Origin of the sequence: Morganella morganii, assembly GCF_041099235.1 — a bacterium.
Classification (GTDB): Bacteria; Pseudomonadota; Gammaproteobacteria; order Enterobacterales; family Enterobacteriaceae; genus Morganella; species Morganella morganii_E.
The window spans coordinates 287,833-344,898 of record NZ_JBFZSO010000003.1 but is presented as its reverse complement, the minus strand read 5'-3'; the positions used below and the strand labels follow the sequence as shown (position 1 = coordinate 344,898).

General features: G+C 50.1%; 58 protein-coding genes and 1 riboswitch (2 of these 59 cut by a window edge). Of the genes, 26 read left to right on the top strand and 32 right to left on the bottom strand.

Annotated elements, in window-relative coordinates; translation table 11 throughout:
• The 3 genes in view from AB7038_RS07730 to AB7038_RS07720 are tightly spaced (at most 11 nt apart) and all read left to right on the top strand, a layout consistent with a single transcriptional unit that may run on beyond the window.
• Positions 1-169 carry the 3' end of an ABC transporter permease gene (locus AB7038_RS07730; RefSeq protein WP_108657177.1) on the top strand. Its footprint begins 827 nt before the window's first position, so 169 of the gene's 996 nt are visible here — the last part of the coding sequence; its start codon lies off the left edge, out of view; its stop codon occupies positions 167-169.
• Positions 169-1,116, top strand: a complete 948-nt coding sequence (locus AB7038_RS07725; protein WP_369453111.1) for an ABC transporter permease — start codon at positions 169-171, stop codon at positions 1,114-1,116. The genes AB7038_RS07730 and AB7038_RS07725 overlap by 1 nt, the downstream gene beginning before the upstream one ends.
• A gap of 11 nt (positions 1,117-1,127) precedes the next feature.
• A complete protein-coding gene (locus AB7038_RS07720; RefSeq protein WP_119312809.1) occupies positions 1,128-2,762 on the top strand; it encodes an FGGY-family carbohydrate kinase in 1,635 nt (544 codons plus the stop codon).
• 151 nt (positions 2,763-2,913) lie between these two features.
• On the opposite strand, the gene AB7038_RS07715 is transcribed toward AB7038_RS07720, so the two are convergent.
• The gene (locus tag AB7038_RS07715) at positions 2,914-3,378 is read right to left on the bottom strand and encodes an Lrp/AsnC family transcriptional regulator (RefSeq protein WP_045137788.1); all 465 of its coding nucleotides are present in this window, start codon (positions 3,376-3,378) and stop codon (positions 2,914-2,916) included.
• A gap of 194 nt (positions 3,379-3,572) precedes the next feature.
• Here AB7038_RS07715 and AB7038_RS07710 point away from each other — a divergent pair, with 194 nt between their 5' ends.
• Positions 3,573-4,181 carry a LysE family translocator gene (locus tag AB7038_RS07710; RefSeq protein ID WP_072867757.1) on the top strand — a complete coding sequence of 203 codons (609 nt, stop codon included), beginning with the start codon at positions 3,573-3,575 and terminating at the stop codon, positions 4,179-4,181.
• A gap of 73 nt (positions 4,182-4,254) precedes the next feature.
• Here the strand turns inward: AB7038_RS07710 and AB7038_RS07705 are convergent, their stop codons facing one another.
• Entirely contained in the window at positions 4,255-5,676 is a 1,422-nt protein-coding gene (locus AB7038_RS07705; protein WP_369453057.1) for an aminotransferase-like domain-containing protein, read from the bottom strand.
• 122 nt (positions 5,677-5,798) lie between these two features.
• Between AB7038_RS07705 and AB7038_RS07700 the strand changes: the two genes are divergently transcribed.
• The 4 genes from AB7038_RS07700 (at position 5,799) to AB7038_RS07685 (ending at position 9,296) form a co-directional block, all read left to right on the top strand.
• Complete coding sequence (locus AB7038_RS07700) at positions 5,799-7,139, top strand: cytochrome ubiquinol oxidase subunit I (protein WP_368888455.1); 1,341 nt, start codon at positions 5,799-5,801, stop codon at positions 7,137-7,139.
• On the top strand, positions 7,129-8,136 hold the full coding sequence (gene cydB / locus AB7038_RS07695; RefSeq protein ID WP_072867750.1) for a cytochrome d ubiquinol oxidase subunit II: 1,008 nt from the start codon (positions 7,129-7,131) through the stop codon (positions 8,134-8,136). The genes AB7038_RS07700 and cydB overlap by 11 nt, the downstream gene beginning before the upstream one ends.
• Positions 8,117-8,272 (top strand): DUF2474 domain-containing protein, encoded by a 156-nt coding sequence (locus AB7038_RS07690; RefSeq protein ID WP_072867748.1) that lies wholly within the window; start codon positions 8,117-8,119, stop codon positions 8,270-8,272. The genes cydB and AB7038_RS07690 overlap by 20 nt, the downstream gene beginning before the upstream one ends.
• A gap of 199 nt (positions 8,273-8,471) precedes the next feature.
• Positions 8,472-9,296 (top strand): siderophore-interacting protein, encoded by an 825-nt coding sequence (locus AB7038_RS07685; RefSeq protein WP_369453056.1) that lies wholly within the window; start codon positions 8,472-8,474, stop codon positions 9,294-9,296.
• 44 nt (positions 9,297-9,340) lie between these two features.
• Here AB7038_RS07685 and phoH read toward each other — a convergent pair whose 3' ends face one another.
• On the bottom strand, positions 9,341-10,126 hold the full coding sequence (gene phoH / locus AB7038_RS07680) for a phosphate starvation-inducible protein PhoH (RefSeq protein WP_369453055.1): 786 nt from the start codon (positions 10,124-10,126) through the stop codon (positions 9,341-9,343).
• A gap of 310 nt (positions 10,127-10,436) precedes the next feature.
• The gene (locus AB7038_RS07675; protein ID WP_369453054.1) at positions 10,437-11,435 is read right to left on the bottom strand and encodes an endonuclease; all 999 of its coding nucleotides are present in this window, start codon (positions 11,433-11,435) and stop codon (positions 10,437-10,439) included.
• A gap of 180 nt (positions 11,436-11,615) precedes the next feature.
• On the opposite strand from AB7038_RS07675, the gene AB7038_RS07670 reads away from it, so the two are divergent.
• The gene (locus tag AB7038_RS07670) at positions 11,616-11,789 is read left to right on the top strand and encodes a hypothetical protein (RefSeq protein WP_349417920.1); all 174 of its coding nucleotides are present in this window, start codon (positions 11,616-11,618) and stop codon (positions 11,787-11,789) included.
• Here the strand turns inward: AB7038_RS07670 and AB7038_RS07665 are convergent.
• A complete protein-coding gene (locus AB7038_RS07665) occupies positions 11,786-12,259 on the bottom strand; it encodes a threonine/serine exporter (protein ID WP_072868770.1) in 474 nt (157 codons plus the stop codon). The two genes, AB7038_RS07670 and AB7038_RS07665, sit on opposite strands and share 4 nt — an antisense overlap.
• Entirely contained in the window at positions 12,259-13,047 is a 789-nt protein-coding gene (locus tag AB7038_RS07660) for a threonine/serine ThrE exporter family protein (protein ID WP_004239502.1), read from the bottom strand. The genes AB7038_RS07665 and AB7038_RS07660 overlap by 1 nt, the downstream gene beginning before the upstream one ends.
• A gap of 205 nt (positions 13,048-13,252) precedes the next feature.
• Here AB7038_RS07660 and AB7038_RS07655 point away from each other — a divergent pair, with 205 nt between their 5' ends.
• Complete coding sequence (locus AB7038_RS07655) at positions 13,253-13,891, top strand: TetR/AcrR family transcriptional regulator (protein WP_349417919.1); 639 nt, start codon at positions 13,253-13,255, stop codon at positions 13,889-13,891.
• A gap of 26 nt (positions 13,892-13,917) precedes the next feature.
• Here the strand turns inward: AB7038_RS07655 and AB7038_RS07650 are convergent, their stop codons facing one another.
• Entirely contained in the window at positions 13,918-14,328 is a 411-nt protein-coding gene (locus AB7038_RS07650; protein WP_072867740.1) for a hypothetical protein, read from the bottom strand.
• A gap of 257 nt (positions 14,329-14,585) precedes the next feature.
• Here AB7038_RS07650 and AB7038_RS07645 point away from each other — a divergent pair, with 257 nt between their 5' ends.
• Positions 14,586-14,879 (top strand): DUF5339 domain-containing protein, encoded by a 294-nt coding sequence (locus tag AB7038_RS07645; RefSeq protein ID WP_004237358.1) that lies wholly within the window; start codon positions 14,586-14,588, stop codon positions 14,877-14,879.
• A 217-nt stretch (positions 14,880-15,096) separates the two neighbouring features.
• Here the strand turns inward: AB7038_RS07645 and AB7038_RS07640 are convergent, their stop codons facing one another.
• From AB7038_RS07640 to AB7038_RS07625, 4 genes are all read right to left on the bottom strand, one after another.
• Complete coding sequence (locus tag AB7038_RS07640) at positions 15,097-15,534, bottom strand: universal stress protein (protein WP_004237359.1); 438 nt, start codon at positions 15,532-15,534, stop codon at positions 15,097-15,099.
• A 216-nt stretch (positions 15,535-15,750) separates the two neighbouring features.
• Positions 15,751-16,596 carry a YadA-like family protein gene (locus AB7038_RS07635; RefSeq protein WP_368888459.1) on the bottom strand — a complete coding sequence of 282 codons (846 nt, stop codon included), beginning with the start codon at positions 16,594-16,596 and terminating at the stop codon, positions 15,751-15,753.
• A gap of 464 nt (positions 16,597-17,060) precedes the next feature.
• Positions 17,061-17,489, bottom strand: coding sequence for a universal stress protein (locus AB7038_RS07630; RefSeq protein WP_045139394.1), 429 nt, complete (start codon positions 17,487-17,489; stop codon positions 17,061-17,063).
• 78 nt (positions 17,490-17,567) lie between these two features.
• Entirely contained in the window at positions 17,568-18,431 is an 864-nt protein-coding gene (locus tag AB7038_RS07625; RefSeq protein WP_369453053.1) for an NAD(P)H-hydrate dehydratase, read from the bottom strand.
• 154 nt (positions 18,432-18,585) lie between these two features.
• Here AB7038_RS07625 and AB7038_RS07620 point away from each other — a divergent pair, with 154 nt between their 5' ends.
• Positions 18,586-18,807, top strand: coding sequence for a DUF2594 family protein (locus AB7038_RS07620; RefSeq protein ID WP_004237362.1), 222 nt, complete (start codon positions 18,586-18,588; stop codon positions 18,805-18,807).
• A gap of 170 nt (positions 18,808-18,977) precedes the next feature.
• Here AB7038_RS07620 and AB7038_RS07615 read toward each other — a convergent pair whose 3' ends face one another.
• Both AB7038_RS07615 and AB7038_RS07610 read right to left on the bottom strand, forming a co-directional pair.
• On the bottom strand, positions 18,978-20,429 hold the full coding sequence (locus AB7038_RS07615; protein WP_368888461.1) for a DUF3999 domain-containing protein: 1,452 nt from the start codon (positions 20,427-20,429) through the stop codon (positions 18,978-18,980).
• Positions 20,426-23,113, bottom strand: coding sequence for a DUF2339 domain-containing protein (locus AB7038_RS07610; RefSeq protein WP_369453052.1), 2,688 nt, complete (start codon positions 23,111-23,113; stop codon positions 20,426-20,428). Before AB7038_RS07610 ends, AB7038_RS07615 begins: the two co-directional genes overlap by 4 nt.
• Before the next feature lie 734 nt (positions 23,114-23,847).
• On the opposite strand from AB7038_RS07610, the gene hemB reads away from it, so the two are divergent.
• Positions 23,848-24,822, top strand: coding sequence for a porphobilinogen synthase (gene hemB / locus AB7038_RS07605; RefSeq protein WP_046892269.1), 975 nt, complete (start codon positions 23,848-23,850; stop codon positions 24,820-24,822).
• Between the two features lie 156 nt (positions 24,823-24,978).
• Here hemB and AB7038_RS07600 read toward each other — a convergent pair whose 3' ends face one another.
• From AB7038_RS07600 to ftnA, 9 genes are all read right to left on the bottom strand, one after another.
• Positions 24,979-25,332, bottom strand: coding sequence for a DUF488 domain-containing protein (locus AB7038_RS07600; RefSeq protein WP_368888464.1), 354 nt, complete (start codon positions 25,330-25,332; stop codon positions 24,979-24,981).
• Positions 25,329-25,844, bottom strand: coding sequence for a methylated-DNA--[protein]-cysteine S-methyltransferase (locus AB7038_RS07595; RefSeq protein ID WP_369453051.1), 516 nt, complete (start codon positions 25,842-25,844; stop codon positions 25,329-25,331). The genes AB7038_RS07600 and AB7038_RS07595 overlap by 4 nt, the downstream gene beginning before the upstream one ends.
• Positions 25,845-26,287: 443 nt before the next feature.
• The gene (gene prc / locus AB7038_RS07590; protein ID WP_349417914.1) at positions 26,288-28,333 is read right to left on the bottom strand and encodes a carboxy terminal-processing peptidase; all 2,046 of its coding nucleotides are present in this window, start codon (positions 28,331-28,333) and stop codon (positions 26,288-26,290) included.
• 18 nt (positions 28,334-28,351) lie between these two features.
• Entirely contained in the window at positions 28,352-29,047 is a 696-nt protein-coding gene (gene proQ / locus AB7038_RS07585; protein ID WP_072867724.1) for an RNA chaperone ProQ, read from the bottom strand.
• A gap of 95 nt (positions 29,048-29,142) precedes the next feature.
• Positions 29,143-29,640, bottom strand: a complete 498-nt coding sequence (locus AB7038_RS07580) for a GAF domain-containing protein (RefSeq protein WP_004237372.1) — start codon at positions 29,638-29,640, stop codon at positions 29,143-29,145.
• Positions 29,641-30,019: 379 nt separating this feature from the next.
• Positions 30,020-30,358 carry a YebY family protein gene (locus tag AB7038_RS07575; RefSeq protein ID WP_004237373.1) on the bottom strand — a complete coding sequence of 113 codons (339 nt, stop codon included), beginning with the start codon at positions 30,356-30,358 and terminating at the stop codon, positions 30,020-30,022.
• Between the two features lie 30 nt (positions 30,359-30,388).
• Entirely contained in the window at positions 30,389-31,288 is a 900-nt protein-coding gene (copD, locus tag AB7038_RS07570; RefSeq protein ID WP_368888466.1) for a copper homeostasis membrane protein CopD, read from the bottom strand.
• A gap of 7 nt (positions 31,289-31,295) precedes the next feature.
• The gene (copC, locus tag AB7038_RS07565; RefSeq protein WP_072867722.1) at positions 31,296-31,679 is read right to left on the bottom strand and encodes a copper homeostasis periplasmic binding protein CopC; all 384 of its coding nucleotides are present in this window, start codon (positions 31,677-31,679) and stop codon (positions 31,296-31,298) included.
• Between the two features lie 191 nt (positions 31,680-31,870).
• Entirely contained in the window at positions 31,871-32,377 is a 507-nt protein-coding gene (ftnA, locus tag AB7038_RS07560; RefSeq protein ID WP_024472918.1) for a non-heme ferritin, read from the bottom strand.
• 236 nt (positions 32,378-32,613) lie between these two features.
• Here ftnA and AB7038_RS07555 point away from each other — a divergent pair, with 236 nt between their 5' ends.
• Complete coding sequence (locus AB7038_RS07555; RefSeq protein WP_025154120.1) at positions 32,614-32,847, top strand: DNA polymerase III subunit theta; 234 nt, start codon at positions 32,614-32,616, stop codon at positions 32,845-32,847.
• A 54-nt stretch (positions 32,848-32,901) separates the two neighbouring features.
• Here AB7038_RS07555 and yebF read toward each other — a convergent pair whose 3' ends face one another.
• Together yebF and AB7038_RS07545 are read right to left on the bottom strand one after the other, a co-directional pair.
• Complete coding sequence (gene yebF / locus AB7038_RS07550; protein WP_368888467.1) at positions 32,902-33,285, bottom strand: protein YebF; 384 nt, start codon at positions 33,283-33,285, stop codon at positions 32,902-32,904.
• Positions 33,286-33,425: 140 nt separating this feature from the next.
• A complete protein-coding gene (locus tag AB7038_RS07545) occupies positions 33,426-33,620 on the bottom strand; it encodes a YoaH family protein (protein ID WP_369453050.1) in 195 nt (64 codons plus the stop codon).
• Positions 33,621-33,744: 124 nt separating this feature from the next.
• On the opposite strand from AB7038_RS07545, the gene pabB reads away from it, so the two are divergent.
• The 8 genes from pabB to mntP all read left to right on the top strand — a co-directional run bounded on the left by pabB (position 33,745) and on the right by mntP (position 41,940).
• On the top strand, positions 33,745-35,124 hold the full coding sequence (gene pabB / locus AB7038_RS07540) for an aminodeoxychorismate synthase component 1 (protein WP_369453049.1): 1,380 nt from the start codon (positions 33,745-33,747) through the stop codon (positions 35,122-35,124).
• Positions 35,121-35,687, top strand: coding sequence for a CoA pyrophosphatase (locus tag AB7038_RS07535; protein ID WP_369453048.1), 567 nt, complete (start codon positions 35,121-35,123; stop codon positions 35,685-35,687). The genes pabB and AB7038_RS07535 overlap by 4 nt, the downstream gene beginning before the upstream one ends.
• Positions 35,688-35,877: 190 nt before the next feature.
• Positions 35,878-37,242 carry an L-serine ammonia-lyase gene (locus tag AB7038_RS07530; RefSeq protein ID WP_368888470.1) on the top strand — a complete coding sequence of 455 codons (1,365 nt, stop codon included), beginning with the start codon at positions 35,878-35,880 and terminating at the stop codon, positions 37,240-37,242.
• A gap of 482 nt (positions 37,243-37,724) precedes the next feature.
• Entirely contained in the window at positions 37,725-38,708 is a 984-nt protein-coding gene (manX, locus tag AB7038_RS07525) for a PTS mannose transporter subunit IIAB (protein WP_170927072.1), read from the top strand.
• Between the two features lie 63 nt (positions 38,709-38,771).
• Positions 38,772-39,569 (top strand): PTS mannose/fructose/sorbose transporter subunit IIC, encoded by a 798-nt coding sequence (locus AB7038_RS07520; protein WP_004237385.1) that lies wholly within the window; start codon positions 38,772-38,774, stop codon positions 39,567-39,569.
• A gap of 14 nt (positions 39,570-39,583) precedes the next feature.
• Positions 39,584-40,441, top strand: coding sequence for a PTS mannose transporter subunit IID (locus tag AB7038_RS07515; RefSeq protein WP_004237386.1), 858 nt, complete (start codon positions 39,584-39,586; stop codon positions 40,439-40,441).
• A gap of 109 nt (positions 40,442-40,550) precedes the next feature.
• Complete coding sequence (locus AB7038_RS07510) at positions 40,551-41,009, top strand: DUF986 family protein (protein ID WP_046024367.1); 459 nt, start codon at positions 40,551-40,553, stop codon at positions 41,007-41,009.
• A gap of 157 nt (positions 41,010-41,166) precedes the next feature.
• A riboswitch (yybP-ykoY riboswitch) is annotated at positions 41,167-41,364 on the top strand.
• A gap of 6 nt (positions 41,365-41,370) precedes the next feature.
• Positions 41,371-41,940: a manganese efflux pump MntP gene (gene mntP / locus AB7038_RS07505; RefSeq protein WP_368888821.1), complete on the top strand. Its 570-nt coding sequence runs from the start codon at positions 41,371-41,373 to the stop codon at positions 41,938-41,940.
• Positions 41,941-41,991: 51 nt separating this feature from the next.
• On the opposite strand, the gene rlmA is transcribed toward mntP, so the two are convergent.
• Complete coding sequence (gene rlmA / locus AB7038_RS07500) at positions 41,992-42,807, bottom strand: 23S rRNA (guanine(745)-N(1))-methyltransferase (RefSeq protein WP_369453047.1); 816 nt, start codon at positions 42,805-42,807, stop codon at positions 41,992-41,994.
• A 67-nt stretch (positions 42,808-42,874) separates the two neighbouring features.
• Here rlmA and AB7038_RS07495 point away from each other — a divergent pair, with 67 nt between their 5' ends.
• The 4 genes from AB7038_RS07495 (at position 42,875) to AB7038_RS07480 (ending at position 49,505) form a co-directional block, all read left to right on the top strand.
• On the top strand, positions 42,875-43,936 hold the full coding sequence (locus AB7038_RS07495) for a hypothetical protein (protein WP_369453046.1): 1,062 nt from the start codon (positions 42,875-42,877) through the stop codon (positions 43,934-43,936).
• Positions 43,937-44,035: 99 nt separating this feature from the next.
• Positions 44,036-44,758, top strand: a complete 723-nt coding sequence (locus AB7038_RS07490; RefSeq protein ID WP_369453045.1) for a vWA domain-containing protein — start codon at positions 44,036-44,038, stop codon at positions 44,756-44,758.
• A 277-nt stretch (positions 44,759-45,035) separates the two neighbouring features.
• Positions 45,036-46,244, top strand: a complete 1,209-nt coding sequence (locus AB7038_RS07485) for a YadA-like family protein (protein ID WP_369453044.1) — start codon at positions 45,036-45,038, stop codon at positions 46,242-46,244.
• Between the two features lie 1,089 nt (positions 46,245-47,333).
• The gene (locus AB7038_RS07480) at positions 47,334-49,505 is read left to right on the top strand and encodes an autotransporter domain-containing protein (RefSeq protein ID WP_369453043.1); all 2,172 of its coding nucleotides are present in this window, start codon (positions 47,334-47,336) and stop codon (positions 49,503-49,505) included.
• Positions 49,506-49,580: 75 nt separating this feature from the next.
• Here AB7038_RS07480 and AB7038_RS07475 read toward each other — a convergent pair whose 3' ends face one another.
• From AB7038_RS07475 to guaB, 7 genes are all read right to left on the bottom strand, one after another.
• Positions 49,581-51,176, bottom strand: coding sequence for an MFS transporter (locus AB7038_RS07475; RefSeq protein ID WP_369453042.1), 1,596 nt, complete (start codon positions 51,174-51,176; stop codon positions 49,581-49,583).
• Between the two features lie 72 nt (positions 51,177-51,248).
• Positions 51,249-53,117 carry an amidohydrolase gene (locus tag AB7038_RS07470; protein WP_369453041.1) on the bottom strand — a complete coding sequence of 623 codons (1,869 nt, stop codon included), beginning with the start codon at positions 53,115-53,117 and terminating at the stop codon, positions 51,249-51,251.
• Between the two features lie 107 nt (positions 53,118-53,224).
• Entirely contained in the window at positions 53,225-53,869 is a 645-nt protein-coding gene (locus AB7038_RS07465) for a hydrolase (RefSeq protein ID WP_368888478.1), read from the bottom strand.
• Between the two features lie 289 nt (positions 53,870-54,158).
• A complete protein-coding gene (locus tag AB7038_RS07460) occupies positions 54,159-54,581 on the bottom strand; it encodes a putative T6SS immunity periplasmic lipoprotein (RefSeq protein ID WP_369453040.1) in 423 nt (140 codons plus the stop codon).
• Between the two features lie 8 nt (positions 54,582-54,589).
• Positions 54,590-55,066, bottom strand: coding sequence for a type IV secretion protein Rhs (locus AB7038_RS07455; protein ID WP_368888480.1), 477 nt, complete (start codon positions 55,064-55,066; stop codon positions 54,590-54,592).
• 259 nt (positions 55,067-55,325) lie between these two features.
• On the bottom strand, positions 55,326-56,903 hold the full coding sequence (guaA, locus tag AB7038_RS07450) for a glutamine-hydrolyzing GMP synthase (protein ID WP_369453039.1): 1,578 nt from the start codon (positions 56,901-56,903) through the stop codon (positions 55,326-55,328).
• Positions 56,904-56,962: 59 nt separating this feature from the next.
• Positions 56,963-57,066: the 3' portion of an IMP dehydrogenase gene (gene guaB, locus AB7038_RS07445; RefSeq protein ID WP_369453038.1), read on the bottom strand. The gene runs 1,363 nt beyond the window's last position; only the last 104 of its 1,467 coding nucleotides appear in the window; its start codon lies beyond the right edge, outside the window — the gene reads right to left on this strand; its stop codon occupies positions 56,963-56,965.

The window sequence follows — 57,066 nt, the reverse complement described above, 5'->3', positions numbered from 1 at the left end:
GGTTATCCTCGGGGTTGCCCTGCTGGCAATTGTCAAAAACGGCCTGACCCTGGCCGGTGTACCGTCTTACTGGCACACCGTGCTGACCGGGCTTATCATTGTTATCAGTATCAGTTTCACTGCGTATAACGAAAAACGCCGTGCTGCTGCCGGAGGTCATCTGTCATGATGTCAATGCTGAATCTGCGGAGTGACCGCAACATTATTTACCTGCTGGTGATCATGGCCGCTATCCTGCTGTTGCAGGGAATGTTTAATGCAGGCGCGTTTTTCTCTGTTTCCAACTTCCAGTCAATGACTTCCCAGATGCCGCTGCTCGGTATGCTGGCACTGGCGATGTCTGTCTGTATGCTGACCGGCGGGATCAACCTGTCCATTATCGCGACCACCAATGCCTGCGGGCTGGTGATGGCAAGTGTGATGGCCATGAGCCCGGGTGATGGCGCAATGTTAGTGCCTGCCCTGCTGGCCGGGCTGGTCACTGCCGTGATTATCGGGCTGATCAACGGTTTTCTGATTGCCTTTGTCGGGGTGTCTCCTATCCTCGCCACCCTCGGGATGATGACGTTAATCAACGGCCTGAATGTGCTGATTTCCGGCGGTACTGTGATCTCCGGCTTCCCGCCGTCACTGCTGTGGCTGGGTAACGGCTCGCTGCTCGGTATTCCGATGCCGCTGATCCTGTTCCTGCTGTTTGCGTTCCTGCTGTGGGGATTACTGGAATATACACCGCTTGGCCGTACCGTTTATCTGATGGGTTCTAATGAGAAAGCAACACGCTTTTCCGGCCTGAACACACAGAAAACCATTATGGCAGTGTATGTGATTTCATCTGTTCTGTGCTGGGTGGCCGCGATTATTATGATGGCTAAGTTTAACTCCGCAAAAGCAGGATACGGGGAATCTTATCTGCTGATCGCTATTCTGGCTTCTGTGCTCGGCGGTGTGAACCCGGACGGTGGTTTCGGACGCATTATCGGTATTGTGCTGGCCCTGTTTGTCTTACAGATGCTGGAAAGCGGCCTGAACCTGCTGGGTGTCAGCAGTTACCTCATCATGGCGCTGTGGGGCGGTATTCTTATCTTATTTATTGCATTGCAGAAAGCCCGGTCATAAGGGAGCGGATTATGAGTGTCTATTTTATTGGTGTGGATGTCGGGAGCGGCAGCGCCCGGGCCGGGGTTTTTGATGCTGCCGGACGCAAAAAAGGCGAAGCGAAGCGGGATATCCGTCAGTTCAAGCCACAGGCGGATTATGTGGAACAATCCTCTGATGATATCTGGCGCAGTGTGTGTCTTGCGGTAAAAGATGCGGTGGCACAGGCGCGTATCGACCCGATTCAGGTCAAAGGCCTGGGTTTTGACGCTACCTGCTCCCTGGTGGTGCTGGATAAACAGGGTCAGCCGCTGACGGTCAGCCCGACCGGCCGCAGCGAGCAGAACATTATTATGTGGATGGATCACCGGGCTATCAGCCAGGCGCAGCGGATCAATGACACCAAACATCCGGTGCTGGCGTATGTCGGCAACCGCATCTCGCCGGAGATGGAAACGCCAAAGCTGTTATGGCTGAAGCAGAACATGCCGACCACCTGGGCGAAAGCGGGCTATTTCTTTGATCTGCCGGATTTTCTGACCTGGAAAGCAACCTATACCAACAGCCGGTCGCTCTGCTCCACTGTGTGTAAATGGACTTACCTGGGCCATGAAGATCGCTGGGATACCCACTTCTTCCGCCAGATTGGCCTGGAAGATCTGCTGGAAAACGATGCGCAGATTATCGGCCGCGAGATCCGCCCGATGGGTGAACCGGTCGGTAACGGCCTGACACCAAACGCAGCGGCAGATTTGGGGCTGATCCCGGGCACGCCGGTTGCCACCTCAATTATTGATGCCCATGCCGGGGGGATCGGCGTGCTGGGTGCCGCCGATGCCACCGGCGCACAACCGGATTTCAACACCCGGCTGGCGCTGATCGGAGGTACCTCATCCTGTCATATGGCGGTATCCAAAAATGCCCGCTTTATCGACGGGATCTGGGGTGCCTATTACAGCGCCATGATTCCGGGTTACTGGCTCAATGAAGGCGGACAATCCGCAACCGGCGCGCTGATCGACCATATGATCACGTCACACCCGCAGTACAGTGACGCGAAGAAACTGGCTGAACAGAATCAGCAGACGGTGTACCAGCTCCTCAATGACCGTCTTCTGTCGCTGGCGGGTTCAAAAGAGGATATCGCCCTGCTGACACGGCATATCCATGTGCTGCCGTATTTCCACGGCAACCGCTCACCGCGGGCGAACCCGAACCTGCGCGGTGTGGTGACCGGTCTGCGTATGACCCAGACCCTCGATGATCTCGCGCTGATTTATCTGGCGACCATCCAGGCGATTGCACTGGGCACCCGTCATATCATTGAAGAGATGAATAAAGCCGGATATGCCATTGATACCATCATGGGTTGCGGCGGCGGCACCAAGAACCCGATCTTTATTCAGGAACACGCCAACGCCACCGGTTGCGCCATGCTGCTGCCGGAAGAGAGTGAAGCGGTTCTGCTGGGTTCTGCCATGCTCGGCTCGGTGGCTGCGGGCTTTTATGCTTCGATTCCGGAAGCGATGCAGGCGATGAGCCGGATCAGCAAAACGGTGACACCGCAAACGGAGAGTATCAAACAGTTTTATGATGCCAAATACCGCGTATTCCATCAGTTGTATCATGATGATCAGCGTTACCGGCAACTGATGTCGGAAGTATAATATTCTGGTTTTATCCGCAGAGGCGCGTTTTTTAACGCGCCTTTTTCTTTGCCTCAGATTTGACTCTCATCACAAAATCGCTGCGCAATCCTGTTGCTTATAACCTGCCTGACCGCACAATTCTGTTGCTTTTCGTGATAACCCTCACAGTTTACAGGGGTAACGCGTGTGTCACCTTCAGGGTTTCCATCGGAACTTCCGTCTTAACACTTTGAATACTTGGTATTTGTGTCAGGTGATCGGCATGGAAGCGCCGGTAAGAGGTCAGGTCTTTGGTCACAATACGGATCATCGCATCACATTCACCAGCCATCAGATGACACTCCACTATCTCCGGCATTTCATTAATGGCGGCGACAAAATCATTGATAGTCTGTGCGTCCTGCCCCTTAAACCAGATACGGGCATAGAGCATCAGCCCCGCGCCTATCTTGCTGCCGTCCAGAATCGCCGCATAGCGCTTGATAACGCCGGTTTCCTCCAGACGACGTACCCGCCTCAGGCAGGGTGACGGCGAGAGTCCTACCTCGCGTGCCAGCTCCACATTCTGCATTCTGCCGTTACGTTGCAGCTGGTCCAGGATCCGCCGATCCATCTTATCCAGTTCAATTGACATTTAAATCACCACCTGACAGTTTCCGCGCAATAATATTGCTAAGAATAGTTTTTTCGGGTCAATTTAACAACCTAATTTCCCGCGAAGCCCCGTATAATTTGCATAACAAATCAGGACGTCACAATATTGAATTAAATTCTTAATATTCAACAAATTGTGAATTATTCATCTATTTTTTGAACTTGGGGTGTCGTATGGTCATAAATACATTGATGGTGTTTGGCGCAACCGTGTTACCCATTGTATTTGCTCCCGGACCCGATATTTTATTCGTTTCATCACAAGGTCTCGCCAGCGGTTCCCGCGCGGCACTGAAAGCCAATATGGGCGTGCTGCTGGGTTACGGTATGCATTCCATTCTGGCGGCATTCGGGCTGGCAGCTGTGGTGGTGGCATCCCCGGTTCTGTTTAACGGCATGCGCTGGTTCGGCGTGGCTTATATTGCTTACCTGGCTTTCCGTATGGTGATGTCCGCCATGCACAAAAGCGAAATGCCGCCGATGCAGCCGGCAGCAAAATCGGTTATTACCAAAGGCTTTTTTACCAGTTTCCTGAATCCGAAAGGCTTGCTGGTCTACTTTGCTATCCTGCCGAACTTTATTTCCGGCAGTGAAAGTGTCGCAATGCAGTCCCTGCTGTTATCTGGCGTATACATCGCCAGTTGTGCAATAGTTTACAGCGGTGTGGCGCTGATTTTCGGCCAGATGAGCAAAGGGGAATACAACGACAAGCGCCGCCGTATCGGTGAAGGTGTTGCCGGGGGATTACTGGCCACCGCCGCAGTTAGTCTGGCATTTAGTTAATCCGCTTCCTTTTTCGGCAAAACGGGCACTGAGAAGTGCCCTTTTTTAATATCTGCGCCATGACAAATTTCTATCACCCCTGCGTTTTCTTCAGTACATGACACAACTGCCCCAGCATTTTCATGGCGTTATCCAGCCGGTCATTCCATTCAAATGAGCAGTTCAGGCGGAAGGCATGATTAAACTGGTCGCTGGTGGAAAACATGGAGCCGGGCGCTATGCTGATCTGTTCATTGAGTGCCATACGATACAGTTTGACCGCATCAAACGGCGGTTCAAATTCCAGCCAGAGGAAATAGCCGCCCTGCGGGCAGTTTACCTTCACATCTGACGGGAAATATTCGCTGATGGCATACAGCATCCGGTGCTGGCGCTGTTCCAGCTGCTGGCGCAGTTTTTTCAGATGCACATCATAACCGCCCTGGCCGAGATATTCCGCTATCGCCTGTTGTGTCGGCATACTGGCGGATACGGTACTCATCATCTGTAACTGCTGCACTTTGCGGGCATGTTTTCCTGCCGCCACCCAGCCGACCCGGAAGCCCGGTGCCAGACATTTGGAAAATGAGGAGCAGTGGAAAAAATTGTTGTCTTTATCCAGGCTTTTCGCCGGTTGCGGTGCATTGCCGCCAAACCAGAGCTCACTGTAGACATCATCCTCAATCAGTGCGATTTCATGCCGTGTCAGGATCTCCACCAGCCGCCGTTTATTTTCCGGTGGCATGGTGCCGCCGAGCGGGTTCTGAAAGTGCGTCATCAGCCAGCAGGCTTTGATATCATAGCGCCCGGCCACCTCTTCCAGCGCATCAAGGTCGATCCCGGTCTGCGGGTCGGTTTTGATCGCCACCGCTTTCAGGCGCAGACGCTCAATCGCCTGTAATGCACCGTAAAATGCCGGAGATTCAATCACCACCCAGTCCCCCGGCTCCGTGACCGCCTGCAGGCTCAGTGACAGAGATTCCATTGCCCCGGCGGTGATGACGATATCATCCGGCGAAACATGGATACCCTGTGCGGCATAGCGCCGGGAGATATTACGCCGCAGTTTTTCATTGCCGGGCGGCATATTAACCACGGCACTCTGTGGTGCGATGCGGCGGGCCACTGCGCCCAGCGCTTTGGAGAGCTTCGGCTGCACCAGCAGCGAAGGATCGGGGAATGCCGACCCGAACGGAATAATAGCCGGGTCTTTGCAGGCCTGGAGCACATCAAACAGCGAGGCGTTGATCTCCACATTTTCACTCAGGTGCATCCCCAGGCCGCCTTTGGCCGGGGCAAACGCCGGGGCGCGTTTGGCGACAAAATACCCGGACTGCGGACGGGCGATCACCCAGCCCTGGCTTTCCAGTAACTGATACGACTGTACGACAGTCATCAGACTCAGTCCCGACTGTCTGGCACTTTCCCGCAATGACGGCAGCCGGTCACCAACCTGCCAGATATCATCTTCGATCTGCTGTTTTATCTGCTCTGCTAACTGTTCGTAGCGTGTCATAGAGCGCTCTCCGAAAACTGTTATGGTAATTTCATGACTAATTGTCACTATTATAGTCTAGCAACTCATGGTGTACTGTGCCACACATTTCATCTGCATAGTTATAATAACGAGAGGTCACGATGTTTGGGTTAAGTGCCCTTGAGCTTGCGCGAATTCAGTTCGCCTTCACTGTGTCGTTTCATATCATTTTTCCTGCGATCACCATCGGTCTGGCGTCATTTCTGGCGGTGCTTGAGGGGATGTGGCTGAAAACCCGCAATGAGGATTACAAAAAGCTCTTTCATTTCTGGTCAGCCATCTTTGCCGTGAATTTCGGTATGGGGGTGGTTTCCGGTCTGGTGATGGCCTATCAGTTCGGCACCAACTGGAGTTTCTTTTCTGAGTTTGCGGGGTCAATCACCGGTCCGCTGCTTACTTATGAAGTACTGACTGCTTTCTTCCTGGAAGCCGGTTTCCTCGGCGTGATGCTGTTCGGCTGGAACCGTGTCGGTGAAAAGCTGCACTATTTCGCCACCTGCATGGTTGCGCTCGGTACACTGATGTCCACTTTCTGGATCCTGGCTTCCAACAGCTGGATGCAGACCCCGCAAGGGCATGAGGTGATCAACGGTGTTGTGGTGCCGGTGGACTGGTTTGCGGTGATTTTCAATCCGTCCTTCCCGTACCGCCTGCTGCACATGACAACCGCCGCATTTCTGGCATCCGCCTTCTTTATCGCTGCTTCTGCCGCCTGGCACCTGCTGCGCGACAACAAATCCGGTGCCATGAAAAAGATGTTCTCCATGTCATTGTGGCTGATTGTGGTTCTCGCACCGCTCCAGGCACTGATTGGTGATGCACACGGGCTGAACACGCTGAAACATCAGCCGGTTAAGGTTGCGGCAATGGAAGGCCACTGGGAGAACAAACCCGGTGAGGCCACACCGCTGATCCTGTTTGGTATTCCGGATAATGCACAGGAAAAAACCCGCTATGCCGTGGAAATTCCCGGGCTGGCCAGTCTGATCCTGACACACAGCCTTGATAAACAGGTGCCTGCACTGACTGAATTCCCACCGGAAGACAGGCCGGACAATGTGTTCGCCGTGTTCTGGTCATTCCGTGTGATGGTCGGCCTCGGCATGCTGATGCTCCTTGCCGCCGCGCTGAGTCTGTGGCTGCGCTACCGGGGACGTTTATATGATTCCCGTCCTTTCCAGCGCTTTATGTTATGGATGGCACCGTCCGGGCTTATCGCGATTCTCGCGGGCTGGTTTGTAACTGAAATCGGTCGTCAGCCGTGGGTGGTTTACGGGTTACAGCGCACGACTGATGCCGTTTCGGCACACGGTGATATGCATATGAGTATCAGCCTGCTGATCTTCTTTATTGTTTATGGTTCTGTATTTGGCATCGGCTACATCTATATGATGAAACTGATCCGCAAAGGTATCGCGCCGGAGGTGTCTCATGGGCATTGATTTACCCCTGATTTGGTTCGTCATTATTATATTCAGTACGCTGATGTATATCGTAATGGACGGCTTTGACCTCGGTATCGGCATCCTCTATCCCTTTGTGAAAAGCAATGCTGACCGTGATCTGATGATGAACAGTGTTGCGCCGGTCTGGGACGGTAACGAAACCTGGCTGGTGCTGGGCGGTGCCGCGCTGTTCGGCGCTTTCCCGCTCGCTTATGCTGTGATTCTGGATGCGCTCGCCATTCCGCTGACACTGATGCTGGTGGCGTTAATCTTCCGTGGCGTGGCTTTTGAGTTCCGCTTTAAAGCGGATGAACATCACCGTTATTTCTGGGATCGCGCGTTTCTGATCAGCTCTGTTATCGCCACCTTTGTGCAGGGTGTGGTCGTTGGCAGCGTGATTGAAGGTTTTCCGGTCGCAAACCGCGCCTTTACCGGCGGTGCCTTTGACTGGCTCGCACCGTTCCCGCTGTTCTGCGGCTTCGGTCTGGTGATCGCCTATGCCCTGCTCGGCTGCGGCTGGCTGGTGATGAAAACAGAAGGTCACTTGCAACAGCAGATGTATAAGGTGCTGAAACCACTGACCCTGGTGATGCTGGCGGTGCTGGCCGTGATCAGCCTGTGGACACCGCTGGCGCATGACACCATTGCGGCGCGCTGGTTCAGCTTCCCGAACATTCTGTTCTTCCTGCCGGTACCGCTGCTGGTGCTTGCTTGTGCCGTTGCGCTGTTCCGCAGTGTCAGCCGTCATCTGCACTATACGCCGTTTTTTGCGGCACTCGGCCTGGTTTTTCTTGGCTTCACCGGGCTCGGTATCAGTATCTGGCCGATGATTATTCCGCCGGTGATTGATTACAAAATGGCCGCCGCCCCCGGTGAAAGCCTGAGCTTTATGCTGGTCGGTGCTTTATTCATCATACCAGTGATCCTGGTATATACCTGGTGGAGTTACTATGTCTTCAGAGGAAAAATCACCCATGACCAGGGCTACCACTGATCCTGCCGCACCGGCACCCTGGTGGAAAAAAACCGCCTGGATGCTGGCTATCTGGGCAGGCAGTGTGCTGGCACTGTTTGCAGTCTCATCACTTTTCCGCTTATTAATGACGGCGGCGGGAATGAAAGTAAGATAGCCGTCATGTCTCATCAGTAAGTACCTCATCAGTACATCATGCACTGTCTGAACAGCTGCATTGCCCGGCACACCGTACCCCCATACGGTGTGCTTTTTTAAATAATTTTATTGATAATGATTACCATTCTTCTGAATTCCTGATACACTCCGCGAAATAGATATAACTAAACTGATAACAATAGAACGGAGAATTGCGCATGAGCCGGGAAAAAAATATCTACCGCCCTGCACCGCCGCGCCTGATTCAGGTGAAATCCTTTACCGACGTTACCCCCAATCTGCGCCGCATCACCTTTACGGCAGAGTCGCTGGATACCTATCCGGCAGATTGCGAAGGTGGTCACCTGAAACTGTTTATTGCCAAAGATGCACCGAATCCGCCAGCTCTGCCGGTACTGTCCGATAAAGGACCGGTCTGGCCGGAAGACAAGCCCCGTCCGATCGCCCGTACCTATACCGTGCGTGCGATCCGCCCTGAACGGAAAGAAATCGATATTGAATTCGCTATGCATGATGATGCCGGTCCGGCGGTAGATTTCGCCAGAAATGCCAAACCGGGGGATTATATCGGTATTACCAATCCCGGCGGGCCGGATCCGCTGCTGCCGGCGGCGAAACACTACTATATGGCTGCCGATTTAACAGCGCTTCCCGCCGTTGCCGCACTGCTGGAAAAAATGCCCGAAGAGGCGCAGGGCAATGTGGTGATCCGCATCGACCACGCGGATGATCAGCAGATGCTGAACAAACCGGCGGGCATCATCCTGCACTGGGTGACCGGTGGCACAGAGAAAACCGCTGAGGTCACCGCACTGTTTAAAAGCTGGCCGGTCGCCGATGTGACAGAATGTACGTTCTGGATTGCCGGAGAGGACGCAATGGTCAGGGATCTGCGCCGTTATGTGCGCCGTGAACTGAACGGGGAACACAGCCAGATGTATGCGATCCCGTACTGGCGTTTCGGTTACGATGAGGAAGGTTATCACCGCCTGCGCCATGATGTGATGGATGCTGACGACTGATAATAAACCGGCTGCAGCGGTGTTTGCCGCCGCAGCCGCGGTACTCAGTTATAGGCCTGTAACGCCCGCAGACAAAGTGACGAACGCACACAGTCATCCTGCGTGAAGGACACCACTGACACCATATCGTCATCCCGGAAACGGCGCAGCACATCAGCCAGCCCTGACGGGACATTGCCCGGCAAATCACACTGGCTGACATCACCGTTAACAATCACTGTCACATTCTCCCCCATCCTGGTCAGGAACATTTTCATTTGTGTGACAGTCACGTTCTGTGCCTCATCGAGGATCACCACCGCATTCTCAAAGGTTCGTCCGCGCATATAAGCAAACGGCGCGATTTCCACCTTACCTATCTCCGGGCGCAGACAATACTGTAAAAATGAAGCCCCCATCCGTTTCACCAGAACGTCATACACCGGCCGGAAATACGGCGCAAATTTTTCACTGATATCCCCGGGCAGAAAGCCCAGATCCTCTTCCGCCTGTAACACCGGACGGGTGACAATAACCCGCTCTATTTCCTTATTGATCAGTGCATCTGCCGCCAGTGCGGTACTGATAAAGGTTTTGCCGCATCCGGCCTCACCGTTGGCAATAATCAATTGTTTATGGGCTATCGCCCTGATGTATTTATCCTGTGCATCATTTCGCGGTAAAACAGCACTGTTGTCGCGTTTTTCCCGCGCCATGCCGATAGCTTCCACCCCACCCGCAGGGATAAAAACCGCCACATTATCATCATTAAAACGTGCCCTGCGCGACTCTTTCCGGCTCATTCGTTTTGCCTCTTTTCGTGCTCTGACTACCGCTTTTTGTCTGCCCATAATCTTAATCCTGTTGATTTCTGATGACGGAGTAACTGAAACAGTGAGTTGGCAACCGGCGGCTCCCTTCAAGCCATGAGTGAACATTCAGATAAAAAAAAGCCGGTGATAAATCCGCCCTGTTGTTCAGGGTATTTATCACCGGCCGGTACTGTCGTTCGTCTGTATGTCGCATTCGTTATCCTCAGATGACAAACTAAAGCGAACACTAAACTGACTTTGTGACAGTATAATGACAATACTTTCTTTTCAGCAATTAAAATCTGCGGGCATTTAACATTTTTGCCACATTTCTGTTATCCGCCGCACATCAGCGCGCTTTGCAGTTCTTCGCCATGCTGTAGCCTGCGATCTGTGCGGAGGCGGCATCAGGGAACATCTCAACATTCTTACTGCTGATCCGGTTATAACCAGGGCAATCCGGAAAGTGGTAAATTTTACTGTTGCGATTACCACGGATACGCTGATCCGTTGCTTTTTTTTCTGCTTTCGGCGGTACGTTAACCGGTGTCACCGGCACGGACGGCAGACGGGTAAAAATACCGTCAGCACTGTTGATATGCCCCGGCTCCCAGCGACGTTCGCCGGTCACAAACGGGTTTGACTGCCCGGTCACCGCCCGGATCCGGCGATCCCGTTCCCGCTCGGCGGCAGACGGCGGAAATTCGCTGTCCCACACCATCAGTAATTTTTGCTGCTGCTCTGACATTGCCAGATCGTAGCGGTCATGCATATAGAACCAGACCCGTGCCACTTCGCCTTTGACTTCATCGCGCGGCTCGAAAACCCGCTGTTTAAAATCCACCCGGCTGGTGCACTGCCCGTAACTCTGTGAACCCGCACCACGTGCGATCCCGTAGCGGAAATTGCTGCGGTCACCGTTAACTTCGCCAACGGACGGCGCCAGATTGTGCAGATCGGCTTCCATCGCACGGAATACCGGGTCCTCACTGACACAGTTTTTGCGCCCGCCGTTCTGCCAGCACTGACGCTGATGACCGAATACCCAGGCGGGGACGATATGCTCCCACTCAATCCGCTCTGCGCGGGTCACCTGAGAGCGTACACGATAACCGCAGCTGTTCAGATCCACACGACCGCCGGATTTTCCGGTCCATTCCCACTGACAGCCGCAATACAGTGTCCCTTCCCCCTGCGGGTTCCGGTTCTGGTCGTAATAAATTTTTTCACGGGCAACAATTTTTGCTTCATCAAACCGTTCCGGTGCAGTTGCAAATGCTGCGGATGAAATAATACAAAATAAAAATAATGAAAAACGAAATGATTGAAAAATGCGCATATAAATCATAAGCCAACAGAATACCAGGGGGCGGCAATTATGACACGCCATGCGGGAATTATCGCCTCAGATTTTTTATTAATCAGTCAATCCGCCGGATAAGACAATTTCCGGGCGTTTTTTTACAGAATGATTTAAATCTGAAACTTTATACTCTGCTGACATTAATCATAAATCCGGAGAATAATCATGCATCCGCTGGTCGATGAGATGATAGATGAGTTAGTCGGCACCGCCTGTGCCTATAATGACGATGAGGTTGATGTCCGTGTGCAGGAGAGCAGTAACCGGGTGCAGATTCAGATTAGTGTGACCGATAAACCGGTCATGGACATTATCCTGAATCTGACCCGCATCAGTTAAACGCGCGGACGCTTGCGGTATAACCACAAACCGGGAACAGACAGCCCGATAGACAACGCACCGACCACAAAGGCCGCCCGCAGGAAATTGCTCACCAGCATCTCCAGCAGTTGCGGGGTAAAACCGGACTGTGACAATTTGATCACCGCGAGCATTGCCATATAGGCATTAATGCCGGGAAACATCGGGATAATGGCGGCGACAGTAAAGACTTTCGGGTGCGCCAGCCACCAGCGGGACCACTGAATACCGATGATCCCCACCAGAACCGATGCCCAGAATGTGGCGGCGACGATGTCAAAACCGGCAGCAATCAGCATAAACCGGCTGCCGTGACCTATCGCCCCCAGCAGTGCGCAATATTTCAGTGCCCGTTTCGGCACATTGAATACCATGGCAAACCCGGCTGCCGGAATAGCCGCCAGCAGCATGTCCTGCGCCAGTGCGGCCAGAAAAGAGAGTACCGTCATCATATCCAGTCCCTCAGGCTGCCGAGTGTGATCGCGGTAAAAATACCGATACAGGTTGCAAGGGTGAGCAGGCTCGCCATCGCCCAGCGGGCCAGGCCGGTGTTAACATGCCCTTTGAACATATCTGCAACCGCGTTGATCAGCGGAAAACCCGGCACCAGCAGCAGCACACTCGCCGCCATAGCAATGCCGGACGTTGCCGAAAACAGCGGAATTTTCAGCATCATTCCTGCCACCATCGTGGCAACAAATGCCGTAAAACAGAAGTTAATCAGCGGGTTCATATGCCGTGCGGTCAGGACCTGACGGACGTACATCGCACAGCCGCTGGCGGCAAAGGTAATCACCGCCCCGTCCCAGCCGCCGTTATTCAGTTTGCAGAAACAGGCGCAGGACAGCGCCACCATCAGCACCATTACCCAGCGCGGATAGCGCAGCGGTTTCATATGGGCGAATTTTTTCTGCACCCCTTTGCAGTCAAGATGCCCGTGCTCCGCGAGGATCACCACATGCTGCACTTCTGTGACAATATGCATATTAATGCCGCGGTCGACCACCTTGCGGGTGGATGTCAGACAGTGCCCGTCAATAATCGTGGTGAGCACAATGGCATTCGCCGAGATGGCACAATCCACCTGATCGGCCCCGAGCGCCTTTCCTGTCCGTCCCGCCAGCTCCTCCACAAGCATACTTTCCGCACCGTGCTGTAACAGCAGCAGCCCGCACTCGATACACAGACGGGTGATAGTCCGCTGCATATCCTGTGTAATCTCTTTCCCCTGTCCCATAGTTTTACCGTTAACCGTTGATGGTCCGACTTTCCCGCTATTCTAATTCTTTGTATTAACAACTCACTGGGTTTGATCAATAGTTTGATAATAAATAGTCTTACTATGCCGTAATTGCAGTATGGCAGGGAAACCGGCTATTGAGCAATCCGGCGCGGCGTGGTTAAATCAGAACATATCACTGTCACCGGAGCCTGTATCTGTTATGTCATCCACCCCGTCACCATTAACCCCGAAAGGGCAGCGCCGCCGTCATGCCATTCTCACCGCCGCTGCGGATGTTTTTATCCTTCATGGTTACGAAGGTACGACTCTGGATATGATTATTGAGCAATCCGGCGGATCACGATCCACACTGTATACCTCTTTCGGCGGGAAAGAAGCATTGTTTCTGGCTGTCATAGATCATCTTATCAGCGGGATTTTTGAGGATAATAAAGAGGAAAAACCGGAAACAGCGCCCGATGCGGAGACACTGTTATATACCAGCGGCAGGCGTTACCTGTACAGTATTGTTCACCCGCAGTCACTCGGCTTATATCAGCTGATTCTGGCAGAATCACAACGCTTCCCGCAAATCAGTGAACAATTTTACCGCGCCGGTCCGCTGCGCGCTGCACAACAACTGGCGGCCGGGCTGAAAACACTGCCCGGCATCACCGCATCGGAAGAAACATTACTGGCTGTTGCCGCCCGCTTTCTGGAAATGCTGAAAGCCGACCTGTATCTGCCGGTTTTCAGTCATCATCATAATAAGCCGACAGCGGAATTTATTGAAAAACAGCTACCGTTATCTGTGGAAATAACCGCCTGTTACCTCCGCCACACATTAACACCCCAATGAACAGCGGTTACTATTAACATCTGCCTTCAGGCGGTCACTTCCGCCGCCTTTGCCCGTGCCGCTGCCATGTCATCAGCAACAAACACCGGCACACCGTAGACTGCACCGGCCATCGGTGCGAATTTCTCCAGCTGCGCTTTATCCCCGGTTTCCTGATTGACGGTCAGGATCATCACGCTGCAATACGCTGCCATTTTCTCTTTTCCGGTTTTCAGCCAGCGGCGGACATACTTACGCGCATCCATATCTTCCTGGGTATCCGGCTTTTCCGGCCCGTCTTTCGGCGGATAAATTATTGCAAACGGGATCTGCTTATCCAGCAGCGCATCCAGCTCTTTCACCCACTGTTCTGTTTGCGCCATATTTTCCGGGAATGATTGCATTATTACCACCGGGAAGGCACCGGTATCCATATGAACAAAATTAACTGCTGACATAATAACTCCGTAATCTTTTTTGTATTTATCGGTACATTATTATTCCGGCAGAAATCTGTCAATAAATAAGAATGCGTTTCAATTGCATCAGCACAAATTGTGCATTATCTGCCCGCAGGTGCCCGGCTGTGTTATTCTTATGCATAAAGTAAGTAATTATTCTGAGATTCATCTTATTCTTATATATATCCCATGATATTTCGGGTCATATTGACTAATTATTCATATCCGTTCCTGCCTACAACATAAGGTCTATAATGAAAAAGCTGACACTAATTACCCTGGGATGCCTGTTCTCTGTTACTGCTTTTGCTGCCAATGCCAGCAAAGTTTGTGATGAATATTTCACTGAAATCGACGAGATGGTCAAACTCGCAGAGCAGGAAGCCAAAGGTGATGCTGATGCGACTGCACAGATCACTGCCATGAAACAGCAGCTGGAAACCGCAAAAACACAGATTAAATCTGTACCGGAAGAGACTCAGGACATGGCGTGTCAGCAGGGCCTTGATGCACTGAAGGAATTCAAAGCATCGATGGCAAAACAGTAATTCTGTTTTCATAAAAAAGGTCCGCGAACGCGGACCTCAGGCCGTTGACAAACCCGCAGGAGTTGGCGACGGCCGACAAAGGTTGTAAAAATAAACCAGGAAAATCAATTTATTGATTTTCGGCTGATAACACAAAGCAGGAAAAACCACGTTTTATCCTGCTTTGTCTGCAATCTCAGGTCCGCGAACGCGGACCTTTTCGTTTTCATCGTTATCTTCAGCGGACAACCAGCACGGAAACCTGTGCATGTGCCACAATCCCGGAGGCGGTTGACCCCAGCAGATGGGTTGAGATACTCGGGTGGCGCGAACCGACAACAATCAAATCAGCATGGATCTCTTTTGCTTTTGCCAGCACTTTGTCTCTCGGTGTGCCGTAATCCACAAAATAACTGACCTGCTCTGCCGGTAAGTCCACTTTCTCCGCAATCGCTTTTAACTCATCTTTTGAACGGGCAACCGCTTTTTCCGCAAATGAATTCAGTAATTCATAATGATAGTTATAGCTTATTGAGAATTTCGAAATATCCGGTACAGAGTGAAACAACATCAGTTTCGCCTGTGACATCTTCGCCAGATAAATCGCGTGTTTCAGGGCATTACTCGTCAATACATCTTCTGTCACATCAATAGGAACTAATATCGTTTTATACATACCATCCCTCATTGTCAGTCCAATGTGTATTTGATTTAAGTATAGGCAATAAACCGGGAACCGCTGTGCCTGACATCATAAAATTTCACTGCCTTTTTATGATTTTGTGTTTTTTATCCGGAGACAGAATCACAAAAAAAGGCCGGCCAAAGGCCAGCCAAAACAGACTACACAATTAAGAAAATAGTATTTTCAGTTTAATAACAGGAGGTATACTTACCAGCCGATAGCAAGGCCGGCACCGAGAACGGCACTGTCTGAATCATTCCAGGATACGGAGCCGCGTAAATTAACATCACGGCGGACCTGATACTGGGCACCCGCAGCTAACGCATTACCATTGCGGTAATTACCGATACCAATACCGGCACTGAAATCGGTATCCGGGGTGTAAGGAATATTCGTCATTGCCGCGACAGATGCAATACCGGCATTAGCCTGTTGCGCGTTACGGTCAATACGTTTATCCAGTGAATCAAAACGTGAATTATTCGCTGTCTGAATTTGTTCAATCCGGCTGTCGGTATAATGGCGGCTGACAGAAACAGTTTCGCGTCCGGCATTATTGATCGTTGTATTTATTTCTTTTTTTGCTTCTGTCACTGCATTTTCTGTGAATTGGTTCCCTGATGTAATGGCACTTTTCTTCGCGTTATCAATATTCTTGTTGGTTTTTTCTTCTGACTTTGTGATTTTTTCTTCTGTATATTTCTGACTCTTATCAATCACACTCTGTCTGGTATTTTCTATTGTCGTGTTGATCTCTTTATTATTTTGATTGATCCGGAAATCTGTATATTCCACTGCTTCGATTTTCGCGTGATTTACCTGCCACACGTTCGCTGCATCTGTTGACTTGATACCTTCCTGCACATTCGTGATACGGCGTTCCTGCCCTTTTCTCCCGACAGAGACAGTATCTTTTTGATCTGAAATTGAATTTGGCCCGATAGCATTCGAGTTAATGGCGCGGACGTCACCTTCATCAATAGGACCAGCCTGTGCATATCCAATCGCCACTAAACATAAGGCCAGTGCTGTTAATTTGTTACCGTTTTTCATTAAAATTATTTCTCATTTATTGTTTTTAGGTCAGCATACATATCTGCCAATTGAGCAATTGGCGGTCTCATTTTGTGAGGTGCGCAAGAATATACATTGGTTTAATCCAAATAAACTCATATTTATCTATCAAATAAATCGGAATTTCCGAGTTAAATTGAAAAACAATCTGGTATTACCTGTTAATATTGTGATTTTATTAATTATTTTAAAAAATGTAACGGAGAGTAACTACTCTTTTCATAAATTAATTTGATTATTTATCGTACAAATAAGGATGAAAAACCAGGAGAAGTGTAAAATACAGAGTATTATTCACCTGTATTTTCAGATGAGACAGACAGATAAACCGGAAAAATAAATGCGGATGAGAATTACTCTCTTAATGAGTAATGCAGATGGCGGCGGGAAGAACAAAAAAATACCGGTGGCATCATCGATACCACCGGATACAGATTACAATATCAGCGGACAACCATCACCGAGACCGGTGCATAACGGACAACACCGCCGGCGGTGGAGCCCAGCAGATGGGTGGAGATATTCGGACGACGGGAACCGATAACAATAATATCGGCTTTTACCTCTTCCGCCGCCTGGATAATTTCATCGCGCGGCGAACCGAACGTAATAGTGTAAGCAAGACGCTCCGGCGGCAGATCAATAGAATCCATCAGCATATGAATATCTTCTTCCGCTTTAATGGTCGCCTTATCTTTTATTTCCATATAGCCCAGCGCATACGCATTAATAATCGCGGATGAGATCGGCAGGACATGGACAATATGCAGCTTAGCCCCTGTTTCTTTCGCCAGATAGAGTGCATGGCGGACAGCCTTACTGGTCAGTTCTTCTTCTGAAATATCGATAGGAACCAAAATTGTATTATACATACTGCCTCCTTGAATAAATCATGCGATATGTTGTCACTATATTAAACAGCGAGGAAAATATCTGTGAGATTGATACCGTTAACTCTTATTTCCCTGCGTTTCCGTTATCAGACGGTTACGGATTAACCGCACATAATCAATAAGTTCATGAGCGGTTAATCCGGCAGGACCAATACCGGCAGCCACACATTCATCCGCCGCCGCACCATGCAGCCAGACACCACCACAAACCGCTTCCTGCACCGGCACCCGCTGCGCCAGCAGACTACCGATAATGCCGGATAACACATCCCCGCTGCCGGCAGTGGCCAGTCCGCGGTTGCCACTGTGATTACACCATAATTCACCGTCCGGTGAGGCAATCAGACTGTGGTGCCCTTTCAGTACCGCCCAGCAGTGATACTGATCTGCCAGCGCCAGCGCCGCCGCAGGGCGATCCGCCTGAATATCTGCCACGGTGGTATGCAGCAGACGGGCGGCTTCCTGCGGATGCGGGGTTATCACACATTTATCATCCAGCGCGATGCCCGGCGTGGCGGCCAGAATATTCAGTGCATCCGCATCCAGCACCTGCGGTTTACCGGACTGCATAAACGCCGCCTCCGCAAGGGCACGGCTCTCTGTACTCTGCCCCAGTCCGGGGCCGGTAACCTGTGCGGTCAGCGCGGGGTCATCCGCGAGGGCGCGGGCAGTACGCAGCATCAGCTCCGGTGCATTCTCAACAAACGGCACCGGCAACTGCGGCTGATTAAACCCCAGGATCACTTTGCCGCACCCGGTTTTCAGGGCGGCGCAGCCGGCCAGAATAATCGCGCCGGTCATTCCGGCCGCCCCGCCGGTGATCCCGAGCGTACCGAATGTGCCTTTATGGCTGTCTTCCGGACCCGGCATTTTTAATACCGGGTAATCGCGGGTTATGGCATTGATATCAATAATATTCATCTGACTATTTTGCCTTTTTCAGCGGATCATGAATGCACCCTGTTTATCAGCATAACGGGAAAATAAAAAAGAAGGTAGAGCAGTGACGGGCAGATCTGGTATTCTTTGCGGCTGATATATCCGGGACTGATAAATATAACGGTTGAGGTTAACCATGAATAACGCATTTAAAACTGAAAACGATACTGAAACACTGGCTGCAGAAGTGACCTGCTTAAAAGCACTGGTGACATATTTACTGAAGGCGGTGGGTCAGGCGGATGCCGGCCGTATTATCGTCAATATGGAACGCCAGATCAGCGAAATTGATGATGAACATCTGTCCGGTACCTTTAAAAATACCATTGCACAGATTAAAACTGAGTACCGGAAATAAATTCCGGCCTGGCAATTAATGCTGTCCGGGGATAATGCAACGAATCGCTAAAGAGAGAGTGCGCTGTTTGTGTCAGGATGATGTTCCTGTACTAAATACCCTTTCTTTTTTATTTTCGTTTCTGTCCGCACGCTGTTATACAACGTGCGGACTTTTTTTATGCTGTACGGTCATTTCTGTTCCGTTTTCACTTCTTTCAGCAGGCGGACAGCAAATAATCCGAGTATTGCCACACCGGCCACCAACACCCCCCATAACAGCCAGGTTTTCCAGGCAAACGGTGGCGGAGCCTCCGGAGCAGGCAGCAACTTCGCTTCCCCGCCCAGTGTGACCACCTTTTCTGACACATCCGCCCGCGGAATTGCATCCTGATTATTCAGATTATTGCCCGGCAGAAGCTGGGACAACGGTAAAAATGCCGCACTGGCATCATGCGCCCCCCACACCAGCAGATACGGTGCGGAACCCTGGGCGTTGAAGGTCAGATATTGTGCGTATTTAACCCCGGTAACCTTCGGTGGTGTTTCACGCCAGCTGCTGTTAATCGCCGTCAGCCTGACCTGGCGGACCGGCAGATCATTCAGCCGGATGTTACTGTTGCGGTTTTCCGCATCATCCGACACCAGTGAATAAAGCACTTTATTATCCAGCGGCAGCCAGTTCCCTTCTGTACCACTCCTGTATTCTATCCGTACCGGCAGTACCGTATTTTCCTGGTCAATATGAAAATCCAGACGGCTGAGACTCTGTGTATTCGGCAGACTGTAAATCATACTGCCGTCAGTGTCCGCAGCGGGCACAAAATCAAAACGGTTCACTTCACGGCGCTCCACAGTCCGGGAACTCATCCCTTCTGCAGTGGTGATCTGCGGTGGTGCCTGATTGTTATCTCCGGTCACTGAAAGCAGCCAGTATTTCGCCCTGCTTTCATCACCGCTGATATAGCCCGGAATTTTTATCTGTTGTGCCAGCAGTGCGTCCTCACCGGATTTCAGATCCATCAGTGGCACATCGAGGATCACCGGCGACCAGTTTTGTTTGTCATCACTGCTGAACAGTGAGGCTTTGGCCTGCATATTACCGGTCTGCTGCGGCCAGTTCAGTGTGACTTCCCGCAGCGGCAGCGGGAGCTGCTGTTTGTTATCCGGCACCAGCAGATAAGTCGCGGTGGACGGACGCGCCAGGCTGTCCGCATTATCATTGTAAATCGTCAGTTCCGTGCCGTTATCCGCTTTCAGGCGGATTTTGCGGTTGCCGTCCTGCTCTTCTGCCCGGCTTTGCGACAACGGATAAATAACGAAGCGGACACGTGCGCTTTCATCTTGTACCTGCTTCGCCGCCGTCAGTGACATCGGCACCGGCGTACCGGAGCTGTCAAAGATACGGATATCCCGCAGATCCGGCCAGGCACTGTTGAGCCAGACATTATCCGGTACAGTCAGCCGGTAAAATGGGGCATTTTCCGCCCGGAGCTGTAACTCCGCCCCCTGATTAAAATCGTTCAGTGTCTTCGCCGGCGTGTCCGCCCGGGCAAAAGTTGTCACCGATGTCAGCACCGCCGCCAGGAGAACAGACCCGGTATGCCATTTGCGGCGCAGCACTGCTTTTTTACCTGTGATCATCCGTTATTTTCCTTATTATTCTGTATGTCAGTGCCCGTCTTCGGCGGTAACGGCGAGAAATATCCCACAACCAGTATCAGCAGTGCCACCCCGATAAAGGCACCGGCTCTGGCAAGCCCGCTGCTCTGGTTCATATCAACCACAAAGAGTTTAAGAATCACCACGGCAAAAACAGCCGCCCCGGCCAGCCACAGATGGCGTTTATGCCGCCGGGTTGCGGTGGTCATCAGGATCACGGCTGTCAGTGCCCAGACAATCGCCAGCGTGGTCTGGATAAGACGGGACTGCAGCAGCGCCGCGGTTGTCCATGCGGTGCCGTCCGCAAAGGCCAGTGCGCGGATCAGAATACCGTTCGCCCACCAGATACCAAGCACAGCGACGGCAATACCCAGACCGCGCACCACATCTGCCCGGAAACGGACTTCCGGAGTGGTCCGTATCAGCGCATCACGCAGGCACCACAGTGCAGCAAGCCCGAACAGCCCGGCTTCATCCAGCGGGTTCAGGAGCGGCACATACTGCCAGAGCGACAACTGGCCATCCTGCATATTTCCGGTAAACAGCGCCAGCGCCAGCAACGCAGCCAGCGGATACGCACTCTGCCAGTACAGTACGGCATGATTGTCCATCGGCGGCCGGCGCAGGCGCTGCATAGCATAGAGCACGAAAAATACGCCGCACGCCGCCAGCATGGCAATAAAGTAACCCCACTCTTCCATGCCCCACGGCAGCTGCATTTCCGCCCACATCACTTCGGCGGCGACCAGACCGATGACGGTCCAGAGTGACGCGCCGTGCATCAGGTTGCTGACAATGCGCGGTGCCTGTTCCGGCAGCAGCCGGATAAAGGTGATCATACTGCCGATAACCAGCAGCCAGATAAAGCCGCCGTACAGCGAACCGGCCGCATGTGTTCCGGTAAGCATATAGTCACACAGTATCAGCAGGCTCACTATCCACAGCGCACTGATACAGTAATACAACTGAGTCCACTGCACTTTACGCGCCAGGAAGAACCAGCTCCAGACCGAGATCACAAGCCCGGTCAGTACATATTCCTCACCGGACAGTAATTCACCCGCCGGTGATAACCACGGCAGCATCCACAGCCACGAGAGCCAGGTGATCATGGCCGGGATAATCAGCAGTCCGGAAATCAGTTTGCTGCGGTTCATCAGGCGGAAATGGTGATGAAGCGCTCCGGCAACCAGCAGCCCGCCCCACTGGAAGATATACATCCAGGTGCTTTGTTCAGACCACCAGATGAAGTCCATACTGTAGAGCAGAGAGGCAAAGCCGAGCAGCACCAGTCCGGTCGCGCTCCAGCCGACAATCCGCTGTTTTTGCAGACAGGCAAACCACAGTATCGCCAGCCCTTCAATCGTCCAGGCCACGGATGTCCATTGCGGCGACAGTGCCAGCGGTACTGCCAGCGAGATAAAGCCGATACTGAGCAGCAGAAAGCCGAGTGACAGGCGCTGCCCGTCTGCGCGGAAGCGGCGCAGACTGACTACCGCCAGCAGCAGATAAAGCAGCCCGAAGGCCAGCGATGACATTGCGGTACCGAGATAGAACGGCTCCGTAATGGCATATTGCAGGGAAAACGCCAGCACCGGCGGTGCAAACAGCAGCACCGAGTCCACCATCAGCTGTTTTCGTCCGTCATCTGTCCGGACATGATGCCGTGCATATTGCTGCGTCAGCAGCCCGTAGACCACCAGATTCAGAATAATAAAGATCTGACAGTTCAGGTAATACTCCGGCTGGTAGTTATCCACGCCCCAGATCACACCGACCACAAAGGTAAAGGCGAAACCGGCGATATTCAGCACCCGCCAGCCCTGCCAGTAATTCATGACCAGAATGGAGACGGAGAGCATCAGATAATAGGAGAACAGCGCGATATAGTTACCGCTGCCGGTGGAGAGCAGCACCGGCGCCGCATAGCCGCCGACCACAGCCAGAACCGCCAGGCTGACAGCGTTTTGTATCACCGCAAAGAAAACCGATGCCAGGCAGATAACCACCATCAGCGCCAGTGCAAAGGCCAGCGGCAGGAACTCATAAAGCTTATAGGCGGCAAATATCGTGATATAAAACGCACCGAGGCTGCCGCCCTGAACAATCAGGCTGTACAACCGGTTTTTATGGCGGACACACCAGCCGACAACAAAGAGTGTCACTGACAAGACCGCCGCGCCGATCAGACGGACTTCCGGTGTCAGGATATTATTTTCGATACTGAATTTCAGCAGATAGGAGAGGCCGATAAACAGCAGCAGAATACCGATTTTGGCCGGGAGGTTGCCGTTAAGCAGCCATTCGAGAATATTGGCCGCCGGGCTTTTGCGCTCCGCTGCTGCCGTATCCGCCGGGAACGGTATTGCCGCCGCGATAACAGGTTCCGGTTCAGAAACAGGATCAGGTTCCGGTTCATACTGCACTTCCGGCGCCGGCTGTGCCGGGATCGTTTCAGACAGCTCAGCGGCCTGAACGGTGGTCTCCGCCACCGGCTGACCGCCGGTCAGAGCATTCAGCTCGCGGCGCAGTGATTCGGTTTCCTTCGTCAGAACACTGATCTGCAACTTCAGCAGCGTTGTGCGCCGCAGCGCCGCAACAGCAATAAACGGCGTCACAACAATGAGCGCCACTAGCACAAAACCCCAGAAGAGTAATGAATCCATGTTTATCCTGTTTTTCAGTCTTTAACTTAGAGTGTAGACAATTTTTAATTTCCGTTATCTCACATACTGCCTGTTATGCTGCTAAAAATCAGGTGAATAAATCCGGGTATTTAACAAATACCATAAAATGCTGTTTTATCCCGTTAATCCGTTGTTAAAACACCGGAAACATCTGCGGACGCACCAGTTTCACACCTGTTTTGACTGAAAATCATTTTTCCGGATTTTAAATATTGACTGTTATCACAAAAAAGGGCAATTTTGAGATACAGATCACAACAATAAAAGGACACTCACTATGCGATTTTTAGCCCGCTTCTTAAAAGAGTTAGACAACGTCACTGCGTCCTTCTGTGTGGTCACATTCTACCGCAACCGTCTCTGACGGACAGACTGAGCATTTTTGAGCTGTATCGGTTCAAATCAAATTTAGTTTAAATGTTAAATTTAATTTGTGCGAAAGATTGACACTCATCAACAAAGTGCTAAAGTTATGTCATCGAATTGTGAGAACGCAATAAACAAGAACGCAATTATGTTACCTGCAATAAAAAATATCAGACGTTTTATCTCAGAGCTCAATAAAATCGCCCGTATTATATTCTGAAGATAAACGCACATCGTTTTCAGGCTCCCTCAGCGGAGCCTTATTTTTTTCTGCCTGTACCCCATCCTCCTCTGAAAGGTTTATACTGACCGCATTATTTTTTATGAAATAAGGAGCAACTGTCGTTATGCAACATGACATCCAGCGTCTCAGAAGAATTCGTCAGACCCCGCAGATGCGTGATCTGTTCCGGGAAACCTCATTAAGCCTCAATGACCTCGCGTTACCGATTTTTGTCGAAGAAGGCGCTGATGACTATAAAGCCATCGACAGCATGCCGGGCGTTATGCGCATTCCGGAAAAGCGACTGGCCTACGAAATCGAGCGGATCGCCAAAGCCGGCATTAAATCCGTCATGACATTCGGTGTTTCACATCATCTGGATGCAACCGGCAGTGATGCCTGGGCGGAAGATGGTCTGGTTGCGCGGATGTCCCGTATCTGTAAAGAGACCGTGCCTGAGATGGTGGTGATGTCCGATACCTGTTTCTGTGAATACACCAGCCACGGGCACTGCGGTGTGGTGCATGACGGCGTGGTGGATAACGACGAAACCCTGCATAATCTCGGGTTACAGGCGGTGATTGCCGCACAGGCAGGTGCTGATTTTATCGCCCCTTCTGCCGCCCAGGACGGCCAGGTACGGGCTATCCGTCTGGCACTGGATGCCGCCGGGTTCCATCAGACCGGGATTGTGTCCTACTCCACCAAATTCGCCTCTGCCCTTTACGGCCCGTTCCGTGATGCTGCCGGCTCCTGTCTGAAAGGCGACCGCAAAACCTATCAGATGGATCCGATGAACCGCCGTGAAGCTATCCGTGAATCCCTGATCGATGAGCAGGAAGGTGCGGATATGCTGATGGTCAAACCGGCCGGTGCTTATCTGGATATTCTGCGTGATGTGCGTGAGCGTTCAAATCTGCCGCTGGCGGCCTACCAGGTGAGCGGTGAATACGCAATGATCAAACTGGCCGCACAGGCCGGTGCGATTGATGAAACCCGCGTTGCGCTGGAAACCCTCGGCTCCATCAAACGCGCCGGGGCAGATTTAATCTTCAGTTATTTTGCCCTGAGTCTGGCAGAGAATAAGATCCTGAGCTGATTGTACAAAAGCTCATGCTGACAAGCCTGTGGTAACGGGCAGGTCAACGAAAAGCATGCGCGTCATGGATGACGCGCCTGAGCGCACAAGGATGTGTTTACAGCGACTTTTCGTTTTGCCCGTTGCCGTCAGGCGCAAACACCGGACTTACAAACTTCACTTTTTATTCTTTTCTTCCAGAAATGCCTTCAGCACTTTAGCCTGGTTATGCTCTTTATCCTTTGCCGCAAACAGCAGTGTCAGATTGCCCTGTACCGCTTTTGCCACCAGCGTTTGCCAGCTTTGCGGCCTGCTCGCCAGCTCCGCACGGTAACGCCGTTCAAACTCCGCAAACTGATCACTGTTGGCATGGAACCACTTACGTAATTCTGTATCAGGCGCAACATCCTTATTCCATTCATCGTAATTCAGATCGGTTTTTTTAATTCCGCGCGGCCACAACCGGTCAACCAGTACCCGGTAACCGTCACTTTCCGCGACCTCATCATAAACCCGTTTGCAGAAAATCATACTGCTGCTCCTTTAACCTGTTTTTCATGAGCCAGTAACCAGGCTTTGCGGTCAGTCCCTCCTGCATAGCCGGTCAGTTCACCATTTTTGCCGGTAACACGGTGACACGGCACCAGCACGGAAACCGGATTCATCCCGTTGGCCCGCCCGACGGCCCGGACAGCGCGCGGTGAGGACAATGACTCCGCCAGCATACTGTAAGTAACGGTACTGCCAAACGGCACAGACAATAATGCATCCCAGACTTTTTGCTGAAAAGGCGTTCCCGGCAGCACCAGCGGAACGGTAAATATCATCCGTTTACCGGCGAAATAGTCCTGCAGTTGTGACTCCAGCAGCGCCAGGTGAGGATGATTTCCGTCTGTTACCAGCATGTTCAGCCGGGCTGAGACCAGCTGTAAGGTATCTTCGCGGCGGTTGTCTTCCGTAAATTCCAGAAAACAAACACCCTGCTCTGTTGCCGCTGCCGACATTTCACCCAGTACTGTGCTGAATTGTGTACGAAATATCATCAATATTCCTTTGTTCTCCGTACATCACCGGCAGATGTACCGTTTTCTTTACGAAACTGTCTATTTTATGAGTTAAAATTGATTTTATTGTGCTCAACTTCTTTTGAGTGAAAACTTGATTGAACTCACACTAATGAGTAAAGTACATCCCAACGATACAGCACATTAACTGTACCAGTTTAGATTAACAGATAAACACATTCACCTGAGTATTGAACATTATTTTCAGAAATAATGGAGGAATTGTTATGGCTAAATTAATTAAATCCACAAAAACAACTTTTGATCGTATTACCACTGCAGTTATGACAATTTCTGTACCGCGCTTCTTTTAATTAATACGCGACAAATTGCCGGTGCCACTGTATTTATGCGGCACAAAAAAAATCGACAGCCTGAATGCTGTCGATTTTTTTATTGGTGCTATTCCGTAAAATAACCGGTTATTGCGCACTCTTACTGATGTCCGGCACTTTTGCCAGATCAGCGGCAATCTTAACGGTTTCATCAAGATACGCGTCCGGCCCTTCATAATCTTTCGGCAGTGCCTCGAGATTTGCCAGCGGTTTCTTGCCTTCACGGGCATAACGTTCATTAATCCGTTTCAGCTTAATCCCTTCCAGTTCTTTATCTTCTTTATCACGCTTCGCGTAATTCAGGGAAATAATATACTGAGTCGGCTTATTGGCTTTAAACCGTGCCAGGTCTTCGTAAATATAAGCGAATTCCGGATCGGTTTTTGAACGTTCCTGATATTTCTGTGCCAGTTCAGGTACTGCTTTACGGATAATATCCGTCTGTGAATACTGCGCCGGGGCAATGCTGTCCCACGGTAATGCATTATCTTCAAAACTTTCACCGATATCGTCGTTATCAAAGCCGGTCGGCATAATGATATCCGGCGTTACCCCTTTGCGCTGGGTACTGCCGCCGTTAATACGGTAGAATTTCTGGATAGTATATTGCACAGAGCCTAAGTCCGGCCATTCAGGACGCAGCATCTGGTCGTAAATACGGCTGACAGGACGGTGCTGCTGCACGGTACCTTTACCGAAAGTCGGCTCACCGACAATCAGCGCACGACCGTAATCCTGCATGGCTGCCGCGAAAATCTCAGACGCGGATGCGCTCAGGCGATCAACCATCACCACCAGCGGGCCTTTGTAATAGATAACATCATCGCTGTCTGCATCTTCACGGACACGGCCGTTATTATCCCGCACCTGCACCACCGGACCACTGGTGATAAACAGACCGGACAGATCAACCGCTTCTGTCAGCGCACCGCCGCCGTTACCGCGCAGATCGATAATCACCGCATCCACTTTCTCTTTGGCCAGTTTCTGCAGCTGGGTTTTGGTGTCATTGGTCAGACCCACATAGAAGCCCGGAATATTGAGCACCGCGACTTTCTGGTCGCCGACCTGTTTGATGGTCATTTTCACCGCTCTGTCTTCCAGGCGGATCTGCTCACGGGTCAGGGTCACAATACGTGGTTTGGCCCCTTTGGTATCACCCAGCACTTCCAGGCGGACTTTACTGCCTTTGGCACCTTTGATTTGTGATACCACATCATCCAGGCGCCAGCCGACCACATCCACCATCGGCTTACCGGCCTGGCCGACGGCCAGAATTTTATCCCCGACCGCCAGTTCCTTGCTCTTCAGCGCAGGACCACCGGCGACCAGTGAATTAATCACAGTATAATCATCGTCCATCCGCAGCACGGCACCGATACCTTCCAGAGACAGGCTCATTTCAGAGTTAAACTGCTCGGTATTGCGCGGGGAGAGATAACTGGTGTGCGGGTCAATCTCGCGGGCAAACGCAGTCATGATCAGCTGGAAAACATCCTCACTTTTCGTCTGTGTCAGACGCTTCAGAGCATAGGTATAGCGCTTGGTGAGGGTCTCTTTGATTTCATTGTCATCTTTGCCGGACAGTTTCAGGGTCAGCCAGTCATATTTGACTTTGGCATCCCACAGTTTATCCAGCTCGGCTTCCGTCTGCGGCCACGGTGCTTTGCTCCGGTCCACATCAATGACATCGTCGCCGTCAAAATTCATCGGCTGTTTCAGGCGGTTCAGTGCGTACTGAAAGCGCTCAAAACGGCGTTTTTGTGACAGGTTAAACAGATCGTATAACGGCTGTAACTCCCCTTTGCGGAGATAGTTGCCGACATCTGCTTTGTTTTTACTGAATTTCGCCACATCAGACGCCAAGAAGACGTTGTGGCTGTAATCCAGCAGATTCAGGTAGCGTTCCAGAATTTTCGCTGAAAATTCCGGGTCCAGCTGAAACTGGCGGTAATGGGAATGCAGAAACCGGGACGTCACACGCTCACTGACCGTGGAGTGCTCCGGTGCCTGCTGAGTATCCGGCAGCTGGCTGATTTTAACATCCGGCAGCGCAGAGGTGCCGGTTTTAGCCATCGTATTGCCGGTTAAACTAAATCCGATGAGCAACGCCAGGGGTAAAAATTTGTTCATGCCTCGGTTGACTCCGTATCAGAATTTTAAGTGTTCCGCACGCACGATCATTGCCAACCCTGAAGGCAGCTGAACACGTACACCGTCTTTGGTGATCTCGAGAACCTGCGCATCCATAACGCCGGAGCCTACTGTCACCTTCAGTTGCTGCCCCACCTTCAGTGCCTGAATATCAGTGATTGGTGTCAGTTCAGACTGAGATTCGGGACGTGGTGCACGTGGTTTACGTGGTGCATCAGCGGATTTCGGCGACGGAGCTTTACCGGTACGCGGCGCTTTAGGCTTATCCGTACGGCTGCGGCGGGAGGAGTCAGCGGCGGCTTTATCTGCCGGACGCGGTTTTTTCTCACCGTCCTGCTCACGTTTCTGCGCGCGCTGCGCCTGGACTCTGGCTTTCGCTTCCGCTAACTGGGTACGGGCATGTTCAACATGTTCCGCTTCCAGATCGCCGCAATCGTTACCATCCAGGTCAACACGTTTAGCCCCTTCTTTAACGCCGTACAGATAGCGCCAGCTGGAGGTGTACATCCGCAGTGCGGTACGTAACTGTGTTTTACTGATACCATCTTCTTCAGTGATACGACTGACGATATCGCGGAAGATGCCGATTTTCAGCGGACGGGCTTCGCCTTCTGCCACAAAGCATTGCGGGAAGCGCTGAGCCAAAAATGAAATAATTTCTTTACTGCTATTCAACTTGGGTTGATTTTCCATGAATTTTCCTGATTACAACGGTGCTTTGCCAACCAGCAGGCATGAACAGGCGTCATTATAATAGTGTTGCAGACAAATGCTATGCTCCCGGAGGCCTAACTTGCGATCATTTCACGATATTTCGGCATAAAGCACGTTGCCAGATGTGCGCAGAGCACGTCATTCAAGGCTTTGAGACCAATTTCATCATTATTATCAAAACGATTAAAAACCGGGCTGTCGATATCCAGTACGCCGATAATCTGACCATTTACCACGAGCGGCAACACTATTTCTGAGTTACTGGCCGAATCACAGGCAATATGTCCGGCGAAATCATGCACATCATCCACACGGATAACCTGCCCCTGAGCAACCGCAGTTCCGCAGACACCACGACCAACCGGAATGCGGACACAGGCCACTTTCCCCTGGAACGGCCCCAGCACGAGGGTATCCCCCTGAAGGAGATAGAATCCGGCCCAGTTTATCTGTTCCAGCTCGTCAAAAAGGACGGCACTGACATTGGACAGTGTCGCGATGACATCTTTTTCATCACTGATAAGCGATGTTAAACGGCGGGTTAAATCCTGATAAAACGCGAGTTTATTCATGTGTCACACTACAGTTACGGGTTAATTATCCGGTTAAAGTAATGTTTAATTTATATCAAATAACGGGGCAGCCCTATAGGATTATTACAAATCCTTTCGCATTTTTTCGTGAAAATGAGGGAGAAGAACGGCGGGAATAAAAAAGAGACCGGATAAAGTCCTCTATCCGGTCCAGGGAAAAAGGCTCATAGCGAGCCGTGCGCTAAAATTGCCATTGAAAATATCGTACAACCTACATGATTAAGATTAGTCGGTTTGGTTACATATGCAAAATATTTATTTATCAAATCGTTAACATATATCTGATTTAAATGGCTTATATTTCAGCTGGTTAATTAATAACCGAATATTAATCGTTAAATTTCATAATTAATATGTGTTATTTATCACCACACAGCGCACCGGCAGCTTCAATAATCGGGGTAAGATCCATGCCTTTTTCCGCGTCTCCGGTTTGTTTTAATGTGATAACTGAGAGATCAGTCACCTTTATTTTTTGCTCTTTTGCCTGTTGTGCCGCCACATCATTCAGAGGATACGACATCAGTGTGGACGGATTAATCACCCACAGTGCATTTCCGTCCCGGCAGTTGATCATCACTTCCTCACGGGTAAACGGCCACTTTTCACCAAACTCAAACTTGCTGATGGTTTTCAGCGGCGCAGCCTGTGCCGCACCTGCCAGTAAAAGAGGAATTAATGCCAGAGCTTTCTTCATAGTGTGTCCCGGTTGTCAGCCTGCCCGGCGTTATGCAGGCTGATAAGTTGCAAAAATCGCCACCATTAAAATGGCCAGTGTGCCGAGAATTATCTCAACCCAACTGTTAATCATCAACAGGCGGAAGCGGCCCGATTGTGCGATTTTCGGTACCACCGCATAACGGTTTATCACCGCCAGAAGCACCATCGTCAGCACCAGCCCTGTTTTCAGCCATAACAGTGCCTGATAATCACTGCCGCTCCACTGCGGCCAGTCCGGCAACAGCAGCATGGTGCTGATAAGGCCGGTTACCAGTACCAGAAAGACAGCGAGATGCCCCAGGTTTGAAAAACGGATCAGGGTTGCCACCACTTCTTTCGGCAGTCCCTGTGCGAGCTTGTCACGCCGCAGCAGGATCAGCAGACAGACCAGGAACGGCCACAACCCGCCGAACCAGTAAGCAGCACTGAGCAGATGAACAACCTGATTAAGCTGATAAAGCCGCCCTGTCCAGCCGCTGTACAGCATACCGTGGCCGGTAAAGGCATGCAGCGCCAGCATCACTGCGGCACAGCTAAGAAACAGACAGCTTTGCGCCCGTCCGGACGGCAGCAGCAGTCCGCCGCAGAGAATAACGGCAAGCACCAGTTGCCAGCGCCAGATCTCCCCGAAAGAGGTGGAAAGCACCGCAAGAATAATATCCGGATCCTGCATATCCGCCCAGCCGTCCCCCATCAGTGCCGCCTGCAGCAGCAGCCAGAGGAACGTTGTCAGGGCCGTAAACACAGCTGCACTGCGGGCGGTATAACGCAGACGGGCCCGCAGCAGCAGCGCCACCCGGTCACCGGGCAGCAGAACAGAGAACAGGCCGCATCCCGCAAGGAGCATCACGGCCGTAAAATGAATGAAGCGGCAGATAATCAGCAGCGCTTCCGGTGTCAGTTCCATAACCGGCTTATTTCACCGTAAACTGATAGTCACCGTTGGTTTTGTGCCCGTCAACAGAAACCACTTTCCATTCAACGTGATAGATACCGGCCGGCAGGGTTTCTGTCAGCGGCAGGATCAGACGGGTATCATTCCCTTCCGCCAGTTCCGGTTTTCCGGCTGCAACAGATTTATTCTGTGCATCTTTCACACTGATTTTACTGAATTTCAGTTCAATCCCTTCTGAAAAATCCAGAGAGATATTTTCCGGTGAGCCGGTCACCGCCGCATCTGCCGCCGGAACCAGCGTTTTGACATGAGCGTGGGCAAACGCCTGCTGGCCGGATAAACCGACAAACAAAACAACAACAGCAGATAATTTGCGCCAGTGCGCGGTCAGGTTGGTTAACATAATGGTATGCCTCATTTTTGCAGGTGATGTAATTATGCGGGACATACTAGCGCAACCGGGGGCATTGCGGAAACCTTCACAGGCCGGAGAGTGTTTTTTGTGATCGGTAACACAAATAAAAACCACACAAATATCAGTATATTATGATAATTGTGTGGTTATATTATAAATAATAATACTGTCAGAAATAATCAGCTTGCTGATGGTTCGCTTGCCATCCGGCCCAGATCTTTATCCAGCAGGAACAGCGATTTACCGCTGTCACCCACCATTGCGAATTTATCCAGCACGGATTTAAACAGTTTTTCTTCTTCGTGCTGCTCAGCCACATACCATTGCAGGAAGTTAAAGGTGGAGTAATCCTGTGAGGTCAGCGCAGCATGAACCAACTTATTAATTTCATCAGTAATTAATTTTTCATGTTCCAGCGTCAGGGTGAAAATATCACTCACTGAACTGAATTCTGACGGCGGAGCATCAATGGCCCCGAGCAGCGGCATCGCGCCGGTATCGCTGAGGTAATTAAACAGGCGCTGCATATGTTCCATTTCTTCCGCTGCGTGCGCTTTCAGAAATGCGGCAGCACCTTCGTAGCCTTTATCAGCACACCATGCGCTCATCTGCAGATATAAATTTGAGGAATAAAATTCAAGATTCAGCTGGGCATTCAGTTGTTTGACCATATCCGGCTTTAACATATACAGGCTCCTGTCAGTCGTTTATTTCATCATCTGCGGTCATTATGCACACTCCTGCCGGGAAGAAAAGTGCTATTTAATAAATTCACAACATATTGAAAACAAAATGATTTTGTAAGGATAATCAGAATTAATCGCATTCTCTTTATGGGGATGCCGAATACACGTCAATCCGGGCTTGCAGTCCGGCGGCAGCTCAGTTAAGTTAAGGCCGTCAGCCGTTACAGGAGCATATCGTGGGTTATAATCTTGCCGAACTCAGCCAGGAAGAGATGGATAAAATCAATGCGGACTTAGCCGCATCCGGTGTCGCCTTTAAAGAGCGCTATAACATGCCGGTGATCGCCGAGCAGGTGCAGCAGACACTGCCTGAATCCCTGCGTGCCTATTTTGCCGAACGTCTGGTGTTTTACCGCCAGCGCAGTGCCGGGCTTTCCCGCCTGCCGTATGAACCAAACGCCAAACGCTGAATATAACAAAGGCGTGCAGTTGCACGCCTTTTTACGGTTTAACCGTCAGTGTCATTACTGCGGCAGACTGTATGTCATGGTCTTCGCTGCACAATTAATATCAACCGTGTAACTGACCTGTTTTTTCGAGCCGCGCACAACCAGCGGTACGCTGTAATTACCGTCTTTCTCAGTCACTTCCGCCACGTTCACCCAGGCAACCGGCTTGCTGCCCAGCAGCGCTTTGTCATCCTGCCAGCGCGGGTAACGGCTCTGCACAAAGTCATATTTTACCTGTGCCGCTATCTGATCTTTATTCAGCGACTCACACGCCGGGAAAGTCACCATACGCTCATTTTTGACTTCCGTCGTGGCCGGAGCCTGTGCGCTGACGGTGAATGCCAGCAGAATACCTGCACCTGCCAATCCGGTACGGGTGAACAGATTCATTGCCTTCATAAAACCTCCTGTTTTAATCCCGAAAGAGACTAAATGTCATTTTTATACAATAGCGCTTAATTAAATTTCACTTAATGCTTATTGCTGCAAAGTAACATATTTATTATCAGGAAATTGTGACACTTGTTAAATATTTGTTTCTATTCTTCGCTGTCGTCTTCTTCCTCATCAAACAGCGCGCGGATCTGCTCACCACCGTGATGCCGTTCGCGTAACTCCGCCGCGACCTGTGCGATAGCCTCACCACTGCTCATACCTTCCTGCATCAGGGTGTGGATCCGCTCAACTGCGGCCTGCTGTTCTTCATGACTTAACGCGGGCATTCCGGTAAACATAATCACCTTCTATAACATTTCAGTAAAAAACACATTATACTCATAAAGATGGCGGGACGCATCCGCCTGTTTTCCGATAAGATAACCGGCAGTTTCCGGACACAGATTACTGACAGACTGAATTATGACATCACATTCCGTACCTGTACTGACACCACTGGATTATCATCCCGGTCTCGCCCTGACCCTGTTTGCCCCGCTGTCACATCAGCCGTGGGCCATGCTGCTGCACTCCGGCAGTGCTCAGCATCAGCATAACCGCTTTGATATTCTGACCGCCGATCCCCTGATGACACTCACCACCAGAGGCGATGAGACCTTAACTGAAGATAGCCGGGGGCAGCGTGTCCGTCAAAATGATGACCCGTTTCAGTTACTGGATGCGGCGCTTGCACAGTGCGGGCTGGCTCCTCAACCGCACGATGACTATCCGTTTGCGGGCGGCGCGATGGGATTATGGGGATATGATCTCGGGCGGCGAACCGAGTCTCTGCCGTCACTGGCACGTAATGAGCTGTCTGTGCCGGATATGGCCGTTGGCATTTACGACTGGGCGGTGATTGTTGACCACCGGCGCCTCCGCGCCACATTAATCACCTATACCGATCCCGCCGAACGTCTGCACTGGCTGGAAAGTCAGAAAGCTCCGGACAGCCGGCCTTTCGCCCTGACCGGCCGCTGGCAGTCCGATATGACCGAAGCGGAATATCACGAAAAAATTGCCCGTATTCATGACTACCTGCAGGCCGGCGATTGTTATCAGGTCAATCTGTCACAGGGTTTTTCCGCCCCGTATGAGGGGGATGAATGGCAGGCGTTTCTGCTGCTGAATGACGAAAACCGGGCACCGTTTTCCGCGTTTCTCCGTCTGCCGGAAGCCGCCATTCTGACTGTTTCACCGGAACGCTTTCTGTGGCTGAAAGACGGCACCGCAGAAACCCGCCCGATTAAAGGTACCCGTCCGCGTCATTTGGATGATCCGCAGGCCGACGATGCTGAAAAACAGGCGCTGGCCGCATCAGAGAAAGATCGCTCGGAAAACCTGATGATTGTGGATCTGATGCGCAATGATATCGGCCGGGTGGCACTTCCGGGCTCGGTCAGTGTGCCGTCGCTGTTTGCAGTTGAGCCGTTCCCGGCAGTCTGGCATCTGGTCAGCACCATCACAGCACAGTTACCGGCGGCATGCCGTGCGGCACAGTTGCTGCGCGCCTGTTTCCCGGGCGGTTCGATTACCGGCGCGCCGAAAATCCGCGCGATGGAAATTATTGAAGAGCTCGAACCTGTCCGCCGCCATGCCTATTGCGGCTCCGTCGGTTATATCAGTGCCTGCGGCACCATGGACACCAATATCGCGATCAGAACCCTGATTGCTGAAGACAACCATCTCTATTGCCGGGCCGGTGGCGGGATTGTCGCAGACAGTCGTGCCGCAGATGAATACCAGGAAACGTTCGATAAACTGGGCCGAATACTGACAGTTCTGCCGGAGAAAACATCATGAGTCCGCTTGAGCGCTTTATTCCCCGGTTTCAGCTAACCCGCCCTTCCGAAGCGGAAATTGCCGGTGAGCGGGATCGCCGGGCGGCGGTTTTGCTGCCTATCACCAATAAAGCCCGGCCCGGGATCCTGCTGACACAACGGGCAGCGTCACTGCGCTCCCACCCGGGGCAGATCGCCCTGCCCGGCGGCGCGGCAGATCCGGGCGAAATTTCCCCCATCGCCACCGCACTGCGCGAAGCACGTGAGGAAGTCGGTATTCCGCCTCAGGCCGTACAGGTACTGGGACAAATGGCACCGGTAGACAGTGTGACCGGCTTCCGGGTCACCCCGGTGGTCGGGATTATTCCGCCGTCTCTGCCGCTGGCCGGCAACCCGCAGGAAGTGTCAGATATTTTTGAGCTGCCGCTGGATGCCGCCCTCGATCTGAACCGCTACCGCTACATTGATATGACCCGCAATACGGTGGAGCGCCGCCTCTATTTTTACCTATATGAGGGACGGATGATTTGGGGGTTAACAGCGGGTATTTTATATCGTCTCGCAACGCAAGTGAAAAATGATTGATTTGTAACCGAATTCACACTTCTGCCCTATTTCCCCCTGCTTTTTTTCATCAGGTATGCCCGAATTTTATCCGAAAGCGCTGTTCCGCAGTGAAAAATGCGATAAACTACTTTATCCGTGTGAGCAAATAACAGTAAAGTAACGCGCTTTACGATAAATCACTATTACATTGTTTTTTAAGGAGTCTGACGTGATTAGCGTTTTTGACATGTTTAAAGTGGGGATTGGTCCTTCCAGCTCCCACACCGTAGGGCCGATGAAAGCCGGGAAGCAGTTTGCTGATGAGTTGGTTGAAAAAGGTCTGATTTCCCGCGTGACCCGCGTTTCTGTTGATGTCTACGGATCACTCTCCTTAACCGGGAAAGGTCACCATACCGATATCGCCATCATTATGGGTCTGGCCGGTAACTTACCGGCAACTGTCGATATCGATGGTATCGCCGGTTTTATCCGCGATGTCGAAGAGACTGAGCGTCTGTCCCTGGCCAATGGTCAGCAGACGGTGGACTTCCCGCGTGAAGGCGGTATGAATTTCCACACCGGTAACCTGCCGCTGCACGAAAACGGTATGAGCATCACCGCATTTGCCGGTGATGAAGAGCTGTACACCAAAACCTATTACTCCATCGGCGGCGGTTTTATCGTCGATGCCGAGCATTTTGGTCAGGATAACGCCAACGAAACACCGGTGTCCTACCCGTATGCCTCAGCTGAAGAACTGCTGAACCACTGCCATCAGACCGGGCTTTCCGTCTCCTCCCTGATGCTGAAAAATGAACTGGATATGCACAGCCGTGAAGAGATCGACGCGTATTTCGCCGATGTCTACAAAACCATGACTGACTGTATCGCCCACGGTCTGGAAACCGAAGGCATTCTGCCGGGGCCGCTGCGTGTGCCACGCCGTGCCGCTGCACTGAACCGCCTGATCAACTCCGCCGGTAAACTCTCCAAAGACCCGATGAACGTGGTTGACCTGGTCAATATGTTTGCACTGGCGGTCAACGAAGAAAACGCCGCAGGCGGCCGTGTGGTCACCGCACCGACAAACGGTGCCTGCGGGATCGTCCCTGCGGTACTGGCGTATTATGATCACTGCATCGAGAAAGTGACACCGGAAACCTATCTCCGCTACTTCCTCGCCTGCGGCGCGGTCGGTATTCTGTACAAAATGAACGCCTCTATCTCCGGTGCGGAAGTCGGTTGTCAGGGCGAAGTCGGTGTGGCCTGCTCAATGGCGGCAGCCGGTCTGGCTGAAATCCTCGGCGGCAGCCCTGAGCAGGTCTGTGTGGCCGCAGAAATCGGTATGGAACACAACCTGGGCTTAACCTGTGACCCGGTTGCCGGTCAGGTTCAGGTGCCGTGCATCGAACGTAACGCCATTGCCTCAGTGAAAGCGATCAACGCCGCCCGTATGGCAATGCGCCGTACCAGCGCACCGCGCGTTTCTCTCGATAAAGTCATCGAAACCATGTATGAAACCGGGAAAGACATGAACGCCAAATACCGTGAAACATCACGCGGCGGTCTTGCAATCAAGGTTCAGTGCGACTGATTTTGTGAGTTAATTCACAAAACATAATTCGCTAACATTAATATCCCTGCAACATTGCAGGGATATTTTTTACCTGAAGCGCATCAGCACCGGTCACTTTTCGATCGATTTGTGATGTTTTCAGATGAAAATGTTTATAATATGTAAAATACCACAGTGTATAACTCTGCCAAATAATCAAATAACACCTCATCACTCTGACAAATAACTCATTCAACACAATAATTAACTATAATTAAGTGTTTAATGTTTCTGTTTTGTTGTTTTCTGACGGAAAGCAAGTTTTTTTACCTTCATAGAATGTTAACCTTCTATTTAATTAGTGCCCCGAAATTAATTACCGCTGTTTAAACGTAAATAATTAGCGGTATCACGGGCCTGAGACTATCTTTACACCGGAGTCTTACGGTTTTTTTCTGACCCATAAAAGATTCTGTGTAATACACAAGAACCATCCTGACTGATGTTAAGGGGGAACAGAGGTGAGTATAGCCATTATGATTGGCACCCACGGCAAAGCCGCTGAGCAGTTACTGCGCACGACGGAAATGCTGATCGGTGAACAGGAGAACGTCTCCTTCATCGATTTCGTACCGGGGGAAAATGCCGACACACTATATGCGAAGTACAATGAGAAGCTGCCCGGTTTATCAACCGCTGACGGGGTATTATTCCTCGTTGATACCTGGGGCGGCAGCCCGTTCAACGCAGCAAACCGTATTGTGACTGAGCAGGATCAGGCCGCAGGCGGCAACAGCAATTATGAGATAGTCACAGGCGTTAACGTGCCGATGCTGGTCGAAACCTTTATGTGCCGTGATGATAATCCGTCATTACAGGAACTGGTTGCGGTGGCGCTGGAAACCGGCCGTGAAGGGATACGCGCCCTGAAAGCACAGGACGAACCGGCACCGAAAGCGGCGCCTGCACCAAAACCGGCCGCACAGCCGGCGGCACCGGCAGGCCCGGGCGGACACATGACTATCGCCCTCGCCCGTATTGATGACCGTCTGATCCACGGCCAGGTCGCCACCCGCTGGACCAAAGAAACCAACGTCAAACGCATTATTGTTGTCAGTGACGAGGTTGCCAAAGATACCGTCCGTTCAACACTGCTCAAGCAGGTTGCTCCTCCTGGTGTAACCGCGCACGTAGTGGATGTGGCGAAAATGGTGCGTGTCTGGAATAACCCGAAATACGCCAATGACCGCTGCATGCTCCTGTTCACCAACCCGGCGGATGTTCTGCGCCTGGTGGAAGACGGTGTGGAGATTAAATCAGTCAACATCGGCGGGATGGCCTTCCACGAAGGTAAAAAACAGGTTAACAACGCGGTTTCTATCGATGAAAACGATATCGTGGCATTCAAAGCGCTGAATGACCGCAACATCGAGCTGGAAGTCCGCAAAGTCTCCACCGATTCAAAAATAAAAATGATGGATTTAATCAGCAAAGCTGAAAGTTAATTTGACCCATTACTCAATACAAAATTTGTTGTCTGCAAAATGACTGGTTAAAGGAGAAACACAATGGAACTTTCCGTTGTACAAATCGTCCTGGTCTTCATCGTTGCCTGTGTTGCAGGTATGGGGTCAATCCTCGATGAATTCCAGTTCCACCGCCCGCTGGTCGCCTGTACGCTGATGGGGATCGTACTGGGTGACATGAAAACCGGGATCATGATCGGCGGTACGCTGGAAATGATCGCACTCGGCTGGATGAACATCGGTGCGGCTGTGGCACCGGATGCGGCGCTGGCATCCATCATTTCCACCATCCTGGTTATCGCCGGGGGCCAGAACATCGGTGCCGGTATCGCGCTGGCCATTCCGCTGGCGGCTGCCGGTCAGGTGCTGACCATTATCGTCCGTACCATCACCGTGGCCTTCCAGCACATGGGTGACCGTGCGGCTGATAAGGGGAATCTCACCGCGCTGGGGATGATCCACGTCGGTGCCCTGCTGTTACAGGCAATGCGTATCGCTATCCCGGCTGTCATTGTGGCCGTGTCTGTCGGTACTGATGTTGTCCGTGAAATGCTTGACTCGATTCCTGACTGGGTCACCAACGGTCTGAATATCGCCGGGGGCATGATTGTTGTGGTCGGTTACGCGATGGTTATCAACATGATGCGTGCCGGCTACCTGATGCCATTCTTCTATCTGGGTTTCGTTACCGCGGCATTTACTGATTTCAACCTGGTTGCGCTGGGTGTGATCGGTGCGGTTATGGCTGTGCTGTATATTCAGCTCAGTCCGAAATACAACAAATCGGAAGTCGTTGTCGCTGCCGGCAGCAAAAACGACCTGGATAACGAGTTAGACTAAGTAAGGTGAGCAACATGGTTGATACTACAAGCAACGTAACCGGCAGAAAACAGTTAAGAAAGAGCGACATCCGGGGTGTATTCATCCGCTCAAACCTGTTTCAGGGTTCATGGAACTTTGAACGTATGCAGGCAATGGGCTACGCCTTCTCCATGGTACCGGTGATCCGCCGTCTTTATCCGGAAAATAATGAAGAACGCAGACAGGCTATCAAACGCCATATGGAGTTCTTTAACACCCACCCGTATATGGCTGCGCCTATCCTCGGTGTAACCTGTGCAATGGAAGAGCAGCGCGCTAATGGTGCGGCTATCGACGATGGTGCCATCAACGGTATCAAAGTCGGTCTGATGGGGCCGCTGGCCGGTGTCGGTGACCCGATTTTCTGGGGTACCGTGCGTCCGGTCTTTGCCGCCCTCGGTGCGGGGATTGCCATGACCGGCAGCCTGCTCGGGCCGTTACTGTTCTTCTTCCTGTTTAACCTGGTCCGCCTGGCAACCCGTTACTACGGCGTGGCTTACGGCTACAAAAAAGGCCTGGATATTGTTCAGGATATGGGCGGCGGCTTCCTGCAGAAACTGACAGAGGGGGCGTCAATCCTCGGTCTGTTTGTTATGGGTGCGCTGGTGAACAAATGGACAAAAGTGAATATCCCGCTGGTGGTGTCGGAAATTAAAAACCCGACCACCGGCGAGATGGAAATCACCACTGTCCAGACCATCCTCAACCAGCTGATGCCGGGCCTGATGCCGCTGCTGCTGACATTCGGCTGTATGTGGCTGCTGCGTCATAAAGTGAATGCCCTGCTGATTATTATCGGCTTCTTTGTGCTGGGCATTCTGGGTTATGTCTTTGGTTTCCTGGGACTGTAACCGGCAAAAAACACGTTCTGACGAACGCGTATTTTCAGAAAGAGTATGGTAGTTTAAACGGGAGGCTCGCCTCCCGTTTTCTGTTTCACCTCAGGGGAAAAGAACCACAATGACTGTAAATGATATTGTTCTGCTGGCTGTGATTGTGCTGATGCTGCTGTTTGCCGTCTACGACGAATTTATTGTTAACACACTGAAAGGCAAAACACAGCTGCGGATAAAACTGCGCCGTAATCACCGCGCTGACGCTGTGATCTTTATCCTTCTTATCGGTATTGTTATTTATAATAATATAACCGGACACGGCAGCCCGTTAACAACTTATTTACTTTCCGGCTGTATTATCATTGCTATTTATCTGGCTTTTATTCGTTCACCGAAGTTATATTTTAAGCAGGACGGATTTTTTTACGCCAATGCATATATTAAATATGACAGAATTAAAACAATGAATTTATCCGAAGACGGCATTCTTCTTGTGGGTTTGGAAAATCGTAAAATTTACATAAAAGTTACGCATCTTGATGATTTACAAAAGATTTATAATTTTATGATTAATAATAAATAATAACCCCTCTTTTTTATCCCCCTACAGAAATAAAGACTAATGATGATATTAGTCTTTATTATCTTATTAAAATATCAGATAATGAAAATCATTCTCATTAGCATCTTTTAAAATCAAAATATATATTCTTGCCTTTTTTATTTTCTGTGATATCTTTCCGGTCACGTCATTGGGGAGTAGCCTGTTCTGTTATTAACCTCCCGGGGAAATAACAGAAAATCCGTATCAACATACTTGCGTGATATTATATCAGCATGGTGCGGATGCCGTTTCGGTTGGCAAGACCATAGACACGCAGTTCACCGGAGGTCGGGGTTGGATTGTGTGTATATGGATAAGCTACCCGACCGAGACTGAGTTTATGAGTTTTTACGCCACCCTCGTCCTTGCCCTGGCCCTGTCTATGGATGCCTTCGCCGTTGCTGTCTGCAAAGGCGCTACCCTGCACAAACCACCTTTACGTGAAGCACTGCGCACCGGTTTTATCTTCGGTATAATCGAAGCAGTCACCCCGCTGATCGGCTGGGCTATCGGTATTTACGCCAGCCGCTACGTGATGGAATGGGATCACTGGATTGCCTTCGCACTGCTGTTTATCCTCGGTGCCCGCATGATCTACAACAGTGTCACCGCCGGTGATGACTGCTGCGCCCGTCATGAAAAACCACAACGTCACAGCGCATTACATCTTGCCACCACAGCTGTTGCCACCAGCCTGGATGCGATGGCGATTGGTGTCGGTCTTGCGTTCCTGGAAGTCAATATTGTCCATACTGCGATGACTATCGGGCTGATGACTATGATTATGGCCACCACCGGGATGATCCTCGGGCGTTATATCGGCCCGATGCTGGGTAAACGGGCTGAAATTATCGGCGGAATTGTGCTGATCCTGATCGGATTTACCATTCTGTATGAACACATTGGTTAATCGCTTAATCACTTCTGATGACCCGCTACGGCGGGTCTTTTTATTTCCGGATTATGCTTCCCGGCGGTAAACCCGGATCAGAAAATCCGTTTCGCAGGAAAAGGCCGTTTCTGCTGCCAGCTGATGTTTAACAGCCTCTGTCGCTTTCCAGGCAAACGGGGTCATTGACAGCAGTGCGAGTGCATCCGTGCCGTTCAGCACCATCGGATAAGCCACCTGCTGCTCCTGCGCCGGACCAAATCCCGGGAAATGCTCTTCTTTCAGCGGGTGCAGATGCACTTCATCATAAATAAGGGATTTCAGCTGATACAGATGACGCGGCCCCGGGGTCACGGTAATCACAATGCCGCCCGGTTTCACCACGCGGGTTAACTCCTCCGGATTACACGGCGCATAGATCCGCAGCACCCCATCCAGACTATTATCCTCAAACGGCAACCGCTGGCTGGATGCCACACTGAAGCTGACCTGCGGATAGCGTTTTGCGCCGTAGCGGACAGCAACCTTCGCCACATCCAGCCCGTACACCGTTACCTGCCGTGCCGCAAGGCTTTCCGTCAGTGCGCCGGTGTAGTACCCCTCACCGCAGCCGATATCCAGTATCTGCTCCGCCTGTGCCGGTAAATGCTGTTCAAATGCCGCGATTACCTGATCCCGCATCGGGCGGTAATGGTGATTATCCAGAAATGCCCGGCGCGCCTGCATCATCTCCTTACTGTCACCCGGCTCTTTCGAACGTTTGAACTGGACAGGCAGGAGGTTGATATACCCCTCTTTCGCGAGATCAAACTGATGATGGTTTTCGCAGCTGTAACTGCCGGAACGGTGCGTCAGCGGCTGCTGGCAAAGCGGACATTGGTAAGACATAATCATTCACTGTGAAATAATGTAAAGGTGCAACCGGCAACGGCCTGTGCCGGTGACGGAAAATCTGATGCGAAACCATATCATGAAAACCTACTGGTGGCAGGATAAAATTGATGATTATCAGCAATGGCACAGCCTGCTGGTCAGGGTTAATCCTGAAACGGTAAATGAAGATGCCCCTGCGCTGCTCAGCGGCCATAACAGCCGGATGCAACTGCAGTTGCGTGGTTATCCGCTGTTCTGGGCAACCGTACTGCATGATCACTGTGGTGTCTGGCTGATTTATAATCAGGACCATCCGGCTCAGCAGAATCTGTTATCACCGCTTCGCTCACAACAGGCTGAGAAAATTGCCGCTCTGCCGGCAGAAGAACAAACCCCGCAGTGGTGCCGTTACTTCGCCCGTGATTTACAGGAACGACCTTCCCCGCTGCTCGCAGCCGGAGAGTGGCTGCTGCGCCCGATGAATATTACACCGCCGTCTGCCCCTTATATTGTCAATGCCCCCTGTCCCCGGGAAAAATGGTGCTTCCGTTCACCGTCTGCCAAAGATATCAGCAATGCAGACTGGCTGTTATACAGCGAAGATCTGCCGGATCTGCAATCGCCCGGACGGGTTATGTTTGCGGACTGGTGGTTCGGCGGTTACCAGCTGCTTCCGCGTTACGCGGTTGAGCCGCAAAGCAGCCGCCTGAAATACTGGCGCAAAGTTGCCCGCGAAGGAAAACTGCCGCCGGTGCTGATCTGGTACATCAGCGGTCTGGCATCCTACATTATACTTGATGGCCATCTGCGGTTGCAGGCAGCGTATGATGAAAATATTCCGCCCGCTTTCATTGTACTCAGCCAGTACCATGAATGCAGCTATGAGCCGGATTCTGCCGCGATTGAAAAAGTACAGCAGGCAATAGCGCATCAGATGGATAAAAATCCGCATCCGGATATCCGCGGAATCAACCAGACATTAATCAGCCTGTATCAGAACCGCTACGGGCGCCACTCCACCCGCAGCAGGGCAATACTGGGAGACGGCCGTTCATGGGAAGAAGATGTTTCCCGTTATCTGCGCCGCCACGGGGACACCCGGCACCTCACGGCCATCCTGCAGCGGACGGAAGAGACAGCGTGATAGTTAATCAGATAAATCTGCTGTGAATATTTTTTGTTCACCTCAGAATACATCATTATCCGTCGTGTAAGCCTGTCAGAAATAGTATAAGGAATATCTATGTTCAGACTCTCCCGTACCTTTATTACATCACTCCTGTTGTTATTTTCCGCCTCGCTGTTTGCGGCCACAGAAACCAAACCTGCAGCACCGGCAGATTTGGATCTGGTCTTTGTTCTGGATAAAAGCGGTTCCATGTCCGGTTTTGAACAGGACACCATCGGCGGTTATAACTCCGTTCTTGCCGAAAACCGTAAAAAAGAAGGCAATATTTACGTCACTACCGTTTTATTCAACCACGAAAACAGCACGCTGCATAACCGAGAGCCTATCAGCAAAGTCAAAAACCTGACACTGGATGACTATTCTGTCGGTGGTAATACCGCATTATTGGACGCTGTCGGTATTACTATTAATAAGATCCGCGAAAACCGCAAAATTACCAAAAATAATAATGTGTTATTTGTGATTATTACTGACGGCGAAGAGAACAGCAGCCGTAAATACAGTCGTGACAAAATTAAATCAATGATTAATTCTGCGGAAAAAGAAGATAAGTGGGACTTTATTTTCCTCGGTGCCAATATTGATGCTATTGCAGAAGCCGGTAATATCGGGATTAAAAGCGACAACGCCACCGGTTATGTGCAGGATAAAGCCGGTTACGGCAAAGCGTATGACGCCATAAATAAAGCTGTTGAAGTAAAACAGCAATCAAAACCGATTACTTCCGAATGGAAAGCGGAAGTCGAAAAAGATAACAACGAACGCAATAAAAAATAACAAAACACCTCTTATTTATTCACTAAAACAGTACGGTCCGCCGTACTGTTTTATTTTATCGCTCCGCCGTTCTTTTTTCCTCTCAACTCCTCTCATGATGAACATGGAACGATTAAAGTTCAGCCAGATAAATATCCTGATTTAAGTATATTAATGCTAATAACAATCACGAGGTGTAATTATGTTTAAAAAATCCTGTCTTTTTTTAGCATTAATTCCGTTTATTTCTGTTGCTGCTCCTGTTGATGAAAATGATGCTGCTGACGGTGAATTTATAATGTCCGCAAAATATTTATCCAACAAAAAAATTGAACAAATTGACGGCGTAAAACTGGGCTCAGGATTTATCAGTACTGAGGCCAATAACACCATTATCATCGGTAACACTGCCGATAAAAATGAAATTCCGCCGGAAAACCCGAACAGCAAAATACCGGTAAATCAGCCGAAACCGCCGGTGGCAAAATCTGATTCTGATATTGCTATCGGTAACAGTGCTTATGCAGACGGTTCCGCTGACGGCCAGGCCGGCGCTCCGTCAATGGCTGTCGGTAACGCTGCGGTTGCCAAAGGTGAAGGCTCTGTTGCCCTCGGCAGCAAAGCCGTTTCTGACGGAATGGGTGGCGTGGCCATCGGTGATGCCGCCAAACAGAAAAACGGCGGGATCAGTATCGGCGGCAATGCCAGCGCCGGTGCGGGCGGCACGCTTGATAATCCGTTCGGTGGTTCGGTTGAAATCAACAACAGCGTTGCTATCGGACGTGATGCAAAAGTGACCGGCGGCGCCATTGACTCCATCGCGCTGGGTTCCGGCTCCGTTGCCGGCAAAACCAGTGGTGATGCCCGTTTCCTGGATAAAACCGATGCGGCAGCGCAGTACACCGGTGAATTATCCATCGGAAAAAAAGCAGAAGCACCGCAATGGGGTGAGAAAGATACCTACCGCCGGATCACCAATGTTGCCGGTGGTTCAGAAGATACGGATGCCGCGAATATTGCTCAGCTGAATGTCGTGAATGAAACCGCCAAAACAGCGGATACAAAAGCAACCGAAGCCCAAAAGACAGCGGTAACGGCCAATACAAATGCGATTGATGCGCGAAATACGGCTTACACTGCCAATAATACAGCAAATACGGCGAATAAGACGGCGAACATCGCCAATAACACCGCAAATACGGCTTATAATCTGGCAACACATAACTCAGCCCGTATTGATAAGCTGGAGCTGCGTTATGATGAGCTGAATGACAAAATGCAGCGCGGCTTTGCAATGTCTGCCGCCACATCAAACCTGTTCCAGCCGTATAACGTCGGCAAATTTAACCTCAGTGCGGCCGTCGGCGGATATAACTCCGAAAATGCGGTTGCTGTCGGCAGCGGCTACCGTTTCAATGAGAATGTGGCTGTCAAAGCAAGCCTGGCGACCTCAACATCAAACGGCGGTGATGTCATGTACGGTGCCGGTATGAATCTCGAATGGTAATATACAGATAAAATAACGCAGGCCGCCTGACAGGCGGCCTTTTCATTATTCAGCACCGGAAAATCCTCACCGGCAGGCTTATTTCCCGGAAAGTGATAGTGCAGTAAAATATAAAATCAAAAACACCAGTATTGTATAAAATAAACAGCGTTAAACTCTCAAAAGCAGTCGGAAACCAAACGCTGAACCGGGGTCGTTCAAAGCACAGAAAAGAGAATAACCGAAAATAAAAATACAATTATAACTGCCGAGAGTAATACCCTGAATATCCCCTTCACCGTCTGTTCAAGAAATACCAGTCCGTGTTTGTTACCCATCTCGTTCAAGATCCATCATTTTACTCATTTTATTTTTAGTTATGTGAAACCCATCACGATATGATGATATTACTTACTCATTTAGTCAATAAATATACTGTTACCGGACTCTTTTTTTGATGACCATCAGTGTCACTTACTCTGTAAGCAAGACAGTGCCCTGCATTCGGATCTGACGTATTTTCTGTCCGTTTTGCATTTCTCCGGGGGAAAACATCTTCCCGGCGACCGGGAGTGAAGCAATCCATAAGATGTCGCTAATCAGTTGATAATGCTTTATCACTGAAAATATGACGCAACTCAATAAAACGCATATCCTCATGTTATTATTGTATTTTTACCTTAACAATCACATGGCAACCACACCGCTAATCTGACATAAACACAATAACACCTGAAAATAATATCGACATTTAATGAATATACAGAATTTTTATCCAAAAAATCATTCTCCGGCACCACCCGGGCAGTTTATCTGTTTTTTTTACTAAAAAAATGAGTTTAAGCGCAATTTTTATTTGCCTTAAGATCGAAAACCCAATAAATTACGCCTCAAATTGGTTTAACCCAAAATTTTCATGCAGTCATCCGCAACGATACAGGCGTGCCTGACACGACCTGGTTTGCATCCCCATTTTTTATGATGGACACATATTATTAATATAATTAACTAATCTGATTTTTTAACAAAACTTTTGATTCAACACCGGGGTTATTGCTGACACCGCAATAAGTCACATCATCGTATTACCTGAAAAGAATAAATATCACTATGGCTTACGCACATAAAAAACACTTTAATAAAACATTACTGGCATTATTACTGACTTCACAAAGCACACTGGCATTTTCCGCAATGGATTATGAAGTTGCAAAAATAAAAAATGTCGGCCAGACAGCCGCAGTTTCTGCTGATGGCAAAGTCATTGCCGGAACATACGAAATCTCTGATAATAATTACCGCCCGTTTATTATTATCGATGGTAACGCCATCGACCTGAGCAAACATTTTACCGATAATAATGATATTTATGTTTCCGGACTGTCTGCTGACGGTAATACCGCCACAGGTTATGTCGTTGACGCGCATGATAACTCAAAGTCTAAGATGTATATTTATAATGCCGATACCGACACGGTAGATACGCCTGATCAACAGGCATTTACAAGTATTGCTTCCCTGGGTATTTCCGGTGATGGTAAAACCGTTATCGGTATTGCAGATGAACACGCCTTTCGCTTTACCAGACAGGACGGTATCACATTATTAAATCCGTCAGAAACCGCAACCTCCACCGCAAACGGCGTTAATTATGACGGCAGTGTAATTGTCGGCCGCTACGTTGATGGTAATGGTCAGGCATTTAAATATACCCATGACAACGGCGTGGTTTCATTGGGGACATTGATGGAGGGTAATGCGGGTGAATCCGCGGCTAATGCGGTATCCGCTGACGGGCTTGTTACCGTGGGCTGGTCGAATATCAATGAATCTGATACGCACGCTATGCGTCATACCGATAAAGAGGGCATGCAGGATCTCGGTACGCTGAAAAAAGATAACAGCGGCTATTCCAGTGCATCATCTGTTTCACATGACGGTCAATTTATCGTGGGGTCATCCTCATCCGATAACGAAAATGATATCCCACGCGGCTTTGTCTATGTTTCAAGTGAAAAAAAGATGTACGAGCTGAAACCTATACAGGGAAGCTCCGCCGGTGAATCCAGTGCGGAAGCTATTTCTGCCGATGGCAAAGTGGTCGCCGGTTATGCTCAGATTGAGAATAATGAGACAGCCGCTGTTTTATGGAAGCTGGACTATAAACCACCAATGACCCCACTTGAGCCGTCAAAACCGGTTAATCCGTCTGAACCACTGACTCCGGTTGAGCCATCAAAACCGGTTGACCCGACTAAACCGCTGACTCCGCTGGAGCCATCAAAACCGGTTACACCAACTGAACCACTGACACCGCCTGAGCCAACAAAACCAGTTAACCCGGCATCAGATCCTATTTATATTATTAAAACCCGCGATACGTTGACGAAAATGGCTGACAGCAATTACCAAATTTTGGATTTATACCAGACTGCGCTGTATAACCTCGCGGAAAGCCGTTGCCAGATGGGTGACGATAATTACTGCGCCGGCCTGTTCACCCAATACGATAATGTTCACCAAAACAACCGTGTAGCTACCGGGGTATTTGGTTCATTCCGTTTACCGGCAGAAAACTGGACACTGGGCGCATCTCTGAATTTTGCCGTGAATACCCGTCTGGCCGATGGCTACGACACCCGCGGAAATAATCATCCGGGTGTTGGCGCATGGTTGCGTTATCAGGAAAATAAAGACAATTCCGGCTTTAACAGTGAACTTTCCGCTGCATTTTTACAACAGGATCTGGAAATTACCCGTCAGGAACATCTTGGTACAGAAAACGGAAAAGGTAATTCTGATATCAAGGGTTACTATGTGAAGTTCACCACCGGTTATGGCATTACCGTCAGTGAAAATACCCTGGTGACACCACTGGCTGCCATTAAATATCATAATGTCACCCGTGCCGGATATACAGAATCAAATGGTATCGATTTTCCGGCGACCTATGGTCGTGCCGGAAATAAAAACCTTGATTTACAACTCGGCGTGGATTTAAAACATCAGTTTAATAAGAGCACAGAACTGGATGCAGGTATCGGTGCAGATATTAAACTCAGCCACCAGCGTGATGCCTTTACCGGCCATATTCAGTATGTGAACGATGGTGCTTATATTTATGATCGCGGAGACAGCCAGAGTGTAAAACCGTATGCCCGTGCCGGTGTGAATTACTTTATCACTGAGAACTCCACTCTCCGCGGCGATATTGGTTATCACACCACGGATTACCGTAATGATGGCTTACAGGTGGGTCTCAGCTATTCATACCACTGGTAATCGCTGTTTCAGCTAATTAATATTATCCGGCAATAATCATTTATTGCCGGATTTTTATTATCTGCACAACCTGTTTTACTTCTGTTTTCCGGTATCCGCAGAATATGAAAGATAATGCACAACCGTTTTGCTCCGGATAATGGCATTTAACTGAGTGTCAATCCGGCGATCATCCACGGTTGCCCGTTTATGCTGACGGTGATGTTCTGCCGGGGATGACACCATAAATGTCTCCATAAATTCATCCTGCGTACCGGGAACCGAAAACAGCCCTCTGGAATAGCCGCCATCCCGTAACCGGATCCGTTTTAATTGCTCCATCAGTGCAAAAAATTGCGCCTGATGTTCCGCATCCACTTTATACTGAATACACACCATTACCGGTTTTTTATCTTCCTCAGAATAAAACGGTAATTCCTCCGGCATTGTCAGATGTTCAGACGGTGATAAATTGATATTGTCGTGGTCAATTTTCACTTTCAGCACACATAACCAGACAACAATAATACCGGCTGCCGCCGCAAGCAGCGCGGTTGTTATTGATGTGTGTGAGGCAATCTGCCCCCAGATTAATGACCCCAGCGCCATTGACCCGGAAAATACCGTCAGATACAGCGCCAGCCCTCTTGCCCTGACCCAGTCCGGCAGTGCTGTCTGTGCCGACACCATCAGCGTGGAGAGCGTGATCAGCCAGCTGAACCCGGCGATAATACTGCCGGCGATTGCCGGGTATTTTGATGTGGTCACGGCAAATATCACCAGTACAATGACCGTTCCGGCAGTTCCGGCAGTCACTAATATTCCGGTACTGAACCGGGCCCGCAGCGCAGATAAACTGAATGCCCCAGCGACCGCACCGATACCGATACTGGTGGTTAAAATCCCGTATAACGTGGCATCCCCCTGAAGTGACACTCTGGCAACCAGCGGCAGCATCGCCCAGTACGCACTGGCGAACACAAAGAAGGCAACGGCTCTGATAATGGTTTTAATCAATGCCGGACTGTAACGGGCATAGCGCAGCCCGGAAATCATAGCGGCGACAACAGATTCCGCCGGTAAGGTATTTTCTTTGTGTTTCTCCCCTTTCCACCACCACACCGCCACAATAATGGCAATAAAGCTGAGTGCATTAAGCATAAAAGGAAGATAAAGCCCCACCTGTGAAATCAGCACACCGGCCAGTGCGGGACCGATGGCACGGCTGATATTAATCCCCATGCTGTTCAGTGCGATCCCCGCTTTTAATTCATGCGGTGCCACAATCCCCGGGACAATTGCCTGCCATGCCGGGCCTAAAAAAGCAGCACCGGATCCGAGAATAAAGGTAATTAACAATAACCAGCCGATACTGACCACATTGAAATAAACCAGAACAGCCAGTAATGCGGCGGCAAAAAACATCATGATATTGACAAAAATAAGCAGCTTACGCTTATCGAAAATATCGGCAATTGCCCCGGCCGGTAAGGCTAATAAAAATACAGGTAAGGTTGTCATCGCCTGAATGGTGGCAATCATGACAGGGTCAGGACTAAGATTTGTCATCAGCCATCCCGCACCGACATCATTCATCCATGTTCCGATGTTAGAAAATAATGTCGCCATCCATAACACAAAAAATATACGGTTACGCAGCGGCGACCAGGCTGATGATTGCGGATTAGTCATGTGAATATAATCTCCGGTTTACTATGGCCGGTGTTTTACCACCAGCCACGGTATTAACATGTACAGCAATAATTAAAATGCAAAACAGGAACAGCCCAGCGCGCCCCAGAAGGCATTATCATCCGCGACCGGCACGGACGATTTACGGGCGATATCATGCTGGTGTCCGTGAACATGACATGAGCCACAGCACTGGTGTAACTGGTTCAGAATCGCAGCTTTATTTTCCTGCTGTAAATAAGAGTAGTGTCCCGGCACTTTAATAACCGGTGACCAGTCAGGTAATACCGGAATTGACAGCGGTGCCAGCGGCCCGAAAATACCGTTGCCGTAAACAATATCTCCGTTTACCACCGTCAGCAGGGATTCAATCGCTTTAATTTCCGCTTCCGGTACACGGAAATAATCATCAGATAAGGCAATAAAATCCGCAAACTGTCCTGATTTAATCTGCCCTTTTTTGCCCTGTTCATCAGAGAACCAGGAGCTGCCGATAGTCCATAACTCTAACGCGGTATCTCTGTCTAACCGGTTATTGTCGTCATACATCTTCATGCCGCCGACTGTCCGGCCTGATACCAGCCAGTAAAGGGCTGTCCACGGGTTATAACTGGCTACGCGCGTCGCATCTGTTCCCAGACCGACCGGCACCTCTGCGTTCAGCATTTTCGCCACCGGCGGCGTGTGTTTCACCGCTTCATAACCATAGCGGTCCGCAAAGTATTCCCCCTGGAAGGCCATACGATGCTGAATTGCCAATCCGCCGCCCAGCGCTTTTACCCGTTCAATATTTTTCTCACTGATGGTTTCTGCGTGATCGAAAAACCAGTGCAGGCCGTTAAACGGGATCTCTTTGTTTACTTTTTCAAACACATCCAGCATACGGCTGATGGATTGGTCATAAGTGGCATGCAGACGGAACGGCCAGCGGTGTTCAGCCAGGTGGCGGATCACGGCTTCCAGTTCCGCATCCATATTGTCCGGCAGATCCGGTCTCGGCTGCAGGAAATCCTCAAAATCAGCCGCAGAAAATACCAGCATTTCCCCCGCACCATTGTGACGGAAAAAATCAGTTCCCTCTCCCGGCGATACCATCGATGTCCATTCGCGGAAATCCTCCAGCTCCTGTTTCGGGCGCTGGGTAAATAAGTTATAGGCGATACGGATAGTCAGCTGATTCTGTTTTGCCAGTTCCGCGATCACCTCATAATCTTCCGGATAGTTCTGGAATCCGCCCCCGGCATCAATCGCACTGGTTACCCCGAGACGGTTAAGTTCGCGCATAAACTGACGGGTTGAGTTAACCTGATAATCCAGCGGCAGTTTCGGGCCTTTCGCCAGCGCGGAATACAACAGCATGGCATTGGGTTTGGCAATCAGCATCCCGGTCGGGTTACCGTGCTCATCCCGCTGAATTTCGCCGCCCGGCGGATTCGGGGTATCTCTGGTATAACCGATCACCCGCAATGCCGCTTTATTCAGCAGCGCACTGTCATAAAGATGCAGCACAAAAACCGGCGTATCCGGTGAAACCGCATTGATTTCGTCTAATGTCGGCATCCGTCTTTCGGCAAACTGGAATTCACTCCAGCCGCCCACAACGCGAACCCACTGCGGTGCGGGTGTCACATCGGCCTGTGCTTTTAACATCGCCAGGGCATCCGATAATGACGGCACCCCTTCCCAGCGTAATTCGAGGTTATAATTCAGTCCGCCGCGGATAAGATGAAGGTGGGAGTCATTCAGGCCGGGAATAATCACCTGCCCTTTGAGATCAATAATCTCTGTTTCTTCATTCCGGAACTGCATAACTTCATTGTTGGTTCCGACAGCAATAAATTTGCCGTCACGGACAGCGACGGCCTGAGCAACGGGATTTTCACGATCGAGTGTATGAATATCACCGTTGTTAAATATTTTTGATGCGAAGCGTTTATTCATGATGATGTGTTTCCTGTTTATGAGGAACTCACTGCTTATCAGATACTGTTGCGGCAAGCGGTATAGGAAAAAATAACCGGAGAGTGGCCCCTCCGGTTGTTACGCTGTTATTTGATAACGCGCTGAGGTGCTTTATGAACCATAGTATAGGCGTAATCGACACCCATGCCGTAAGCACCGCTGTGCTCCTGAACCAGCCCCATTACTGCATCATAGGTTTCTTTGCGGGCCCAGTCGCGCTGGTACTCCAGCAATACCTGCTGCCAGGTCACAGGAACAGCTCCGGCCTGCACCATACGGTCAATGGAACGTTCATGCGCATCAACTGACGTACCGCCGGATGCATCTGTCACAATATAAACTTCATAACCGGCTTCAATCGCCATTAAGGTCGGGAAATTTAAGCAGACTTCTGTCCATAATGCGGCCATGACTAATTTTTTACGCCCGGTGGCTTTAACGGCTTCGACAAATTTCTGGTCTTCCCAGGAGTTCATGGAGGTACGTTCGATAGGTTTTGATTCAGGATGGACGGCGAGTAATTCAGGCCAGATATATCCGCTGAAGCTTTCTGTTTCAACAGAGGTATAAATTGTCGGCACATTGAAAATTTTTGCTGCTTTTGCCAGACCAACGGTATTATTTTTCAGTTGCTGGCGGTCAATATTTGCCACACCAAAGGCCATTTGCGGCTGATGATCAATAAAAATAACGGCAGAATTTTGCGGGTTTAACAGTTCTAATTTAGACATAATGTGTTCCTGTTCAATTGGTTAAATTGATAAAAATAAATATTAATCTTGCTCACTGACAGGAAACATAATAGGCCGGCACCGGATAATGACCAGATGTCAAATTTGACTTTAGAAGTCAAAAAAAATGAACGACATTTGTTATCTGTTGATTTGGTTAGTTTTTATGCTGGTTTGTTCAGAATAAATGGCAAAACACCCGTTAAGATGAAGCAATATTGAGCAACACAGAAAAAGCGATCTGATAGTGATAATTAACACCGGTCAGACCGGTGTTTTTTGCAGGCGTTTACATATTTAAAGCATCAACAGCTTGTTTCTCACCATTAACTTCTTTTATGAAAAACGTAGCCATAATTGTTCGTCTGTGGGGGTTAATTTTCTTTGCCTGTTTTTTCTGTAAAACCGTAGAGGCTCTGTATGCATATTTACCATTTACCTCATATTGAATATCAGGTGATGGCAAACAATTTTTTTCATCTAACTTAACAGGGTTTGCACTAAAATCGATAGTGGCTATGTCTTTTTGTTCTTTATAATCAAAAAGATCCACATAAAGAATATATTCATCATCAGATACATCTGGTACTTTAACACATAATTTACCAGCGTTAGTGCTCACATCAGCATTAACCATTACTGGTCTTGGATCATTTGCATGCCAGCATGCACCCAGCATGAATACCATGGGAATAATAATAAATTTACGCATTCCTCCCCCTATAGAATAGAATTCGGCAGCACAGACCTATAGATACTCTCTATAGTATTAGGGTCTATCTTATTATCTATACGAACATAGTCACGCTGAATACCCTTAATAAGCCCGGCGACACCATACGTTTTCAGAATAAAATAATCAGCAACTATACTGGCCTGCTGTTCCATGCCGTAATCACTTAATTTTTTCTTTCTATCAAGTGAATAGTTGTAGTCAACAAAGTTACTAAACAGTCCTCTTGTTCTGACCCACATCCCATTTTGATGCTGCCATACATGTGTTAACTCATGTATAAAAAGATGTTTAAATTCAGGGAAATCTTCTGAAAAATCGTGACGATAAAGTGCTTCTCTAAAATAAATATCCCCATTCGGTGCCATTGCTACATTATCTGACTGCATGCCGAATGGGAGATAACTATCGCAATGAACCCAAACATTATATGACATTGAATTTCCGAATATGGTTTTAGCCATTGCCATTTCACCAAGCGTTATTTACCTCAGCATCGGCTCTTTTATTTCTTTCTTCTTATTTTCCTGCGTAATAATACCCATACAAACTCCTTTTATATGTCATTACTCATATCGTCTTTAGTTATAGCCTTTTTAATTTATTACTTCCAGCGTTTGTTTTTCGTACACAATTCAATCCGGATAACAAAAAAGCCACCAGTAACTTACTGATGGCTTTCGGTTTTCTGATAATTACCGGTAGTTAAAAACTATTGGTATATCATTCCCACTCAATCGTCGCCGGTGGTTTGCCGCTGACGTCGTACACGACACGGGAAATGCCGTCAACTTCATTGATGATGCGGTTGGAGACGCGGCCTAACAGGTCGTATGGCAGATGTGCCCAGTGAGCGGTCATAAAGTCGATGGTTTCGACGGCGCGCAGTGAGACAACCCAGTCGTATTTACGGCCATCGCCCATGACACCGACAGAGCGTACCGGCAGGAAGACAGTGAATGCCTGGCTGACTTTGTGGTACAGATCCGCTTTGTGCAGTTCTTCGATAAAGATAGCATCGGCGCGGCGCAGGATGTCGCAGTACTCTTTTTTCACTTCGCCCAGTACGCGGACACCCAGGCCCGGGCCCGGGAACGGATGACGGTACAGCATATCGTATGGCAGACCCAGCTGCAGGCCGATACGGCGGACTTCGTCTTTAAACAGTTCGCGCAGCGGCTCAACCAGTCCCAGCTCCATATCTTCCGGCAGGCCGCCGACGTTATGGTGGGATTTGATCACGTGCGCTTTACCGGTTTCAGAGGCAGCAGATTCAATTACATCCGGATAAATAGTGCCCTGTGCCAGCCATTTGATCTGCTTCTGTTTTGACGCTTCTTCATCAAAAATTTCAATGAATGTGTGGCCGATAGCTTTACGTTTGGCTTCCGGATCCGCAATGCCTTTCAGGGCATTCAGGAAACGGTCTTCCGCTTTGGCGTGGATGATATTGAGGTCAAATTTGCCCGCAAACATCTCCATAACCTGCTCTGCTTCGTTCAGGCGCAGTAAGCCGTTATCCACGAATACACAGGTCAGGCGCTTGCCGATAGCACGGTTTAACAGCATGGCAGTCACGGATGAGTCCACACCGCCGGAAAGTGCCAGGATGACATGATCATCACCAATCTGCTCACGCAGACGGATAACGGTGTCTTCGATAATGGCTTCCGGGGTCCACAGCGCTTCACACTGACAGATATCCAGCACGAAACGTTTGAGGATTTCCTGACCCTGGTGAGTATGGGTCACTTCCGGGTGGAACTGTACGCCGTAGAAACGTTTTTCGTCGTTTGCCATGATCGCAAACGGACAGGTTTCGGTACTGGCGACAGTCACGAAATCAGACGGGATAGCAGTGACTTTGTCACCGTGGCTCATCCACACATCCAGCAGCGGTTTGCCGTTGTCATCCAGCATATCCTGAATACCACGGAACAGTTCGCAGGTTTCGCGGATTTCGACCTGTGCATAACCGAACTCGCGCTCGTCAGAAGTTTCCACTGCGCCGCCGAGCTGCATAGACATGGTCTGCATGCCGTAGCAGATGCCGAGAACCGGCACACCGGCGCTAAAGACATATTCAGGTGCACGCGGGCTGTTGTGTTCAGTGGTACTTTCCGGGCCGCCGGAGAGAATAATACCGTTCGGATTGAAATTACGGATCTGTTCTTCAGTGACATCCCATGCCCACAGTTCACAATAAACGCCGATTTCACGGATACGGCGCGCGATCAGCTGAGTGTACTGCGATCCAAAGTCGAGGATAAGAATGCGGTGCTGATGAATATTCGTTGTCATTAATGTATGTTCCAAGAGCAAACAATTATAGGCTGGCGGTCCGCAGACCGCCGCATGAATCAGAGACCTGAACGGTAGTTTGGTGCTTCTTTGGTGATAGTCACATCATGAACGTGACTTTCCTGAATCCCGGCACCACTGATACGGACAAACTCTGCTTTAG

Excerpts from the sequence above, each read along its gene's own strand:
- AB7038_RS07470 (WP_369453041.1), bottom strand. The coding sequence starts at position 53,117 with ATGAATAAACGCTTCGCATCAAAAATATTTAACAACGGTGATATTCAT.
- AB7038_RS07480 (WP_369453043.1), top strand. The coding sequence starts at position 47,334 with ATGGCTTACGCACATAAAAAACACTTTAATAAAACATTACTGGCATTA.
- AB7038_RS07600 (WP_368888464.1), bottom strand. The coding sequence starts at position 25,332 with ATGATTTTCTGCAAACGGGTTTATGATGAGGTCGCGGAAAGTGACGGT.
- prc (WP_349417914.1), bottom strand. The coding sequence starts at position 28,333 with ATGAACAAATTTTTACCCCTGGCGTTGCTCATCGGATTTAGTTTAACC.
- AB7038_RS07640 (WP_004237359.1), bottom strand. The coding sequence starts at position 15,534 with ATGTATAAAACGATATTAGTTCCTATTGATGTGACAGAAGATGTATTG.
- AB7038_RS07700 (WP_368888455.1), top strand. The coding sequence starts at position 5,799 with ATGTTTGGGTTAAGTGCCCTTGAGCTTGCGCGAATTCAGTTCGCCTTC.
- copD (WP_368888466.1), bottom strand. The coding sequence starts at position 31,288 with ATGGAACTGACACCGGAAGCGCTGCTGATTATCTGCCGCTTCATTCAT.
- AB7038_RS07725 (WP_369453111.1), top strand. The coding sequence starts at position 169 with ATGTCAATGCTGAATCTGCGGAGTGACCGCAACATTATTTACCTGCTG.
- AB7038_RS07630 (WP_045139394.1), bottom strand. The coding sequence starts at position 17,489 with ATGTATAATACAATTTTGGTTCCTATCGATATTTCAGAAGAAGAACTG.
- AB7038_RS07495 (WP_369453046.1), top strand. The coding sequence starts at position 42,875 with ATGCGAAACCATATCATGAAAACCTACTGGTGGCAGGATAAAATTGAT.
- phoH (WP_369453055.1), bottom strand. The coding sequence starts at position 10,126 with ATGGGCAGACAAAAAGCGGTAGTCAGAGCACGAAAAGAGGCAAAACGA.
- AB7038_RS07575 (WP_004237373.1), bottom strand. The coding sequence starts at position 30,358 with ATGAAGAAAGCTCTGGCATTAATTCCTCTTTTACTGGCAGGTGCGGCA.
- AB7038_RS07520 (WP_004237385.1), top strand. The coding sequence starts at position 38,772 with ATGGAACTTTCCGTTGTACAAATCGTCCTGGTCTTCATCGTTGCCTGT.
- hemB (WP_046892269.1), top strand. The coding sequence starts at position 23,848 with ATGCAACATGACATCCAGCGTCTCAGAAGAATTCGTCAGACCCCGCAG.
- cydB (WP_072867750.1), top strand. The coding sequence starts at position 7,129 with ATGGGCATTGATTTACCCCTGATTTGGTTCGTCATTATTATATTCAGT.
- AB7038_RS07660 (WP_004239502.1), bottom strand. The coding sequence starts at position 13,047 with ATGGGACAGGGGAAAGAGATTACACAGGATATGCAGCGGACTATCACC.
- AB7038_RS07615 (WP_368888461.1), bottom strand. The coding sequence starts at position 20,429 with ATGATCACAGGTAAAAAAGCAGTGCTGCGCCGCAAATGGCATACCGGG.
- AB7038_RS07690 (WP_072867748.1), top strand. The coding sequence starts at position 8,117 with ATGACCAGGGCTACCACTGATCCTGCCGCACCGGCACCCTGGTGGAAA.
- mntP (WP_368888821.1), top strand. The coding sequence starts at position 41,371 with ATGAGTTTTTACGCCACCCTCGTCCTTGCCCTGGCCCTGTCTATGGAT.
- AB7038_RS07455 (WP_368888480.1), bottom strand. The coding sequence starts at position 55,066 with ATGGCTAAAACCATATTCGGAAATTCAATGTCATATAATGTTTGGGTT.
- AB7038_RS07510 (WP_046024367.1), top strand. The coding sequence starts at position 40,551 with ATGACTGTAAATGATATTGTTCTGCTGGCTGTGATTGTGCTGATGCTG.
- AB7038_RS07685 (WP_369453056.1), top strand. The coding sequence starts at position 8,472 with ATGAGCCGGGAAAAAAATATCTACCGCCCTGCACCGCCGCGCCTGATT.
- rlmA (WP_369453047.1), bottom strand. The coding sequence starts at position 42,807 with ATGTCTTACCAATGTCCGCTTTGCCAGCAGCCGCTGACGCACCGTTCC.
- AB7038_RS07620 (WP_004237362.1), top strand. The coding sequence starts at position 18,586 with ATGAATAACGCATTTAAAACTGAAAACGATACTGAAACACTGGCTGCA.
- AB7038_RS07460 (WP_369453040.1), bottom strand. The coding sequence starts at position 54,581 with ATGCGTAAATTTATTATTATTCCCATGGTATTCATGCTGGGTGCATGC.
- AB7038_RS07595 (WP_369453051.1), bottom strand. The coding sequence starts at position 25,844 with ATGATATTTCGTACACAATTCAGCACAGTACTGGGTGAAATGTCGGCA.
- AB7038_RS07675 (WP_369453054.1), bottom strand. The coding sequence starts at position 11,435 with ATGATTTATATGCGCATTTTTCAATCATTTCGTTTTTCATTATTTTTA.
- AB7038_RS07610 (WP_369453052.1), bottom strand. The coding sequence starts at position 23,113 with ATGGATTCATTACTCTTCTGGGGTTTTGTGCTAGTGGCGCTCATTGTT.
- AB7038_RS07655 (WP_349417919.1), top strand. The coding sequence starts at position 13,253 with ATGTCATCCACCCCGTCACCATTAACCCCGAAAGGGCAGCGCCGCCGT.
- AB7038_RS07475 (WP_369453042.1), bottom strand. The coding sequence starts at position 51,176 with ATGACTAATCCGCAATCATCAGCCTGGTCGCCGCTGCGTAACCGTATA.
- AB7038_RS07720 (WP_119312809.1), top strand. The coding sequence starts at position 1,128 with ATGAGTGTCTATTTTATTGGTGTGGATGTCGGGAGCGGCAGCGCCCGG.
- AB7038_RS07490 (WP_369453045.1), top strand. The coding sequence starts at position 44,036 with ATGTTCAGACTCTCCCGTACCTTTATTACATCACTCCTGTTGTTATTT.
- AB7038_RS07635 (WP_368888459.1), bottom strand. The coding sequence starts at position 16,596 with ATGAAAAACGGTAACAAATTAACAGCACTGGCCTTATGTTTAGTGGCG.
- AB7038_RS07705 (WP_369453057.1), bottom strand. The coding sequence starts at position 5,676 with ATGACACGCTACGAACAGTTAGCAGAGCAGATAAAACAGCAGATCGAA.
- AB7038_RS07545 (WP_369453050.1), bottom strand. The coding sequence starts at position 33,620 with ATGTTTACCGGAATGCCCGCGTTAAGTCATGAAGAACAGCAGGCCGCA.
- AB7038_RS07465 (WP_368888478.1), bottom strand. The coding sequence starts at position 53,869 with ATGTCTAAATTAGAACTGTTAAACCCGCAAAATTCTGCCGTTATTTTT.
- copC (WP_072867722.1), bottom strand. The coding sequence starts at position 31,679 with ATGTTAACCAACCTGACCGCGCACTGGCGCAAATTATCTGCTGTTGTT.
- yebF (WP_368888467.1), bottom strand. The coding sequence starts at position 33,285 with ATGAAGGCAATGAATCTGTTCACCCGTACCGGATTGGCAGGTGCAGGT.
- pabB (WP_369453049.1), top strand. The coding sequence starts at position 33,745 with ATGACATCACATTCCGTACCTGTACTGACACCACTGGATTATCATCCC.
- AB7038_RS07535 (WP_369453048.1), top strand. The coding sequence starts at position 35,121 with ATGAGTCCGCTTGAGCGCTTTATTCCCCGGTTTCAGCTAACCCGCCCT.
- AB7038_RS07485 (WP_369453044.1), top strand. The coding sequence starts at position 45,036 with ATGTCCGCAAAATATTTATCCAACAAAAAAATTGAACAAATTGACGGC.
- AB7038_RS07650 (WP_072867740.1), bottom strand. The coding sequence starts at position 14,328 with ATGTCAGCAGTTAATTTTGTTCATATGGATACCGGTGCCTTCCCGGTG.
- AB7038_RS07645 (WP_004237358.1), top strand. The coding sequence starts at position 14,586 with ATGAAAAAGCTGACACTAATTACCCTGGGATGCCTGTTCTCTGTTACT.
- AB7038_RS07670 (WP_349417920.1), top strand. The coding sequence starts at position 11,616 with ATGCATCCGCTGGTCGATGAGATGATAGATGAGTTAGTCGGCACCGCC.
- ftnA (WP_024472918.1), bottom strand. The coding sequence starts at position 32,377 with ATGTTAAAGCCGGATATGGTCAAACAACTGAATGCCCAGCTGAATCTT.
- AB7038_RS07665 (WP_072868770.1), bottom strand. The coding sequence starts at position 12,259 with ATGACGGTACTCTCTTTTCTGGCCGCACTGGCGCAGGACATGCTGCTG.
- AB7038_RS07710 (WP_072867757.1), top strand. The coding sequence starts at position 3,573 with ATGGTCATAAATACATTGATGGTGTTTGGCGCAACCGTGTTACCCATT.
- AB7038_RS07625 (WP_369453053.1), bottom strand. The coding sequence starts at position 18,431 with ATGAATATTATTGATATCAATGCCATAACCCGCGATTACCCGGTATTA.
- AB7038_RS07515 (WP_004237386.1), top strand. The coding sequence starts at position 39,584 with ATGGTTGATACTACAAGCAACGTAACCGGCAGAAAACAGTTAAGAAAG.
- AB7038_RS07580 (WP_004237372.1), bottom strand. The coding sequence starts at position 29,640 with ATGAATAAACTCGCGTTTTATCAGGATTTAACCCGCCGTTTAACATCG.
- guaA (WP_369453039.1), bottom strand. The coding sequence starts at position 56,903 with ATGACAACGAATATTCATCAGCACCGCATTCTTATCCTCGACTTTGGA.
- proQ (WP_072867724.1), bottom strand. The coding sequence starts at position 29,047 with ATGGAAAATCAACCCAAGTTGAATAGCAGTAAAGAAATTATTTCATTT.
- AB7038_RS07715 (WP_045137788.1), bottom strand. The coding sequence starts at position 3,378 with ATGTCAATTGAACTGGATAAGATGGATCGGCGGATCCTGGACCAGCTG.